General features: G+C 73.1%; 46 protein-coding genes and 4 tRNA genes (2 of these 50 running past the window's edge). 24 read left to right on the forward strand and 26 right to left on the reverse strand.

The window, feature by feature from the left end:
- A tRNA-Val gene (locus AB0M43_RS21865) sits at positions 1-58 on the reverse strand (it extends 14 nt beyond the left edge of the window).
- Positions 59-153: 95 nt separating this feature from the next.
- Positions 154-555 carry a TIGR02611 family protein gene (locus AB0M43_RS21870; RefSeq protein ID WP_363727411.1) on the reverse strand — a complete coding sequence of 134 codons (402 nt, stop codon included), beginning with the start codon at positions 553-555 and terminating at the stop codon, positions 154-156.
- A 189-nt stretch (positions 556-744) separates the two neighbouring features.
- Between AB0M43_RS21870 and AB0M43_RS21875 the strand changes: the two genes are divergently transcribed.
- Positions 745-1176 carry an SsgA family sporulation/cell division regulator gene (locus AB0M43_RS21875; RefSeq protein ID WP_363727413.1) on the forward strand — a complete coding sequence of 144 codons (432 nt, stop codon included), beginning with the start codon at positions 745-747 and terminating at the stop codon, positions 1174-1176.
- 180 nt (positions 1177-1356) lie between these two features.
- Here the strand turns inward: AB0M43_RS21875 and AB0M43_RS21880 are convergent, their stop codons facing one another.
- Positions 1357-2046 carry a DUF6882 domain-containing protein gene (locus tag AB0M43_RS21880; protein WP_363727415.1) on the reverse strand — a complete coding sequence of 230 codons (690 nt, stop codon included), beginning with the start codon at positions 2044-2046 and terminating at the stop codon, positions 1357-1359.
- 314 nt (positions 2047-2360) lie between these two features.
- Between AB0M43_RS21880 and AB0M43_RS21885 the strand changes: the two genes are divergently transcribed.
- The 3 genes from AB0M43_RS21885 to AB0M43_RS21895 all read left to right on the forward strand — a co-directional run bounded on the left by AB0M43_RS21885 (position 2361) and on the right by AB0M43_RS21895 (position 2609).
- Positions 2361-2433: transfer RNA gene (locus AB0M43_RS21885), tRNA-Gly, on the forward strand.
- Between the two features lie 17 nt (positions 2434-2450).
- A tRNA-Cys gene (locus AB0M43_RS21890) sits at positions 2451-2521 on the forward strand.
- 13 nt (positions 2522-2534) lie between these two features.
- Positions 2535-2609: transfer RNA gene (locus AB0M43_RS21895), tRNA-Val, on the forward strand.
- Between the two features lie 745 nt (positions 2610-3354).
- On the opposite strand, the gene AB0M43_RS21900 is transcribed toward AB0M43_RS21895, so the two are convergent.
- From AB0M43_RS21900 to AB0M43_RS21930, 7 genes are all read right to left on the reverse strand, one after another.
- Positions 3355-4617 carry an ROK family transcriptional regulator gene (locus tag AB0M43_RS21900; protein WP_363727416.1) on the reverse strand — a complete coding sequence of 421 codons (1263 nt, stop codon included), beginning with the start codon at positions 4615-4617 and terminating at the stop codon, positions 3355-3357.
- 59 nt (positions 4618-4676) lie between these two features.
- Positions 4677-5303, reverse strand: coding sequence for a hypothetical protein (locus tag AB0M43_RS21905; protein ID WP_363727418.1), 627 nt, complete (start codon positions 5301-5303; stop codon positions 4677-4679).
- A 52-nt stretch (positions 5304-5355) separates the two neighbouring features.
- A complete protein-coding gene (locus AB0M43_RS21910) occupies positions 5356-6624 on the reverse strand; it encodes a glycoside hydrolase family 16 protein (RefSeq protein WP_363727420.1) in 1269 nt (422 codons plus the stop codon).
- Between the two features lie 216 nt (positions 6625-6840).
- A complete protein-coding gene (locus tag AB0M43_RS21915; RefSeq protein WP_363727422.1) occupies positions 6841-8109 on the reverse strand; it encodes a Gfo/Idh/MocA family oxidoreductase in 1269 nt (422 codons plus the stop codon).
- A gap of 10 nt (positions 8110-8119) precedes the next feature.
- Complete coding sequence (locus AB0M43_RS21920) at positions 8120-8926, reverse strand: carbohydrate ABC transporter permease (RefSeq protein ID WP_363727424.1); 807 nt, start codon at positions 8924-8926, stop codon at positions 8120-8122.
- Positions 8926-9846, reverse strand: a complete 921-nt coding sequence (locus AB0M43_RS21925; protein ID WP_363727426.1) for a sugar ABC transporter permease — start codon at positions 9844-9846, stop codon at positions 8926-8928. Before AB0M43_RS21925 ends, AB0M43_RS21920 begins: the two co-directional genes overlap by 1 nt.
- Positions 9836-11140: an extracellular solute-binding protein gene (locus AB0M43_RS21930; RefSeq protein ID WP_363727428.1), complete on the reverse strand. Its 1305-nt coding sequence runs from the start codon at positions 11138-11140 to the stop codon at positions 9836-9838. Before AB0M43_RS21930 ends, AB0M43_RS21925 begins: the two co-directional genes overlap by 11 nt.
- A gap of 160 nt (positions 11141-11300) precedes the next feature.
- Here AB0M43_RS21930 and AB0M43_RS21935 point away from each other — a divergent pair, with 160 nt between their 5' ends.
- Positions 11301-12416, forward strand: a complete 1116-nt coding sequence (locus AB0M43_RS21935; protein ID WP_363727430.1) for an ROK family transcriptional regulator — start codon at positions 11301-11303, stop codon at positions 12414-12416.
- 230 nt (positions 12417-12646) lie between these two features.
- Here the strand turns inward: AB0M43_RS21935 and AB0M43_RS21940 are convergent, their stop codons facing one another.
- Entirely contained in the window at positions 12647-13294 is a 648-nt protein-coding gene (locus AB0M43_RS21940) for a response regulator transcription factor (RefSeq protein WP_363727432.1), read from the reverse strand.
- Complete coding sequence (locus tag AB0M43_RS21945; protein ID WP_363727434.1) at positions 13291-14442, reverse strand: sensor histidine kinase; 1152 nt, start codon at positions 14440-14442, stop codon at positions 13291-13293. Before AB0M43_RS21945 ends, AB0M43_RS21940 begins: the two co-directional genes overlap by 4 nt.
- 218 nt (positions 14443-14660) lie before the next feature.
- Here AB0M43_RS21945 and AB0M43_RS21950 point away from each other — a divergent pair, with 218 nt between their 5' ends.
- From AB0M43_RS21950 to AB0M43_RS21960, 3 genes are all read left to right on the forward strand, one after another.
- Positions 14661-15056 carry a DUF6326 family protein gene (locus AB0M43_RS21950; protein ID WP_363727436.1) on the forward strand — a complete coding sequence of 132 codons (396 nt, stop codon included), beginning with the start codon at positions 14661-14663 and terminating at the stop codon, positions 15054-15056.
- A 212-nt stretch (positions 15057-15268) separates the two neighbouring features.
- Entirely contained in the window at positions 15269-16336 is a 1068-nt protein-coding gene (locus AB0M43_RS21955) for a hypothetical protein (protein ID WP_363727438.1), read from the forward strand.
- A 221-nt stretch (positions 16337-16557) separates the two neighbouring features.
- Positions 16558-20088 carry a hypothetical protein gene (locus AB0M43_RS21960; RefSeq protein WP_363727440.1) on the forward strand — a complete coding sequence of 1177 codons (3531 nt, stop codon included), beginning with the start codon at positions 16558-16560 and terminating at the stop codon, positions 20086-20088.
- Positions 20089-20137: 49 nt separating this feature from the next.
- Here AB0M43_RS21960 and AB0M43_RS21965 read toward each other — a convergent pair whose 3' ends face one another.
- Positions 20138-20848 (reverse strand): M24 family metallopeptidase, encoded by a 711-nt coding sequence (locus AB0M43_RS21965; RefSeq protein ID WP_363727442.1) that lies wholly within the window; start codon positions 20846-20848, stop codon positions 20138-20140.
- Positions 20849-21096: 248 nt separating this feature from the next.
- Between AB0M43_RS21965 and AB0M43_RS21970 the strand changes: the two genes are divergently transcribed.
- Positions 21097-22167: a fasciclin domain-containing protein gene (locus tag AB0M43_RS21970; RefSeq protein ID WP_363727444.1), complete on the forward strand. Its 1071-nt coding sequence runs from the start codon at positions 21097-21099 to the stop codon at positions 22165-22167.
- A gap of 338 nt (positions 22168-22505) precedes the next feature.
- Here the strand turns inward: AB0M43_RS21970 and AB0M43_RS21975 are convergent, their stop codons facing one another.
- A complete protein-coding gene (locus AB0M43_RS21975; protein ID WP_363727446.1) occupies positions 22506-23084 on the reverse strand; it encodes a TetR/AcrR family transcriptional regulator in 579 nt (192 codons plus the stop codon).
- Between the two features lie 35 nt (positions 23085-23119).
- Here AB0M43_RS21975 and AB0M43_RS21980 point away from each other — a divergent pair, with 35 nt between their 5' ends.
- Positions 23120-24163: an alpha/beta hydrolase-fold protein gene (locus tag AB0M43_RS21980; protein WP_363727448.1), complete on the forward strand. Its 1044-nt coding sequence runs from the start codon at positions 23120-23122 to the stop codon at positions 24161-24163.
- A gap of 286 nt (positions 24164-24449) precedes the next feature.
- Entirely contained in the window at positions 24450-25592 is a 1143-nt protein-coding gene (gene chrA, locus AB0M43_RS21985) for a chromate efflux transporter (protein WP_363727450.1), read from the forward strand.
- 50 nt (positions 25593-25642) lie between these two features.
- Here chrA and AB0M43_RS21990 read toward each other — a convergent pair whose 3' ends face one another.
- The 3 genes from AB0M43_RS21990 to AB0M43_RS22000 all read right to left on the reverse strand — a co-directional run bounded on the left by AB0M43_RS21990 (position 25643) and on the right by AB0M43_RS22000 (position 27960).
- Positions 25643-26113 (reverse strand): hypothetical protein, encoded by a 471-nt coding sequence (locus tag AB0M43_RS21990; RefSeq protein ID WP_363727452.1) that lies wholly within the window; start codon positions 26111-26113, stop codon positions 25643-25645.
- On the reverse strand, positions 26106-27446 hold the full coding sequence (gene lysA, locus AB0M43_RS21995; protein ID WP_363727454.1) for a diaminopimelate decarboxylase: 1341 nt from the start codon (positions 27444-27446) through the stop codon (positions 26106-26108). Before lysA ends, AB0M43_RS21990 begins: the two co-directional genes overlap by 8 nt.
- A gap of 139 nt (positions 27447-27585) precedes the next feature.
- On the reverse strand, positions 27586-27960 hold the full coding sequence (locus tag AB0M43_RS22000; protein WP_363727456.1) for a peptidase inhibitor family I36 protein: 375 nt from the start codon (positions 27958-27960) through the stop codon (positions 27586-27588).
- Positions 27961-28128: 168 nt separating this feature from the next.
- Between AB0M43_RS22000 and AB0M43_RS22005 the strand changes: the two genes are divergently transcribed.
- On the forward strand, positions 28129-29034 hold the full coding sequence (locus AB0M43_RS22005) for a bile acid:sodium symporter family protein (RefSeq protein ID WP_363727458.1): 906 nt from the start codon (positions 28129-28131) through the stop codon (positions 29032-29034).
- Positions 29035-29070: 36 nt separating this feature from the next.
- On the opposite strand, the gene AB0M43_RS22010 is transcribed toward AB0M43_RS22005, so the two are convergent.
- Complete coding sequence (locus tag AB0M43_RS22010) at positions 29071-32178, reverse strand: BTAD domain-containing putative transcriptional regulator (RefSeq protein ID WP_363727460.1); 3108 nt, start codon at positions 32176-32178, stop codon at positions 29071-29073.
- A gap of 87 nt (positions 32179-32265) precedes the next feature.
- Here AB0M43_RS22010 and AB0M43_RS22015 point away from each other — a divergent pair, with 87 nt between their 5' ends.
- On the forward strand, positions 32266-32706 hold the full coding sequence (locus AB0M43_RS22015) for a hypothetical protein (protein WP_363727462.1): 441 nt from the start codon (positions 32266-32268) through the stop codon (positions 32704-32706).
- On the opposite strand, the gene AB0M43_RS22020 is transcribed toward AB0M43_RS22015, so the two are convergent.
- The gene (locus AB0M43_RS22020; protein WP_363727463.1) at positions 32703-33212 is read right to left on the reverse strand and encodes a hypothetical protein; all 510 of its coding nucleotides are present in this window, start codon (positions 33210-33212) and stop codon (positions 32703-32705) included. The two genes, AB0M43_RS22015 and AB0M43_RS22020, sit on opposite strands and share 4 nt — an antisense overlap.
- 291 nt (positions 33213-33503) lie before the next feature.
- On the opposite strand from AB0M43_RS22020, the gene AB0M43_RS22025 reads away from it, so the two are divergent.
- Both AB0M43_RS22025 and AB0M43_RS22030 read left to right on the forward strand, forming a co-directional pair.
- On the forward strand, positions 33504-33707 hold the full coding sequence (locus tag AB0M43_RS22025) for a hypothetical protein (protein ID WP_363727465.1): 204 nt from the start codon (positions 33504-33506) through the stop codon (positions 33705-33707).
- Positions 33708-33773: 66 nt separating this feature from the next.
- Positions 33774-35180, forward strand: a complete 1407-nt coding sequence (locus tag AB0M43_RS22030; RefSeq protein ID WP_363727467.1) for a GTP-binding protein — start codon at positions 33774-33776, stop codon at positions 35178-35180.
- 66 nt (positions 35181-35246) lie between these two features.
- On the opposite strand, the gene AB0M43_RS22035 is transcribed toward AB0M43_RS22030, so the two are convergent.
- Genes AB0M43_RS22035 through AB0M43_RS22050 form a run of 4 tightly spaced genes read right to left on the reverse strand, consistent with a single transcriptional unit; the run spans position 35247 to position 38537 of the window.
- The gene (locus tag AB0M43_RS22035) at positions 35247-36158 is read right to left on the reverse strand and encodes an ABC transporter substrate-binding protein (protein WP_363727469.1); all 912 of its coding nucleotides are present in this window, start codon (positions 36156-36158) and stop codon (positions 35247-35249) included.
- Positions 36158-36820, reverse strand: coding sequence for an ABC transporter permease (locus AB0M43_RS22040; RefSeq protein WP_363727471.1), 663 nt, complete (start codon positions 36818-36820; stop codon positions 36158-36160). Before AB0M43_RS22040 ends, AB0M43_RS22035 begins: the two co-directional genes overlap by 1 nt.
- On the reverse strand, positions 36817-37446 hold the full coding sequence (locus tag AB0M43_RS22045) for an ABC transporter permease (protein WP_363727473.1): 630 nt from the start codon (positions 37444-37446) through the stop codon (positions 36817-36819). Before AB0M43_RS22045 ends, AB0M43_RS22040 begins: the two co-directional genes overlap by 4 nt.
- Positions 37443-38537 carry an ABC transporter ATP-binding protein gene (locus tag AB0M43_RS22050; protein ID WP_363727475.1) on the reverse strand — a complete coding sequence of 365 codons (1095 nt, stop codon included), beginning with the start codon at positions 38535-38537 and terminating at the stop codon, positions 37443-37445. Before AB0M43_RS22050 ends, AB0M43_RS22045 begins: the two co-directional genes overlap by 4 nt.
- Positions 38538-38698: 161 nt before the next feature.
- Between AB0M43_RS22050 and AB0M43_RS22055 the strand changes: the two genes are divergently transcribed.
- Positions 38699-40615, forward strand: coding sequence for a caspase family protein (locus tag AB0M43_RS22055; protein WP_363727477.1), 1917 nt, complete (start codon positions 38699-38701; stop codon positions 40613-40615).
- 121 nt (positions 40616-40736) lie between these two features.
- Here AB0M43_RS22055 and AB0M43_RS22060 read toward each other — a convergent pair whose 3' ends face one another.
- A complete protein-coding gene (locus AB0M43_RS22060; RefSeq protein ID WP_363727479.1) occupies positions 40737-44327 on the reverse strand; it encodes a CHAT domain-containing protein in 3591 nt (1196 codons plus the stop codon).
- Positions 44328-44572: 245 nt separating this feature from the next.
- Between AB0M43_RS22060 and grpE the strand changes: the two genes are divergently transcribed.
- The 7 genes from grpE to AB0M43_RS22095 all read left to right on the forward strand — a co-directional run bounded on the left by grpE (position 44573) and on the right by AB0M43_RS22095 (position 54933).
- Positions 44573-45145 (forward strand): nucleotide exchange factor GrpE, encoded by a 573-nt coding sequence (gene grpE / locus AB0M43_RS22065; RefSeq protein ID WP_363727481.1) that lies wholly within the window; start codon positions 44573-44575, stop codon positions 45143-45145.
- A gap of 107 nt (positions 45146-45252) precedes the next feature.
- On the forward strand, positions 45253-46914 hold the full coding sequence (locus AB0M43_RS22070; RefSeq protein ID WP_363727483.1) for an Hsp70 family protein: 1662 nt from the start codon (positions 45253-45255) through the stop codon (positions 46912-46914).
- Between the two features lie 3 nt (positions 46915-46917).
- Entirely contained in the window at positions 46918-49593 is a 2676-nt protein-coding gene (locus AB0M43_RS22075; protein WP_363727485.1) for a hypothetical protein, read from the forward strand.
- Positions 49590-50783, forward strand: coding sequence for a hypothetical protein (locus AB0M43_RS22080; RefSeq protein ID WP_363727487.1), 1194 nt, complete (start codon positions 49590-49592; stop codon positions 50781-50783). The genes AB0M43_RS22075 and AB0M43_RS22080 overlap by 4 nt, the downstream gene beginning before the upstream one ends.
- A complete protein-coding gene (locus AB0M43_RS22085) occupies positions 50783-53146 on the forward strand; it encodes a GTPase-associated protein 1-related protein (RefSeq protein WP_363727489.1) in 2364 nt (787 codons plus the stop codon). Before AB0M43_RS22080 ends, AB0M43_RS22085 begins: the two co-directional genes overlap by 1 nt.
- A gap of 3 nt (positions 53147-53149) precedes the next feature.
- The gene (locus AB0M43_RS22090; protein WP_363727491.1) at positions 53150-54760 is read left to right on the forward strand and encodes a hypothetical protein; all 1611 of its coding nucleotides are present in this window, start codon (positions 53150-53152) and stop codon (positions 54758-54760) included.
- Complete coding sequence (locus AB0M43_RS22095; protein WP_363727493.1) at positions 54757-54933, forward strand: hypothetical protein; 177 nt, start codon at positions 54757-54759, stop codon at positions 54931-54933. Before AB0M43_RS22090 ends, AB0M43_RS22095 begins: the two co-directional genes overlap by 4 nt.
- A gap of 51 nt (positions 54934-54984) precedes the next feature.
- On the opposite strand, the gene AB0M43_RS22100 is transcribed toward AB0M43_RS22095, so the two are convergent.
- Together AB0M43_RS22100 and AB0M43_RS22105 are read right to left on the reverse strand one after the other, a co-directional pair.
- Complete coding sequence (locus tag AB0M43_RS22100; RefSeq protein ID WP_363727495.1) at positions 54985-56148, reverse strand: hypothetical protein; 1164 nt, start codon at positions 56146-56148, stop codon at positions 54985-54987.
- Between the two features lie 146 nt (positions 56149-56294).
- The gene (locus AB0M43_RS22105; RefSeq protein WP_363727497.1) at positions 56295-56852 is read right to left on the reverse strand and encodes a CGNR zinc finger domain-containing protein; all 558 of its coding nucleotides are present in this window, start codon (positions 56850-56852) and stop codon (positions 56295-56297) included.
- A gap of 83 nt (positions 56853-56935) precedes the next feature.
- On the opposite strand from AB0M43_RS22105, the gene AB0M43_RS22110 reads away from it, so the two are divergent.
- Positions 56936-56966, forward strand: the start of a protein-coding gene (locus AB0M43_RS22110) for an alpha/beta hydrolase (RefSeq protein WP_363727499.1). It continues 800 nt past the right edge of the window; only the first 31 of its 831 coding nucleotides appear in the window; its start codon is at positions 56936-56938; its stop codon lies off the right edge, out of view.

Consider the following 56966-nt stretch of genomic DNA (forward strand, 5'->3'; position numbering starts at 1 on the left):
TTTGAACCTGCGACCCCTTCGGTGTGAACGAAGTGCTCTCCCACTGAGCTATACGCCCGCAACGAGTGGTTACATTACCCGACGCCCACCCCACCCCGCGAATCCGGGGTCACCACGCCGGTGCCCCGAGGTCACCACCCCCGCGGTCCGGGGTCACCACCCCGTCAGATCCCGCGCCTCCCGCCACAGATCCACCCCGAGGCTGTACTTCACCGACGCCCAGACCACCGCCGCCACGAAGACGAGGCCGAGGACGCCGATCACGGCGCGTACCAGCAGACTCTGGCGTTTGATCCAGCCTGTCCACCGGTCGAGCTGGTGCCGGGCGAAGGCCAGGAGGCGGCGGGCCCAGTGGAATTCCAGCGCCAGGATCGCCAGGCCCGCGAGCACGATGAGCCAGCCGGGGCCGGGGAGCGGGATGAGGAAGGCGCCCACGACGATCACGGCGACGCCGAGGACCGTGACCGTGATCTTGACGGCCAACCTGCCCCCCGGCTTCTCCCGGATCCGGTCGAGCCAGTGTCGTTCGCTTGTCTGATCTTTCACGCCTGTCACACCCCGGAACGTACCTCATAAGTTTTGGTCTTTGAGGCCCCGCTGGGGCTCCGGAGGCGCTACTTTCAGAACCGGACTCCACTACGGGTCGAGATCAGCGTATGACGGGGCGTGACCGGGGGTATCACCCGAGTGTGAGAATGCGGGACGCGCGGGGCGTCTCGTCGCCGTTGCCTGGGGGTGAGGTCGATGGGGGTACTACGTCCCGCGACCGTGGAGGTCGAGACGTCTCTGCGGCTGGTCGCGCCTGACGCGACCGCGCTGCCGGTCCGCGCGAGTTTGCGCTACGACCCGCTCGATCCGTACGCGGTCCACGTTCTGTTCCACGCGGAGACGGTGGGCGGTGAGCCTGTGAGCTGGTCCTTCGCCCGCGACCTGTTGGTCAAGGGGTTGGACGAGCCGGCGGGCATCGGAGATGTGCGCGTCTGGCCGTGGTCGACACCGAGGGGCGAGTTCGTCGCCCTGGCGTTGTCGTCCCCGGATGGAAACGCCCTTTTCGAGGTACCGCGCAGCGTGCTCGTCCGGTTCCTGCGCCGGACGTACGTGGTGGTGCCGAGGGGTAAGGAGAGCGACCATCTGGATGTGGACGCCGCCGTCGTCCGGTTGCTGTCGGCACGCTGAGTAACAGTCGAAAAGGGGCCCCTCCGAGTCTGGAGGGGCCCCTTTTCGCGCGCTTTGGACAGGACGCCGGGGAGTGGGGACTCACGCCGCTCGACGGCACAATGCCGGGGCACGCGTCCGGCTCGACGGCGCGCCGGGCACCGGACGCTTGCGGGTACCCGTCGCCTGGTGTTGTGCTCTCTAGGACGCCGTGACGCTCGACTGCCACATCAGGAACTTGCCCTCGGGGCTGAAGTCCACCTTCGCGCTGCTCCCGTCACCCAGATCCACCCGCAACCCGTTGTACGTGTCGGTGTACGGGATCCCGTGGTGCTCCAGGTACCGGGTCACGGTCAGCCGGTGGTCGCCCGGGAACACCCCCACGGCGGACACCAGGCGGCGCGCGGCGCTGATCGGGTCGAACCGGCCCATCGGGATCCGGGCGTCGTCGAACACCACGAAGAACTTGCCGCCCTCGTACGGCAGCCCCAGGTAGCCCCGGCACTCCAGCAGGGCCGTGGCCGCCATCACCAGGCGTTCGGCGGACATCACCGGGTCCTTGCGCCGGCTGAGGTCGAGGGTGTTCTGCGTGATCTCCGGGATCTCCCAGATCCGACCGATGTCGGTGAGCCGCAGTACCGCCTGGGTGGCGACGTGGTCCAGGCCGTAGCCCGGGTTGCCCCAGGACCACAGGAAGGTGCCGTTGTGGGTCGCGTAGCTGGCCAGGAGGCTGCACCGCAGCTCGGCGGCTCCCATCGTGAACGTGCACGTCTCCAGGTCGACGGTCCAGTCGCCCCCGGGCAGGTACGCGTTCAGGGTCTCCAACTGCTCCATCATGATCGCGGAGCGGGCCGCGGCCAACCGTTCGAGCTCGGGGCTGAAAAGTTCCATGATGGGCTTAACGGTGTACTTCGGGATGCGACACGGTGGGGTGGGCTCGCCGGGCCCCGCTCGGGGTGTGAGGCTGGCCGCGCGGGTTGGCGGCGCGGGCGTGGGTGAGCCCGTCCACCGAGGGGATACCGGTCGATCCGGTGGGTGGTGGTGGCCGGACGGTGGGGCGGTTGTGGCCGGGTGGTCGGGTGGGGTCGCCGGGCCGGTGGGTACCCCCGGTTTGCGGGTCCGGGGTCCCTCGGCTAAAGTTTCTCCAGTCAGCGAGGAACGCCGCAAGGCGGACAAGCGGACAGAAACAACAAAAGCAACAAAGTGCGGATGTAGCGCAGCTGGTAGCGCATCACCTTGCCAAGGTGAGGGTCGCGAGTTCGAATCTCGTCATCCGCTCGACAGAGGTATCACTCGGTGGAGTGGCCGAGAGGCGAGGCAACGGCCTGCAAAGCCGTGTACACGGGTTCAAATCCCGTCTCCACCTCTGTAACAAGCAAGGGCGTATAGCTCAGCGGGAGAGCGCTTCCCTGACACGGAAGAGGTCACAGGTTCAATCCCTGTTACGCCCACCAGCACGACGCACGTCAGAGGCCAGTTTCCGGAAACCGGGAACTGGCCTCAACTTCATCCGTCCGCAGGAAACGGCCGTTCCGGGCGTACCTTGGCGGACCGAAGTGTTCCTCGCCCCGAGCCCGCGTCGCCGATCTGGCGGTGGGCGGGCCCTAGGCATCCGGGTCGAAGAGTCACCGCTGCCGTGGAATGCCGGTGTCTTCCACAGGTGTGGCTACTCGTTCGGCGGGGCCTGGTGGCGGGGTCGCGGTTGCGCCCCGGCCCTGGAGTAGCTCGGTGACCGAGACGACGACGCGGAAGCCGGCGTAGCCGGACGGGGAACTCATCGCTTCTGGCGAGTTCGTAGGCCATGGCGCTGCCGATGCCGATCATCGAGGCGGCTGCGGGCAGGTCGGTGGTCATGCCGAGCGTTGGGACATAGTCCAGGTCCTGCTCACCCGACGCTGGCCGACAACGCACTCCGACGCGATCATCAACTACGACGACTCATGCAGGTACTGGTGCTGGGCGTGGAGCGCGTCCGGACCGCGGACGGCAGGTTGGCGGCGACGCTGCTAACTACGCAGGCCGTCGCGACCGCGCAGTGCACGTTCCCGTTCGGCTTTCAGGCTGTTGGCTAGGGCCCGGCCGGGTGCTTCATCGCGTCTGCCTGTGCTGATGTGGTTGTGCCTTGTGTGCGCTCTATGGGTCGGCGGTGTGCGTCGAACTGTGCGCTCCGGAGTCAACCGGACGCGTCACAACCTCCGGTCATCCGATGCTGGCGACCCGTCTCACCGCAGTGGCGTCGAGCGCGTGCCGGATCGCGCCCAGGGCGACGGCGTCCTCCCCGAGCGTCGACGCCCGTACTTCGGTGGGGGAGGACAGTGTCCGGCCGACCAGGTGCCGGCGGACGGGGTCGAGGAGGGTGTCCCCGGCCCGGGAGAGCCCCCCGCCGATGACGACCTGTTCGGGGTCCATCAACAGGATGAGCGCGCCGAGGCCCTGGGCGAACCGGGCGGCGACCCGGTCGACCACGGCCACGGCCACCGGGCTGCCGGCGGCGGCGGCTGCGAACAGCGGCGCGATGTCGCGTTCCCCGGGCGCGGTGAGTTGGGCGTGCAGGTCCCGGTCGCGGCCGCCGGCGGTCATGGCGACGGCGAGTTCGTGGATCGCGGCCGCCCCGACGAGGCGCTCGAACGGGCCGGTGCCCTCGTTGGCGGCGGGCCTGCCGGTCGGGTCATTGGGGGGCAGCCCGAGGTCGAGGAAGCCCAGTTCGCCGGCCGCGGCGTGCGCGCCCCGGTAGGGCGCGCCGTCGATGATCAGGCCGGTGCCGATCCGTTCGCCCCATTGGACGAAGACCAGGGATTCGACGCCGATGGCGGTGCCGCGCCAGCGTTCGGCGAGGACGGCCAGGTTCACGTCGTTGTCGATCAGTACCGGGCAGTGCAGTTGGTCGCGGAGCTGCGGCACGACCGGTAGGCCGGCCCAGCCGGGGATGCTGGGGGCGAGGACGACTTCGCCGTGGTCGCGGTCGACGATGCCGGGGGTGCCGACGCACACCGCCCACAGGTCCGCGTGCGTCAGCCCGGCGGCGGCGACAGCCTGCTCGAGGGCCGTGCTGATCAGGGCGGGCAGGTCGGGACCGGTCGTGCGGGGAGGGGTGTTGACCCGGTGGGTGACGAGCACGCCGCCAGCGACGTTGGCGATCTTGACGAGGATCTTGTGTCTGTCGACGTCCACTCCGGCCACGTGGCCGAACGCGGCCCGGAGCCGGGCGCGTTGGGCGGGGCGGCCTATCCGGGCGGTGTCGTCGGTGACGAGTTCGACCAGGTCGGCGTCGCGGAGGTCGGCCAGCGCGCGGGTCACGGCGGGACGGGACAGGCCGGTGCTGGTCATCAGTTCGGAGACGCGCGCGATGGCGGAGACGGCCTGGCGGAGGGCGGTGAACACGGCGGTGTTGTTGATCTGGCGGAGTACGTGTGGGCCGGTGGCGGCCAGCGGTGCCCGTGTGCCCCGGGGGGCTTCGGCCATGATCGCTGCGGGTGATGTGCCCAGGATGATACGACCGGTGTCGGGCGGCATCGTGTGTCCTAGCCGGGCGTGGTGGGGCGGCGGGTGAGCGGCGACTTGTCGATCTTCGTGATGGTCCACCGGTTTCCGGTCTTGGCGAGGCTGATGGTGCGGTGTTGGACGTAGGGGGTGGCGAGGGCGAGTTGGTTGGCGGCCAGGTAGGCGGCTGTCGCCTCGTCGAACTGGAACTCGACGTCGATGTCGACCTTCGCCGTGGTGAGGTCCTGGGGGAAGGTGGAGGTGTACCAGGCGAGGTTCGTCTGGTGGGTGCGCAGTTGGTGGGCGGTGTAGAGGCTGACGAGCTGGCCGGTGTAGTTCTTCGCCCGTAGCTCCTCGGCGAACACGGGGTGGTAGTAGCCGTACTCGTCGTCGGCGTGTTCGGTGATCGTGCGGTGGTCGCGGTTGTCCACGGTGTTGGAGTGCAGGGCCACCACCTTGCGCACGGCCGTGACGTCGGGTTGGTCGTCGGCGAGGTTGGTGGTCTTGTTGCCGTCCTTGTCGATGACCCACCAGATGGTCTGGCGTTCGCGTGCGGCCTGGTTGCGTTGTTCCTGCGTCAGGTCCGGCCCGGTCGTGGTGCGGGGTGCGGAGTCGCATCCTGCCAGGATCAGTAGTGCCAGCGCGGCTGTCGCGGTGAGCTTGTTCATGGGGATCTCCAGTAGGGATGCCGGCCGGTGGGCCGGCCGGCATCAGTCAGGGCTAGGGGGCGGGGTCAAAAACCCACTGGCTGCTCCAGTAGGTGCTCGGTGGAGTTCCGTACTGCACGGTGCCGGTGAGGCCCTCGATGTGCGCGTAGGTGGACTTCCACCGGTTCTTCAGGCGCTTGTACCCGTCGACGGTCTCCTCGGTCCACTGGCCGCTCCAGTAGCCGGCGGGGACGACGCCGGCCTGGACGTTGCCGTTCTGGTTCTCGACGTGCATGTACTCGCCGGTCAGCCGGTTCTTGTACCGGGTGTAGCCGCTGACTGTCTCCTTCTCCCAATGGGAGCTGGTGTCGGTGGCTGAAACCGCCCCGTACCTGACGTTGCCGTTGGTGCCGGAGACGTACATGTACTGGCCGTTCACACGGTTCTTGATCCGCTGGTAGGTCTCGGGGTAGCCGCCGTTCTTCTTGAACACCCGCAGGTAGTCGACCTGCCAGGACTTGGGCCAGACGTTGTTGTGTTGGCCGGATCCGGCGTCGGTGTAGATGCCCAGGATCATGCCCATCGCCATGTTGGGGGCGTCGGCGATGGTCTTGTACAGCTGGTTGTCGTAGTAGAACTTCAGCTCGGACGGGGTCCACTCCATGCCGTAGACGTGGAACTCGCTGGTCGGGCTGCCGCTGGGCACCGGGTTGTCGTCCAGGTACCACGAGCCCAGGAAGTTCGGGTCGCCCCACCCGTATGCGGCGATCCGCCAGTTCGCGGGCTTGCTGAAGAACGTCTCGATGAAGTCGATCTCGGAGTTCGCCGAGGCGCTGGAGGTGTCCTCGGTGCCGACGAGCCATAGCGCCTGGTGTCCGCCGCCGCCGACGTTGGACAGCTTCGCGCGGGTCTCGAAGTAGCCGTACTTCGTCGAGTACCCGTTGAAGTCGGGTTCGTGGTGGTCGTTGGGCATGTTGCCGTTGAACTTGTGCCACCAGTCCTTGTTGTAGGTCTGGATGCTGGAGATCTTCACCGTCCCGTCGTACTGGGCGTTCCAGGCCGGGGTGTCGGCGTCGAGGCGTTCGGTGAGAACGCCGTTGCCGACGGTGTAGCGGGCCGCCGCGTTCTGCGGGGTGCTGGTCCAGTGCGGCAGGTAGGAGGGCAGGAACTTGGTCGTGTTCAGGGAGGTGCCGTCGAACTCCTCCTGGAAGTCGAGGGTGTAGCCGGACTTGGTGGTGGGGTTGGCCGGGAAGTCGGCGGCGTAGCCGGGGTAGCCGCCCATGCCGACCGTCAGCGCGGTCGCCAGCAGCAGGACCCCCGCTGCTCTTCGGGTGCGTGTCACAAGGTCACCTCTTGAGGGAAAGGTTTCACTTTTGAAACCTGTTTACTTATGTAGGTCGATAGTAGGCACGGCCCGAACGTGGGGTCAACCCTTGCATCGACTCGGCGCCAGGATGGCACAAACACCTGGTGAATAGGCTCAGGCCGCCTCCGGAGCGGAGGCGGCCTGGAGGTGTATGCGACATCGACTGGCGCCCATACCGACTATTTACAGAATCTAGCTACATATATTTGAGGGGGTCCGGAGGGTCACCACGGTGCCGGTGTGGCGGGACTCTTCGGCGGCCCAGACGGCCAGGTGCGACCGCAGGCTCTCCTGGGGGCCGGAGGTGAGGCGGGACCGGTCGCCGGTGGCCACGGCCCGCAGGAACTCCCGCAGCATGTCGTCGTCGGCGCCGCCGTGCCCGTCGGCTGCGGAGGCGTTGCCCGTGGTGGTGGTGTCGATGGTTTCGCTCGTGTCGGTGAGGAAGTCGTGCACGAGGAGCCGGCGGCCGTCGCCCTCGATGCTGCCCCGGGTGCCGAAGAGCCGGGTCTTGCGGAAGTCCAGGGCGTTGAACGCGGTGACGGTGAACGACGCCGTGACGCCTCCCTCGTACTCGAGGATGACGACCTGGTGGTCGAGGGCGTCGTTGCCGCCGGAGTACACGCAGGTGCCGTACGGTCCTTCGCGCAGCGCCTGGTCGATGCCGTGTGCCGTGATGTCGTCGGTGAGGACGCCCAGGGGCCAGCGTTCGTAGACCGGGTCGCCCAGGAACCGTTGGTAGATGCGCACGGCGGAGTAGGCGCACGAGCGTTCGACGGGGCAGTCGACGCAGCGCTGCCCGGCGCCTTCGGGCTTGTTCTCCGGGCGGAAGTGGTAGAGGCCGCCGAAGGAGGACACCCGCCGCAGGGGGCGGCCGATGATGTGGTCGAGCCAGTCGAGGTCGTGGGAGGACTTGGCCAGCAGCATCGAGGAGGACTCGGCCTCCCGGGCCCACTGGCCGCGCACGTAGGAGTGCGCGTGGTGCCACCAGCCGACCGGTTCGAGGTGCTCGACGCTGACGATGTCGCCGATCCGGCCGGAGTCGACGAGCCGTTTGAGGCTGCGGGTGTAGGCGCTGTAGCGCATCACGTGGCAGACGGACAGCAGGACGCGGTTGCGGGCGGCGGCGTCGATGATGCGCCGGGCCTCGTGTTCGGTGGGCGCGAGGGGCTTTTCCAGCAGCAGGTCGTAGCCCAGGTCGGCCAGCGCGCAGGCCGGGTCGGCGTGCATACGGTCGGGGGTGGCCACGATCGCGGCGTCGGCCAGCCGTGGTCGGGCGGTCAGCTCGCGCCAGTCGGCGAAGACCTGGTCGTCGGCCAGCCCGTAGCGGGCCGCCATGGTGGCCCGGCGTACCGGGTCGGGTTCGGCCACGGCCACGACCGTCGCGGTGTTCTGGGCGGTGGCGATGCGCGCGTAGGCGGCGCCTCGGGCTCCAGCGCCCACGATCGCTAGAGAGACTGTCATGGTGATGCTCCTATTTCACGGCGCCCTGCAGGATGCCCTTGACGAAGTGGCGCTGGAAGAACAGGTAGAGCAGGACGACCGGGGTGATGACGATGATGGTGCCGGCGGACAGCAGGGGGATGTTTTGGCCGAACTGCTGCACGAACTTGCCCAGCCCCGCCGGCGCGGTGCGCATCGCCGGGTCCTGGATGAGGATGAGGGCCAGGAGGAACTGGTTCCAGGACCACATGAAGTACAGGAGTCCCAGGGTGGTCAGCGCTGGCCTGGCGGTGGGCAGCAGGATCGTGGTGAGGGTGCGCCAGCTCGACGCGCCGTCCATGACCGCGGCCTCGGTGAGTTCCTTGGGCATGGCCTCGAAGTGGCTGCGCATCCAGAACACGCCGAAGGGCATGAACGCGCCGACCAGGGGCAGGATCACGGCCCAGTACGTGTTGAGCAGGCCCACGGAGCGCAGGTCGTAGTACAGCGGGATCACGATCGCCTCGTACGGCAGCGCGAGGCCGAGCATGAGCAGCGCGAACAGCGGGCCGCGCACCCGCGAGCCCATGGTCGACATGCCGTACCCGGCGAGCGTCGCCAGGACCAGGGAGATCGGCACCACGCCGATGGCGATGATGGCGCTGGACTTGAGCAGTGAGGCGAAGCCGGCGCTGGTCCAGGCGGTGGCGAAGTTCTCCCAGTGCGGATCCGAGGGCCACTCCAGGCCGGGGGACAGGTTGGACTCCGGTTGCAGGGCGGCGCTGAAGATCGCCAGGAAGGGGATCAGCACCGAGGCCGCCGCCACCAGCAGGGACAGCCTGGTCAGGTATCTGGTCATCACCGCTCCCGGGCGAGCCGGTTGAGGCCGTACATGACGGCGCAGGTCAACAGGGACAACACGGTGGCCAGGGCGCAGGCGGTGCCGACCCGGCCGGCGGTGAACACCAGCTGGTAGACCTGTACGCCCGGCACCGTCGTGGCATAGCCCGGGCCGCCGCCGGTCATGATGTAGACGACGTCGAAGCTGGCCAGCGCGGCGATCACGGTGACGGTGGCGGCGACGGCCATCTCCTTGCGCAGGCCCGGCACGGTGACGTGCCAGAACTCCCGCAACGGGCCGGCGCCCTCCACCCGTGCCGCCTCGTAGAGGTGCAGGTCGATCTTCTGGATGCCCGACAGCAGGAGCAGGAAACACAGGCCGGTGCTGACCCAGGTTCCGATCAGGCCGACGGCGGGCAGTGCCCAGTCGAAGTCCCCCAGCCACGGGCGGGTGATGCCGCCCAGGCCGATGAGTGAGAGGGTGTCGTTGAGGGGCCCGCCGTCGCTGTAGATCCATTTCCAGATCACGCCGACGGCCACCAGCGGCAGGATCTGCGGGAGGAACAGCGTCGCGCGGATCAGGGGCATGGCCCGCCAGGGTGTCGCCGCCACCAGTGCCGCCAGGACCAGTCCGAGGCTGATCGGGATCACCGTGTAGAAGAGGATGAACAGGAACGCGTGCAGCAGGGCCTCTCTGAGCGCCGGTTCGGTGAACACCTCGGCGTAGTTGTCGAGCCCGGCCCACTCGGCGACGCCGACGCCGTTCCAGTCCCACAGCGAGATCCACACGCTGTGCAGCCACGGGACGATGATGAAGGTCGCGTAGAACAGGAACGCGGGCGCGACGTACAGCAGCGGCACCATCCTGCGGCGGCGTCTGCGGCGGCGGACCGCGGCCGGTGCGGTGAACCGCACCGGCCGCGTGGCGTCATGAGCCATGTGTCTTGGACCAGTCCTTCTGGACGGCCGCGACGAACCCGGCCGCGTCGGTCCTGCCCCCGACGAGTTCCTGGGTGCCGGCCGTGAGGGTGTCGTTCATCGTGGCCGTGGCGTTGTTGTTGAAGCCCACGAGCCCGTTGTCCGCGTTGACCCTGCTCCAGGCCGCGACGATGTCGGCCATCACCGTGCCCGGGGCCGGCGTGGCCGCCGACGGGTCGGCCGGCATGAACCCGGCCTTGAACTCCTCGGCCGAGGCCTGCGGGGAGTGCAGGAAGTCCAGGAACGCCGCCGCCGCGGACTGGTTGGGCGACTTCGCCGAGATCGCGTACGCCACGGACGTGCCGATCGCGGTGGCCTTGGCGCCGGGGAAGGCGAAGAAGCCCGCGTTCGCGCCCAACCGGTCACCGATCTTGGCCGCGTCCCAGTTGCCGTCGATGAAGAACAGGCCCTCGCCCTTGGTGAACTTGTCCACCGCGCCCTGCAGGTCGACACCGTTGGCGCCGGCGGGCAGGTAGCCCTTCTTCGCCCAGTCCGCCACCTGCCCGGCCGCCGACCGGTTGCCGGCCGTGTCGAACGTCGCGCCCGGCTGCCCGAACGTCCAGTTGGCCGCCTTGTCCGCTCCGTCGGCGGACTGGCCGAGCAGTTGCACGGCGAAGGACGCATGGCCCTCGGAGTTGCCCAGCTGCAGCGGCAGTTCCCCGGCGGTCTTGGCCTTGTCCATCGCGGCCTCGAACTCGTCGAGGGTCTTCGGCGGGGTGACGCCGAGCTTGGCGGCCTTGTCCTTGTTGTAGTACACCCCGACGATCGAGAACCCGGCCGGCGCCGCGTAGAGGTCACCGGAGCCGAGTGTGGACCCGTTGGCCCCGAGCCGCCACTGCGCCAGCTGCGTGCTCGGATACACCTTGTCCCACGAGTACGCCTTCTCACACCCCGCCAGGCTGGCCACCAACTTGTCCTTGACCGTGGTGCCCACCGAGTTCAGGAGCGCGATGTCGGGCGCCTGGTCGGACGCCAGGGACAGGTTCAGGCTCTTGTTGTAGTCGTCGTAGTTGGTGTCCTGGTAGTTGATGGTGATATTGGGGTACTTGACCTGAAACGCTGCGATGATGGCCTTGACGGCGGCTCCGGACTCCGGTGTCGACACCATCTTCAGGGTCACCTTGCCGGCCGGGACGGTGGCCGTGCACTGCGCCGACGGCGACTCGGTCCCCGCCGACCCGCCGGGGGAACAGGCGGCGGCCAGCAGTCCCACGGACAGCACGCCCGCGCCTGAGAGCCATCTACTGGGTTTCATGGGAGCTCCAACATATGTAAGCTGTCTTCATAACTGTCGATCCTGAGAGTAGGCCCACACCCTGGACGGGTCAAGCGTCCAATGCTCGGTTTATGAAAGGTGTTTCTAGATCTAGGCTGAGATATGGAAACACCTTCCTAAAGTGCTAGGATCTGGCCGTATGACGTCCCTTCTGCGCCGGATGACGCACGTGACCACGTTGCGGGCGCTGCGCTCCGGCGGCGCGATGACCGTGGCCCACCTGGCCCGCAAGGCGGGGCTGTCGCGGCCCACGGTCATGTCCCTGCTCGACGAGCTCGTCGAGCAGGGCTGGGTCGAGGAACAACCCCCGGACACCTCCGGCGGCATGGGCCGGCCCGCCAAACGCTTCCGCTTCCGGGTCAAGGCCGGCTACGTCGTCGGCGTCGACATCGGCGCGCACACCATCCGGGCCGCGATCGCCGACCTGTCCGGGGAGACCGTCGCCACCCGACGGGAGGCGATCGCCGAACACGCCAGCGCCCCGGACCGGCTCGCGCTGGCCCGCCGGCTCGTCGAGGCGACCATGGACGAGGCGAAATGCGGGCGCGGCGACGTGCTGGGCGCCGCCGTCGGTACCCCCGGCATCGTCGACCCCGCCGGCCGGGTCACGCTGTCGGTGCTGCCGGAGTGGTCGGGCTTCGACCTCGGCGGCCGGATGGGCCGCTCCTTCACCTGCCCGGTACTCGTCGAGAACGACGCCAACCTGGCCACCCTCGCCGAACACTGGCGCGGCACCGCCCGCGAGGCCGACACCGTCGTGCACGTCCTGGCGGGCCTGCGCTTCGGCGCCGGACTCATCATCGACGGCAAACTGCACCGCGGACGCTCCGGTGCCGCCGGCGAGATCGGGGCCCTCGACATCCTCGGCTGGGACGAGGCCCCCCGCGACCTGATCAAGGCCGCCGAACCCGGCACCGGCCCGGAAGCGGCCGCCCAACAGTTGTTCGCCGCGGCCAAGGACCTGCAACCCCACGCCATGCGCGCCGTCGAGCGCTTCGCCCAGCAGCTCGCCCAGGGCATCGCGGCCATGGTCCTCACCGTCGACCCCGACGTCGTGGTCGTCGGCGGCGGCGTGTCCCTGGCCGGCAAGTCGCTCCTGGAGCCCCTCACCGAACACCTGCACCGACTGTGCCTGACCACCCCACCCATCCGGATGTCGGAACTCGGCGACGAAGCCGTCGTCCTCGGGGCCCTCCGCCTCGCCCTCCAGGACGTCGAACGCCGGGTGTTCGCGATCGAAGACCTACCGATCTGACCCCTGGGGGAACGCCGGCCGCTGCGGTGGACGGTGAGTGTGGCGCCGAGCCGGGTTGGCGGAATCTCCGCGAATGCGGCTACCTGGCGGCCGTACCGTCCGGCGCGGTAGCCCGGAAGTCGGGCGTCGCGGGCGGCCAGGGTGCCTCTACGGGCGAAATGAGCTCTGGGCTGCCATTTTTCATGATCGACCAGTTGAGCCTGAGTGTTGTCTGGCGAGCCCGCGCCGTGTCAGACGCGGCCGGTCTCGTGGGCCCACATCGCGACCTCGACCCGGTTCCGGGCCCCGAGCTTTCGCATGAGGCTGGCGAGGTGTGCCTTGACGGTGCTTGTCGTGATGTAGAGCTCGCTCGCGATCTCGTTGTTGGTCCGCCCCAGGGCCACCGGCACGAGGACCTCCTCCTCGCGGGCGGTGAGCGGCTCGATCGGCGGCCTCGGTGCTGAGGTCCGCGTGTGGGCGAAGGCCGCGAGCAGGCGGACGGTCACGCTGGGCGCGATCAGGGCGTTTCCGTCGGCGGCGGCGTGGATGGCCTGGGTCAGCAGGGCGGGTCCGGCGTCCTTGAGTAGGAAGCCGCGGGCGCCGGCCTTGAGCGCGCCGTGGACGTACTCGTCGAGGTCGAAGGTCGTGATGACCACGATCGGCAGGGGGTCGGCGACGTCGGGGCCGGCCAGGCGTCGGGTGGCCTCGATGCCGTCCATCAGCGGCATGCGGATGTCGAACAGGCCGACGTCGGGGCGCAGCTGGAGCGCCATCCGGACCGCCTCGCGCCCGTCGGCGGCCGCGCCGACCACCTCGATGCCGGGCTGGGCGTCGAGCAGCATCGTCAGGCCGGTGCGCACGATGGGCTGGTCGTCGGCGATGAGGACCCTGATGTTCATCGTGGCGTCCCGGTCCAGGGCAGGACCGCCTCCACCCGCCAGCCCCGCTCGGCGGCGGGGCCGGCGTGGAAGGTGCCGCCGAGCAGCGCGGCGCGTTCCCGCATGCCCACCAGGCCGTAGCCCTCCGGGGCGCGGCCGCCGGTGGCGGAGCCGTCGTCGTCGACGGTCAGCCGTACCCGGTCGGCGTCGCCCGTGACGGCGACGGTGACCCGGGTGGCGTGGCGGGCGTGCCGTCGGGCGTTGGTGACGGACTCCTGGGCCAGGCGGTAGATCGCGGCCCCGACCGCCGGGCTGAGGTCGTCGAACTCGCCGAGCAGCGTCACCTCGACGCGGGGACGCGTCCGGCCGTCGGTGGCGAGCTGCCCGACCTCGGCCACGCCGGGCTGCGGCGCGAATGCGGTGTCCTGTGGGGCGCGGAGCACGCCGACGATGGCGCGCAGCTCGGTGAGGGTGCGGGTCGCCGCGTCCTCGATGACGGTCAGGGCCTCGATGGCGCGTTCGGGGTGGGAGGCCGCGACGGCGCGTCCGGCCTGGGCCTGGATGGCGATGCCGGAGACGTGGTGGGCGACGGTGTCGTGGAGTTCGCGGGCGAGCTGTTCGCGTTCGCGGGCCTTGGCCTGGTCGATGTCGCGGACCCGGATCTTCGCGCGGTAGCGGATCGCGGCGCCGAGCGCGGCGGCGAACAGGAAGAACGCGTATCCGGCGACCCGCTCTGCAGAGCTGGTGGGGTCGGCGCCGTGGGTGGTGACGACGGCCAGCCAGAGCAGGATGACGCCGAGTCCGGTCGAGGCCTCCCGGCCGGAGCCCCACCGGAACAGGGCGTAGGCCAGGATCAGTACCGCGATGCCGCTGTTCAGCATGGCGCCCCGCGACCCGGTGAGGACTCTGACGAGGTCGACGACCGCCAACGTGCCGACGGAGACCGCGACCGCCGCGAGCGGGTGCGTGCGCCGCCACAGCAGGGGGCCGAGGACGGCGAGCGCGGCGACGAGCAGCAGCGGGAGCGGAGCCAGGTCCCGGCGAAAGACCAGTTCCAGGACCGACCAGCCGATCAGTACCGCGACCAGGGCCCAGTCCCGCGGTGTCCGGTCCGGGGCGTTCGCGGGGCGGGGTTCGGCCCACAGCGAGCGGAGTGCGTTGGTGGCCATCAGGTCAGCTTAGGCAGCTCGCGTGCCCGGCGTATCCGACCAAAGTACAAGACGGCGGTTGTGCCAATGACCAGGTCGGACCCGGTTCCGGGGCTGATGTGCCCGCCGCCGGCGTCCGGGAGGGTGGAACCACTCGCCTGATCCAGCCAAGGAGCATCGTGATGAGTACGTCCCAGTCCCACACCGCACCGTCCCTGAGCACGCTGGAAGATTCGCGCATGTCCGTGAGGGCCAGACTCGCGGCGGCGTGGACCAGCTTCATGTTCCTCTACATCTACGTCGACTACCTGCACCTCTACAAGCCCGGTGCCATCGACGAGATCCGGTCCGGCGTCGTCCACGAGTTCGACACCGGACCCACGTTCATCGCCATCGGGCTCACCCTGATCGCCGTCCCGAGCCTCATGGTGATGCTCTCCGCGACACTGCCCGCCCGGGTCAACCGCGTCGTCAACCTCGTCGTGGCGACGCTCTACATCCCCGTCTCGTTGTTCAACGCGACGGGGGAGACGTCGACCTACGCCTACTTCTACGCCCTCTCCATCGGACTCGAGGTGCTGCTCCTGGCCTTCGTCCTGCGTTCCGCCTGGACCTGGCCGCGCCGCGCCGCATAGCCGGCCCCCCCACGCGGCGGCAGGGGCGAGCTGCCGGGTTTTCGGTACATCGATAGTCTTCTTGACTTCATATACTGTCGGTCAGTAGCTTCGGCGGCATGAGCACCCGGGAGCCCACCTCCGCCATCCTGACAGGACAACACTTTCACGGGTACGCCGTGGCGTGGGCCGCGTCGCCCGAAGGCCCCACCCCGTCCCCGGCGGTCTGAGCCGTGGACGTGCCGCGCGGCCGGTACCGGCGCCTCCTGTGGGCCTATCCGAACTGGTACCGCCAGGAACACGGCCCCGAGATGCTCAGCACCCTGCTCGACGGTTCCGGCCGCCGCCCGTCCTGGGGCGACGCGCTCGGCGTCCTCGGCCGGGGGCTGCGCTGCCGGTTCCTGCCGCCGGCCGGCCCGCACCACGTGTACCTCGCCGCGATCGCCGTGGTGTTCCTCGCCTTCGCCGGCTCGGCGGTCGCGGCGGTCGCGTACACGGCCCCGGCGGCGACCCCCAGCGAGGAGGAGGCCGTCGCCGTGGCCCTGCTCGCGACGGGGCGGGCGCCGGTCAACGAGAACAGCCCCGTCGTCGCGTGCACCTACTACTGCCCCGAGCCCTGGACGTCCGGCGGGGACCCGGTCGTCACCTTCGACGACCCGTTCGAGGAGAACCGGGGCGTCGACCACGTGACGGTGTCCTACTGGCCGCCCGACGGCCTGCTCCCCTCGGTGGCCGAGGACGCCCGGACCCGGCTGCGCGCTGACGGCTGGCAGGTCGGCGACCTCACCGTCCAGGACGACGGCACCCTGCGCCTCGACGCCCGCAAGGACGGCCTGTCGCTGTCGCTCGTCCGGTTCCGGAGCGACTCCGGCTCGCCGGCGGTGCGGCTGCGCCTCGAACGGGACCTGCCCGCGCTCACCGCGGTCACCGTCGGCGGACTGTTCGCGGGCGCGCTGGGCGGCTGGGCGCTGACGATGTGGGTCATGCAGCGCCATCGCCGGCAGGTCAGGAGGGTGCGGGTGGCCACGGTCCTGTGCGCCACGCCCGTGCTGATCCTGATGGCCCTCGCCGACCTGTTGCAGGTCAGGTTCATGGTCAATGCCCTGCTCGCCGACCTGACATGGTCGTCCTTCGAGTACTTCGCCGTGGTGCCGGCCATGGTCCTGTCGATGGCCCAGGTGTTTCCCGTGGTCGGGGCCGTGGTGATCGTGCTCGGCATGTTGGCGGTGGGCACCGTGGTGCTGGCGGCGCTGCCGATCCGGGCGCGCGGGGCCGAACGACGACCCGACCCGGCGAGCTGACGGGTACCGCCATCCGGGCCGGTCGGTCCCGAGCCGCCCACGAGCGCGGCTGGCACCCTGCGGGTTCGCCGCCCGGCTCGTGGCCGTGGTGCGAAAGAACTGGATGAAGGCGAGATGAAGGTGCCCTGCGTGAGCATCGACGCGACTCACCGAATCTAGTGCACTGGAGTTTCAATGTCGTACCAAGCTCGTGCGAAGCCGACAAAAATATGGATCGACTGATGCGCGCCCTGTTGAGAGCCGTGCTCGGCGCGGTGCTGGCGGCCGGGGCCCTGTCCGGCGCCGTGGCCGGGGCTCCGGGTGCCGCGAGCGCGGATCCGGGCTGGGGCCTGCCGCCGATCGACAACTGCCGGCTGACCGACTGGACCCTCGTTCCCCAGCTCAGCTTCGAGGTCTTCCGCGCCAAGGGCAACACGCAGACGACGGTGGCGCTGGACACCCCGGTGACCTACACGCAGCAGGACTCGTTCACGGAGGAGGTGTCCGAGGAGGTCACGTACTCCGGGGGCGTCGGACTGGAGTTCGCGATCCTCAAGCTGAAGGGCGACTACGGCAACAAGTTCACCCAGAAGATGACGTTCAGCGGTCAGATGTCCCGGCAGTACATGGTGCCGGCCGGCAAGACCCTCGACGTGGCCTACGGGTTCTTCAACTACCACGCGACCTACACCCGGCAGTGGCAGCCCGCCGGGTGCGCGAACGGCACCGTGCTCGGGGCGCTCAACGCGTTGACGTACTGGATCGAGGCGCCCAAGTCGCACGGCTACAACGCCCGGTACCACGGCTCGGGCCCCCAGTGGCGCCCCGGGCCGCCCGGTGGTGGATCGGTGACCCCGCCGAAGCCGCCGACCCCACAACCGGTGACCTCCGTGTACGGGTTGGCGGACGGCACGGTGCTGCACACCACCGACACCAGGCGGATCTACAAGATGGTCGGCGGCGCGCCGGTCTGGCAGGCGACGTGCGACGGCGGGATCTGTCTACCCGAGTCGCGCCCGACGAAGCAGGCGGTGGTGGACGCGGGTCCGGCGGTACCCCGCGACGGCTCCTCGGCCGTGGACCAGCGGGGCAGGGTGTACCTGTTCGTGGGCGGCGCCCCGCTGTGGCAGTCGAGCTGCGCGGCGCCGATCAACTGCGGTACCCCGCCGAAGGTCTCCGACTGGTCGATCGACGGCCGGGACCACATGAACGCCGTACCCGTCGATGGTCATCTGATCCAGGGTTTCGACGGCGGCGTGGGAACCCAGGTCGCGATGACGGTCGGTGGCGCGCGGATCCACTTCGCCACCCCCCAAGAGGTGATCGACACTGGCCACGGCACGGACTGGGCCGCGACGGTGACGAAGGTGTCGACGTGGTCGTTCAACGGGCTGGGGGAATTGCCGGCCGACGGCACCCTGGTCCAGGGACTGGGCGGTGACGGGCCGACGCCGGTGGCGATGTTCGCGGCGGGGGCGCGGATCAACTTCGCGAACCCGCAGGAGGTGATCGACGCCGGGTACGGCGCCGACTGGTCGTCGAAGATCCGCCCCATTCCGACTAGGGCGTTCAACGCGTTGCGGGCGAACATCCCGCCGGACGGCACCCTGGTCCAGGGACTCGGCGCGGGCGGTCCGACCCCGGTGGCGATGATGGTCGGCGGGGCGCGGGTGAACTTCGCGAACCCGCAGGAGGTGATCGACTCCGGCTTCGGCGCGGACTGGTCGTCGAAGATCCATCCCATCCCGTCCCGTGCCTTCACCATGATCCCCGACGTGCCGGGGGACGGCACCCTGCTGCGGGGCGCCGGTGGCTCCTCGGTGGCGGTGATGGCCGGCGGCGCGCGGGTGAGGTTCGACAGCCCGCAGGAGGTGGTCGACACCGGGCACGGCACGGACTGGGCCGCCCGGGTGCGGGTGATCCCGTCGCGGGCGTACGAGCAGCTCCCGGCGCGGATCGGCGACCGGACGGTGTTCCGCGCCCCGGACGCCAGGCCCGCCGACGGCATCGATCCGGCGTCGGTGTTCCTCGTCGTCGGCGGGGCGCGGGTGCCGATCGCGAGCGAGCGGGAGTTCCTCGCGCTGGGCTACACCTGGGGACAGGTGGTGCGGATCCCGGTCCGGGTGGCGCTGACGGTGCCGACCCGGATCAGGTCCGGCACCCCGGTACAGGCCTCGGAGGCCGCCCCGGGGATCGATCCGCGTTCGGTGTTCGTGGTGGCGGGCGGGGCCCGGGTGCCGATGGACACGGAGGCGGAGTTCCTCGGCCTCGGTCACACCTGGCCGGACGTGGTGCGGGTGCCACCACGGGTGGTCGGGGGCCTGTCGACGTTGCCGGCGAACGGCACCGTGGTCCGGGCGCCGAACGCGAGGGCCGAGGACGGCGTGAACCCGAACTCGGTGTTCCTGGTCGCGGGCGGTTCGCGGATACCGATCGCCAGCGAGCAGGAGTTCCTCTCGCTGGGCTACGCGTGGACGGATGTGGTGAGCCTGCCGGTCCGGGTGGTCAGGGGCCTGTCGGCGACGCTGCGGGACCGGGTGCTCATCCAGGGCTGGTCGAACGGGGCGGCCACGACCGGGGTCGCGGAGATGTCCGGCGGGAAACGGTTCGTGTTCGGCGGCGCCGACGAGGTCGTCTCCTCCGGGTACGGCGACAACTGGTCGGCGCTGGTCACCCGCGTACCGACCCGGGTGTTCGACGCCCTGCCGGCGAGCCGGGGCACGGAGGGCTTCGGCTGGGCGGCCGGCGGCACCCTCCCGGCGGGGCAGGTGCTCACCGCGGGCATGGAGGTCCGGACCCCGAACCGTCAGTACCAGCTGCTGATGCGGGCCGACGGCAACCTGGTGGAGTACGCCGCCGGTGGCCGGGAGCTGTGGTCGACGGGCACGGCCGGCAACCCCGGGGCCAAGGCCGTGCTGCAACGCGACGGCAACCTGGTGGTCTACTCCGCTGCGGGCGCCGTGCTCTGGCACTCCGGCACCGGCGGCCACGCCGACGGGGAGTACGTGCTGGCGCTCCAGGGCGACGCGAACCTGGTGGTGTACGCGCCCGGCGGCGGCTCGGCGCTCTGGGCCAACGGCACCCGCAACGACACGCTCCCGGCGGGTTCCGTCCTGGAGTCGGGCTGGTCGCTGTGCGCGGCCCACAACCGGGGCTGCCTGTACCTGCTCGGGGACGGCAACCTGGTCCGGTTCGGCCCGGACGGCACCGCCCAGTGGGACTCCCGGACCCCGGGCAACCCGGGCGCGAAACTGGTCGTGCAGTACGACGGCAACCTGGTGCTGTACTCGGCCACGGGCGCCGTGCTGTGGAACTCGGGCACGGGCGGCCAACCGACCGGCGGGCACGCGCTGACGGTGCGGGACCGGGGCGAGCTGGTGCTGACGGACCCGTCGAACACGGTGCGGTGGGCGAGCGACCGGCTCGGCGCGGAGCTGTTCGCCGGTCAGGTGCTCAGGCCGAACTGGACCATGCGGTCCCCCGACGGCCGGTACCGGCTGGCGATGCGGTCCGACGGGAACCTGGTCGAGTACGGCCCGGACGACCAGCCCGTGTGGAGCAGTCAGACGACCAACCACCCCGGTTCCCGGTTGGTGATGCAGTACGACGGCAACCTGGTGATGTACGGCCCGTACGGCGACCCGGTCTGGGACACCGCCACGGGCGGTCACCCCCAGGCCGCCCATCTCGTGGCCGTGCAGAACGACGGCAACGTGGTGGTCTACGCCGCCGACGGCACCCCGCTCTGGGACCGGCACCGCACCACGGGCTGACCGATCCCGGGGTCCGGCTCCGCGCCGCGGGCCGGATCCCGGGATCACCTCACGCGGGTGCCGTCGGCGGCTGGCCGAGGTCGAGGAGTTCCTCGTGGAAGCCGCCGAACCCGCGCACCGGGTCCACGAGGTGGATCTCGAGGATCCAGTGGCACGGCCGCCCGGACCGGTCCCGCCGCCGCATCGGCTGGTCGCTACCGGGCGTGATGTAGTACGTGACCTCGTCGCCGTTGATCCGTTCGTGCGGGAACTCGCCGACCAGGTGCCCCGCGTGCGGCCCGCCGAACTCCCACCCGGCCTCGGCGGTCAGCCGGAGGATCTCGGTGAACAGTTGCGCGCCGGTGATGTCCGGGTGGGCGTCGAAGTAGCGGCGACCGGCGTCGAAGACCACGGGCAGGTCCCCGAGCAGGCGGTGTTTCACCGGGTCGTCGCCGAGCACGTACGTCCGGGCGAAGTCGGCCTCCCACTCCTGGAACACCGGCCCGAAGTCGCAGAACACGATGTCGTCGGCCGTGATCAGCCGGTCCGGCGGGTTCTCCCGGTACGGCTGCAACGTGTTCGGCCCCGCGCGCACGATCCGCTTGTGCCAGTACCGGTCGACCCCGAACAGTTCGTGCGCCAGATCCCGGATCCGGTCGCTGACCTCCCGCTCGCCGCGCCCCGCCGCGATCAGGCCGCGCCGACCGACCTCGTCGAACAACTCCGCCGCCCTGACCTGCGCATCCAGCAGTCGGGCAACGCGCCGCGTCTCGTCATCCACCGCCGCACACTATCCGGCTCCGACGCGTGCCGCCCGAGGCGCTCACGGCTGTCGGCGGAAGCCCGCGCGGATTTTCTGAGAACTGACCCATCCGGCTTCCCACTGGTACCGAATGCCGCATGAAGGGTTGTTCGTCAGGTTGAACTCTTTCATCCCGACATCGAACCCTTTCCGCGGTCTTGCTGGGCCGGCGACAGCGCTGAGGCCCTGACCGTCTGAGTGTTTCCACCTGGTGAAGGAGTTCCATCATGTTCCGCAGTCGTGCTGTCCGCCTCGCGGCGGTCGCGGTGGCCATGCCGCTCATGTTCTCTCTGGCCGCGTGTGGGGGTGACGACACGAAGGACGGCAACTCGATGGGTACGTTCGGCGCCGCCTGCGGTGCCGTGCCCAAGGACGGCGCCGGCAGCTTCGACGGCATGGCCAAGGACCCGGTCGCCACGGCGGCCAGCAACAACCCGGTGCTGTCCACGCTCGTCGCGGCGGTCAAGGCGGCCGGCCTGGTCGACACGCTGAACGCGGCGAAGGACATCACGGTGTTCGCGCCGACCAACGACGCGTTCGCCAAGATCCCGAAGGCGGACCTCGACGCGGTGCTCGCCGACAAGGAGCAGCTGTCGAAGATCCTGACCTACCACGTCGTCGGACAGAAGATCGGCCCGGACAAGCTCGGCACCGCCGGCCCGTACAAGACGCTCGAGGGTGACGACCTCAAGGCCTCGGGCAGCGGCAGCGACTTCACGATCGGCGCCGGCTCGAAGGTCGTGTGCGGCAACGTGCAGACCGCCAACGCCACCGTCTACATCGTCGACACCGTCCTGATGCCGCCGGCCGCCACCAAGACGGCCGCCCAGTTCGGCGCGGGTTGTAGCGCGGTGCCGAAGGACGGCGCGGGCAGCTTCGCGGGCATGGCCAAGGACCCGGTCGCCACGGCGGCCAGCAACAACCCGGCCCTGTCCACCCTGGTCGCGGCGGTCAAGGCCGCCGGGCTCGTCGACACCCTCAACGGCGCCAAGGACGTGACCGTGTTCGCGCCGACCAACGACGCGTTCGCCAAGCTCCCCAAGGCGGACCTCGACGCGGTGCTCGCGAACAAGGAACTGCTCACCAAGATCCTGACCTACCACGTCGTCGGCCAGAAGATCACCCCGGACAAGCTCGGCACCGCCGGCCCGTACAAGACCCTGCAGGGCGGTGACCTGAAGGTCGCCGGCAGCGGCACCGACTTCACGGTCGGCACCGGCGCCAAGGTCGTCTGCGGCAACGTGCAGACCGCCAACGCCACCGTCTACATCATCGACACGGTCCTGATGCCGGCGTAGTCGCTGTCACGAGTACCGCGGGTGGCCAGGGTAGTACTCCCTTCCTGGCCACCCGCTTCCGTGCGTCCCGCACCGGACGTCGGGCGGCAGCCCACCGGCGGGGCGCCGTGTGCGTGCTGGTCACGGTGAGCCGCCCGGAGCTGTCGGAGCGTCCGGGGTCCGTGCGGTCCGGGGACCCGAGTGGTCGGGCTACCCGCTCGGCCCCGGGCTACCCGCTCGGCCCCGGGCTACCCGCTCGGCCCCGGGCTACCCGCTCGGCCCCGGGCTACCCGCCCGGCCCCGGGATCCGCCCGGCTCGGGGGACCGCCCCGTCCGGGGGTCCGCCCGGTCCCGGTCGGTCAGCGGGGTAGGTACCCCTGCGCGAGCAGGGCGACGACCTGGCGGGCGGTGTCCTCGGCGGTGTCGCCGGGCTCGGCGTGGTGGGCGCGCAGGTGGACGTAGGTCAGCAGCACGGCGTTGCTGAGGATCCCGACGAAGGTGTACGGGTCCGCGGGTGCCGGCAGGCTGCCGTCGGCGGCGGCGAGTTCGAGGATCCGCATCCAGGGCCCGAAGAAGTCGAGTTCGATCCCGGCGGCGTCGAGGTCCGGCCCGTGGAAGGCCGTATCGGTGTGGGCGAGCAGCGGCAGGTTGCGTTCGGCGACCGCGCACAGGGCCATCAGCGCGGCGGCGAGCCGCTGGTCGCCGGGGCCGGGGCCGGTGAGCGGGGCCCACATCAGCTCGCGGTAGTCGTCGGCGAGGCGCTGGCGGAGGACGCGTTCGACGGCGGTGCGGGTCAGGCCGGCGCGCCAGACCGTGGCTCGGGAGACGCCGGCCCGCTCGGCGATCGTGTCGAGACTGAGCGCGGACCAGCCCCGCTCGCGCAGGAGAGCTGTGGCGGTGTCGAGGAGGGTACTCCTGGATGAGACCGGTTGTTTCATGTTACGAACATAGCCGGCTCAACAAGGAGGTACCCATGTCGGTGGATGTCGATGTCGCGTGGGCGGGGAGCGCCAGCGCGGTGCTGGTGCGCCTGACCGCCCTGACGGACGACGCCTACGAGGCCGGCGACCTCGGCCCGTACTGGATGCGCCGCGCCCCGGACGGCTGGACGCTGCGGCTGGGCCTGCCGGCGGACCTGCGGACGTCGTACCAGATCTGTCCGCTCCCCGACGGCGGCCCCGATCCGGCCCCGGACGAGGAACGGTGGGCCCGGATCCGCGCGGCCGGCGTGCCCGACCCGGCGGCTCCCCTGGTCCTGGCCGCCGGCAACATCTTCGGCAACCCCGGCCCCGCCTCGGTCCTCGAACTGCCGGCCGCCCCGCCCCAGCCCTGGCGGGACCGGCGACCGGGGGTGCCGGCCGGCGCGCTCACCCGGCACGAGGTGGCGGGCGAGGTCGTGCACCGCTACCTCCCGCCCGGCCACCGTCCCGGACGGGTACTCCCCGCGATGGTGGTCTTCGACGGCGCGAGCTGGCTCGGCGTCGACCTCGCGGCGACAGTGGACAACCTGATCTTCGAGGGCCGGGTACCCCCGCTGGCGTTGTTCCTGGTGGAGTGCGGTCGCGGCCCGGCACGCTGGGCGCGTCTGACCCGGCCCGAGGTCCTCGACCCGTTCGTCCTCGACGGGCTGCTGCCGTGGGCGGCGCCGTCGGGGCCGGTCCTCCTCGCCGGCCAGAGCCTCGGCGCGATCGCGGTCACCCACCTGGCCGACCGGTATCCGGGCCGGTTCGCCGGGGCGATCGCCCAGTCCCCGGCGCTGTGGTGGCCGGGCTCCGACGGCGGGTTGAGCGGGGCGGACATCCTCGACCGGTACCGGAAGTCCCCGCCGACCGTCCCGTTCTTCGTCGAGGTCGGCACCCGGGAGGGCGAACTGCTCGCCGCCGCACGGGAGTTCCACGGCATCGTCGCCGGCGCCGGTGGGGCCGTCCGGTACCGCGAGTACGAGGGCGGGCACGACATGGCCTGCTGGCGGGGCGGCATCGCCGACGGGCTGATCACGCTGGCAGGCGCACTCTGAACAGCGGACCCCGCCTCCTGATCGGCCACACCTTCGGCACGCCGACGGCCCGCGCGGACAGGGACGGGACGGTCGACACGACGGTGTCACCGACGGCGGTGCCGATCCCTGCCGGCGCCACCCACAGCCCGACAGCGTGTGGGCCGCCCCCGGACGCGCGATCGGCCGCCGAGTTCCCACTGTTCATGCCCGGTGGGTTGACGACGCGGCGGCCGCCCGCGTTGGATCACCGGATGCGCTCCTCGCCCGTCGGTACCCCGCTCGCAGGTCGCCCGGCGGGTGCGTGGTGACCGAGGTCGGGGCGGTGCCGTTGCGGGTGATCGCCGGGCAGTGGCTGCGCCTGGGGTGTCTCGGGTTCGGCGGACCGCCCGCGCACATCGCCCTCCTGCGGCAGTTGTGCGTGCGGCGCCGGGGCTGGATCTCCGACCGGGAGTTCGAGGACGGCATCGCCGCCACGAACCTCCTTCCCGGGCCCGCGTCGACCCAGCTGGCCATCTACTGCGGCTGGCGCCTGCGCGGCGTGGCCGGCGGGCTGCTGGCCGGCGTGTGTTTCATCGCCCCGGGCCTGGTGGTCATCCTCGGCCTGGCGGCGTTCCTGCTGTCCGGGCACCCCGCCGCCCCGGTCCTCGGCGCGGCGGCGGGCGCCGGAGCCGCTGTCCCGGCGGTGGCCGTGCACGCCGCGGCCGGCCTGGTGCCCGCGAGCTGGAAACGCGCCGGCCCTCACCGCCCGGCGCTGGCCCGCTGGGCGGCCTACGTCCTGGCGGGCGGGACCGCCGCCGCGATCACCGGACCGTGGCTCGTCCTGGTCCTCCTCGCCTGCGGCGCGATCGAGACCGTCACCCGCCTCGGCCCGCCCCGGCACCGCCCGGCCGCCCTGCCGCTCGCGGTCGGGCTGGGGGCGGGGTCCGGGTTGGTGGCGTTGTGCTGGACGGCGTTGAAGGTCGGGGCGCTGTCCTACGGCGGCGGGTTCGTGATCATCCCCCTGATGCGCGCCGACGCCGTGGACACCCACCACTGGATGACCGGTCAGGAGTTCCTCTACGCCGTCGCCCTCGGCCAGATCACCCCCGGTCCGGTCGTGCAGACCGTGGCCGTCGTCGGCTACGCGGCGGCCGGCGTCGGCGGCGGACTGCTGGCCGCGCTGGTCGCGTTCGCGCCGTCGTTCGTGTTCGTGCTCGCCGGGGCCCGCCACTTCGACCGGCTGCGCGCGAACCCGAGGATCCGGACGTTCCTCACCGGCGCGGGCGCCGCCACCATCGGCGCGATCGCCGGCTCCGCCATCCCCCTCGCCTGGACCCTCACCGAGTGGTGGCAGTTCGCCGTCACCGTGGCGGCGGCGGTGTGGCTGCTGGTGTTCCGACGCGGCGTCGTCACCGCCCTGGTCTCCGCCGCCGTCCTGGGCGCCCTCGCGGTCGTCGTCGGTCTCTGAAACCCCCGATGCACGCCGGACAACGGCCGCACCGCTGGGCGCCGACGGTGTCAGCCGACGTGCACCACCGGACGACGGCGCGGATCGGGTTCTGCGCGGCGGAGCACCACCCGCGTGACCGGCGCGGTCCCGCCACCGGTGACCAGCCGCCGGACCAGGCCGTGTCCGGTACCCGGGAAGTGGGCGTGCGGGAGGATGCCGGTCTCGTCGCGGATCGCCAGGAGCACGGCGGCGACGGTAGCCGCGTCCGGCGGTCCGTAGACGCGCAGGGCGCCGTTCCCGGCGTACACCCGGGGCTCGTCGGCGGCGACCGGGCTGAACGTGAGCGACAGCCCGTCGGGTGCCGGGGCGCCGACCACGATCCGGACCGTGCCGCCGGTGGCCGCGCGGGTGACGAGCCGGCGCACGGCGGGGTCGAGCACCGCGCGGGCGGCGGGCGGGGTGCGGGAGCGGTGCCCGCGCCACACCGCGAGGCCGAGGAGCGTCGCCGCGAGGGCGAGCGCGAGGAGGAGTTCACGCATCCACGTCACGTCCCAGCAGGTCGGCGAGGGTCTCGGCGCGGACCAGGACCCGGGCTTCGCCGTCGCGCACGCCGATCAGCGGTGGCCGGGTGACCAGGTTGTAGTTCGACGCCATCGCGTACTGGTAGGCGCCGGAGGCGGGCACGGCGATCAGGTCCCCGGGGCGCAGGTCGGAGCTGAGCGGGGTGTCGCGCACGAGCACGTCGCCGACCTCGTCGTGCCGGCCGACGACGGTCGTGGGGCGGGTCGCCGTCCCGGCGCGTCCGAGGAGCGTGGCGGTGTAGCGGGCGCCGTACAGGGCGGGGCGGGGGTTGTCGCTGAGTCCACCGTCGACGGCGGCGAGCTGGTGCCCGTCGGCGGTGCGGCGCACGGCGAGCACCCGGTACACGGCGACCCCGGCGCGGGCGACGACCGCCCGGCCGGGGGTGACCATGAGCCGGGGCTCGGGGACGTCGAGGCGCAGGCACGCGGCGTGCAGGACGGTGCGGACCCGGACGGCGAACGCGTCGAGGGCCAGTTCCGCCTCGCCGTGCACGTGGGCGACGGCGTGTCCGCCGCCGATGTTGAGTTCGGTGAGGGTCACGCCGTGCCGGCGGCGGAGTTCGTCGAGGAGTACGACGAGGTGGCGGATCGCCCGCTCCGCCGGTCCGAACCGGCTGAGTTGGGAACCGAGGTAGATGTCGAGGCCGACGAGCCGGAGCCGTTGCTGGGCGACGATCCGGCCGACGAGGTCGTCGAGCTCGGCGGCGGGCAGCCCGAACCTGTCCCGGTCGGACGGAGCCGGCAGGGCGGCACACTCCGGGTAGCCGAGCTCCTCGGGCAGGACCCGGACGAGGACCCGTTGGCCGTCGGGGCGGGCGGCGGCGGCGATCCGGGCGATCTCGGACGGGGACTCGATGACGATCCTGCCGACCCCGTAGTCGAGGGCGGCGTCGAGGTCGGCGGTGGTCTTGGCGTCGCCGTGCAGCACGACCCGTTCGGCGGGGAAGTCCACGGAGCGGGCGGCGGCGAGCTGGCCGGCGGAGTACACGGCGAGCCCCAGCCCTTCCGACGCGATCCAGCGCAGCAGTGCCCGGCAGGTGAGGGCCTTGGCCGCGTAGACGACGTTGCCGGCCCCGAACGCCCGGTCGTAGGCGGCGCACCGGTGCCGGACGTCGGTCTCGTCGAGCACGTAGGCCGGCGTGCCGTACCGGTCGGCCAGGTCGGTCAGGGAGACCCCGCCGACGGCGACCTCGCCGCGCACGCCGGCCGTGGTGCTGACCGGCCAGATCTCCGGGTGCGGGTGGGACGGGAGCGAGGAACGCAGGGACGGGAGGATGTCGGTGAGGGTCACGGACCGATCGTCAACCCGCCGCGCCCCGTCCCGGGAGGGGCCGATACGCGATCCCTACGGCCGGCCCCCGATTCTTGACGCGGCCTTGACGCCTTCCCCCCCCGGTACCCGGAAATCGGTTCTCACCCGGACCCGGAGGTCAGCAGCTCCCGGCCTTGACGGAGCTGAAGGTGTTGTCGGCGTTCCACCAGTGGTACAGGTTCTCGCCCGCCGTGTAGTAGGCGTTGAGGCCGAGCACGCAGTTCTGGTAGTTGTAGTCCAGGTAGGCGGAGAACCCCTGGCCGGACCGGTTCGCGAACGAACTCGCACGGTTGTCCATGCTCTGTCCGCGCAGGTCGGGGGAGCCGAACTTGAAGTACGCCATGGTGCCGTTCCCGTCGTTGTCGGAGAACAGGCACAGGTAGCCCTGAGGGCAGCGGTCGTAGCCCGTGGCCGCCGCCTGCGCGGGCGTCGCCGCGAACATCGTCGAGAGTCCCAGGGCGATCGTGGCGCCGAGCGTCAGAATTCTTCTCATGACGCGACGGTAGGCAGCCGCGCCTTCAAAACGCCTTCAGGCACAGCCGACAGGTGTCCGTCCTCCCGCCACCGGCCGCCCCGGTGACTGCGCAATTCCCGAGAAGACCTCGGAGTTCAGCGGTGTGACAATCCATGAACTTCTATCGACTCGACGGAACGAGTGGCCATGAGTAACGGTGCATTAGTTGTACTTTTCCCGATAGCCGTCGCCATCATCATGCTCGGACTGGGCCTGACCCTGACCCTCGAGGACTTCCGCCGCGTCGTGCGGTACCCCAAGGCGATGGTCGTCTGCCTCGTGTCCCAGATGCTGATCCTGCCCGCGATCTGCCTGGGCCTGGTGGTCCTCTTCGACCTGCGCCCCGAGTTGGCGATCGGCATGATGCTGCTCGCGGCCTCGCCGGGCGGCAGCACGGCCAGTCTGTACAGCCACCTGTTCAAGGGCGACCTGGCGCTCAACATCTCGTTGACCGCGGTGAACTCGGTGCTGGCGCTGTTCACGCTGCCGGTGATCGTGAACCTGTCGGTGGCGGGGTTCCTGGGCTCGGACAGTTCGCTCGGGCTCCAGTTCGACAAGGTGATCCAGGTGTTCGCCGTGGTGCTGATCCCGATCGCGATCGGGATGGCGATCCGTGCGCGGTTCACCGGGTTCGCCACCCGGATGGAGCGGCCGGTCAAGATCCTGTCGGTGGTGGTGCTGCTCCTGCTGATCGGCAGCGTGATCAGCGGCCTCGGCAAGGAGATCATCGACACGCTGCCGCAGATCATCGTCGTGGTGGTGGCGTTCAACCTGTTCAGCATGCTGATCGGGTACTTCGGCCCGCGCCTGCTGCGGGTCGGCGAGCGGGAGTCGATCGCGTCGGCGTTCGAGATCGGGCTGCACAACGCCTCGCTGACCATCGCCATCGCGATGAGCCCGGCGCTGCTGGACAACCCGAAGATGGCGATCCCGTCGGTGACCTACGGCTTCGTCATGTTCTTCACCGCCGCGATCTTCGGCCTCCTCGTCTCCCGCCGGGTGCGGGCGGCGACGGAGCCCACCGGCCGGCCGGTGACCGCCGACCGGGCCTGACCCCCGAGAACCATCAGAGGGGTACTGGCCCCGCCGTCAGCGCGCCACCGGCGGGGCCAGTACCCCGTCGGCGGGCAGGCCGAGCGCCGTCATCGCCGTCGCGTACCGGCTGAACGCCCGGCCCGCCTCGCCGTAGCGGCCCACGCCGGTCAGCAGGCCGATGTGCAGCTCGTGGGCGGCGGAGTCGTACGGGTCGGCCTCCAGGAGGCGCAGCAGGGCCCGGACCGCGCCGTCGGTGTCCCCGCTGGTCCGCGCCGCCCCGGCCAGCGCCCGTTCGACCTGGATGAACAGGGAGCGGGCGTAGTCGCGCAGCGGGGCCGACCAGTCGTCGTAGGGCTCGTCGGCGAGGAAGTCCCCGGGGTAGGACCGCTCGGCGTTGGCCAGCAGCTCCAGGCCGGCCGGGTCCGCCGGGTCCCGGGTGGTCAGCCGCAGGCCGTGCTCGGCGGTGTCCACGAAGCCCTCCACGTCGATGTCGAGGTGCGACAGGTCGAGCGCGACGCCGCCGGAGTCGCCCCGCACGTACCAGTCGGGGCCGACCCGTCTGCGCGGGTCCAGGACGGTGCGCAGGATGGACAGGGCCACGGTGAGCCGGTGGGCCCGCCTGTCCCCGTCGTCCCCGCCGGGCCAGAGGAGTTCGGCGAGCTCGTCGCGGGGGACCGCGCGGCCCCGGCGGGCCACGAGCAGCCGGAGCAGGTCCCGGGCCTTGCGGGACTGCCAACCGGAGACGGGTACGGGCTCGCCGTCGACCAGTACCTCGAAGTAGCCGAGGGTCCGCACCGCCACCGGGTCGTCGCCGCGCCCGCCCGACCAGCGGGCCGCCGACACCCCGAGGGCGGCCAGCCGGCCCGCGGCGACCCGGCCCTCGGTGCGGGCCGTGGCGTCCACGCCGGGGAGCTGGCCCAGGACGGCGGTGACCCGGTCGGTGTCCATGCTGGCCCCGGCGTCGCGCCAGGTGCGCTGCGCCTCGCCGTAGGACCGGCGCGCGGCGGCCGGGGTGGCGCCCGCGTCGCCGGCCAGTTCGAGCGCCTCGGCCAGCGCGGCGATGTCGCTGTGCCGGCGGGCGTGCTCGGCGGCGGTCCGGGCCGCCTCGGCCGCCGCCGTCCGGTCCCCGGCGGCCAGGGCCACCTCGCCGACCGCCAGGTACGCCATCGCCGCCCCGGGCCCCGCGCCCGCCTCCTCCAGCGCCCGCCGGGCCGCCGCCGAGGCCCCCGCCGGGTCGTCCGCCGCCGCCGTGCGGGCCAGCCCCACCAGGGCCGGGAGCAGGCCCTGGAGGTCCGCGTCGGCGCCGGCGATCCGGGCGGCCTCCTCGTACGCGGCGCGGGCCACCGCCGTGCGGCCCCGCAGCCGGTGCAGGTTCGCGGTGCCGGTCAGCGCGTAGGCGACCTTGCGGGAACCCATCCGCTGGTACAGGGCCGCCGCGCGGGTGTAGTCGCCGTCCGCCTCGTCCAGGTAGCCGAGGCGCACCAGGATCTCGCCCCGGTTGCACAGCGCCAGGGCCAGCATCGCCGCGTACCCGGTCCGCTCGGCGAGCCGGACCGCCGGGCGCACCTCGGCCAGCGCGTCGGCGTACCGGCCCTCCTGGTGCAGCGAGCCCGCGATGTTCGCCCGGACCCGGGTCACCTGCACGACGTCGCCGGCCGCCTCGGCGTGCCGCAGCGCCCGGTCGTAGTGCCGTTGCCGCGCGGTCCGGTCCCCGGTCAGCGTGCGGTGCAGGGCCTGGGCGATGTGCGCGGCGGCCAGCGCGGCGTCGTCGCCGAGGGCCGTCGCGGTGGCCATGGCCTCCTCGGCGAGCCGCCCGCAGCCGTCCGGGTCGCCGAGCATCCAACGGGCCGCGGCGGTCCAGCCCAGCAGGACGGCCCCGTCGGAGTCGGGTCCCGGGGTGCCGCGTTCGAAGTAGTCGAGGGCCGCGCGCGGCTTGCCCCGCAGGTACTCGACGACCCCGGCCCGCCAGGCCAGCCGGGCCGGCAGCGTCGCCGCGGAACCGGCGAGCGTCCGGTAGACGGCCGACGCGGCGTCGCTGTCCCCGGTGACCTGCAGCGCCTCCCCGAGCAGGAGCCACAACCCGCCGTCGGGTACGACGGACCCGGCGCCCGCGTCGGAAGGCGTGCCGTCCGGGGCGGGCGGCGTGCCGCCCGAGGGGGTCCGCGCGTCGTCGGGGTCGCCTCCTGGGGCGACCGGACCGCCTTCCGGGGCGGAGGACGCCGGCCCGCCTCCGGGCGCCGCGAACCCGTCCCCGGCGGCGGAGAACGCGTCGTCCGGCCCGTTCCCGGTCATGGGCAGCGCGCGGAGCCCCTCGACGACCAGGTCCGCGTACCCGCCGGCGATCAGCCCTTCGCCATGGACCGCGAGCAGCCGGGCCGCGTCGGCGGCCGCACCCGCGTCGAGCAGGCAGCGCACGGCCGCTCGGTGGTCCCCGGTGGCCTGGTAGCCGGTCGCGGCGCCCACCAGGGTCTCCCGCAGCACCGGCCCGGCCAGGGGCCGCCACGCGCGCACGGCCGCGCCGACGGCGGGCACGAGCTCCTCGCCCCGGACCAGGCCCAGCGCACCGAGCTGCTCCACGAGACCGGCGGGCAGCCCGTCGAGGGTCGGCAGGTACGCGGCGGTCCGCAACAGCCGTCGCACCGCACCGGGCAACGCCGCCAGCACCTCCGCCACGAGATACTCGGTCACCGCCGGCTGCGGGTCGTCCCCGGTGGCGCGCGCCGCCCCCGCCAGGTGCAGCAGCGCCGGCCAGCCCCCGGTGTACCCGACCAGGCCGTCGGGGGCGACCCGGTGCCGTTCGCGGAGCAGCCGCTCGGCCCGGGCGCCGTTCAGGGCGAGGTGCGCGGGGCCGATCTCGCCGACGACGCCCCGCCCGCGCCACCGGGCCGGCACGGCGATCCGGTGCCGGCCGGTCAGGACCAGGCGCGCGGCCGTCCACAGCTCCGCCCGGGCGAGCACCGGTTCGGGCAGCCGGAACCCGGCCGGCACGTCCTCCAGCACGTACAGCACCCGGTCGTCCGCCAGGTCCGCCAGGTCCCCGACCGCCACCGGCCGGACGGGCAGGGTGCGACCCCAACGGGCGACCAGGGTCGACTTCCCGTATCCGGCGGCGGCCACGAGCACTGTCACCGGCGCGGTGGGCGTGGTCCCGAATGCGTTCATGCCCGCATTGCACCATGTCCGGGGCCCGACAGCCCACTGTGACCGGACCGAGAGTCCACTGTGAGGTCGCCGAGGAGGCTCGTACCCATGAGAATCTCCCAGCTCTTCGCCGGCCTCGCCCTCACCGCCGCAGGCCTCACCGCGACCGTCCTGCCCGCCGCCCCCGCCCAGGCCACCTCCCTGAACAACTGCACCTACTGGGTCCTGCCCGCCAACACGAACCTGAGCCTGAAGGTCTGCGCCACGGGTGGCCAGGACACCCTGGACAGCACGGTGTGGGTCACGAACAAGTCCGCGACCACGAGCCAGTTCGTCCAGCGGCTGGAGGTGTCCAGTGACCTGGGCGCGTTCAACTCCTGCTTCATCAACGCGTGGGTCCCGGCGGGCGCGTCGAGGTTCTGCACGGCCTTCGCGGCGTACCCGACCGTGCCGTCCAACCGGTTCACCTGGGGGAAGATCCACTACTGGTCGCCGCAGCAGAACCAGTACGTCGTCGCGGAGCACTGGACGACGGCGTACGTCCTCTAGTCTGCGAGCCCGCTCTGATCCGGGCCGGTGAGCTGGGCGAACTCGCCCCGGCTCACCGGCGCGGCCCCCGACCAGGCGGCGGTGGCGCGGGCCAGCCACTCCGCCGCGCAGCCCTCTCCCGCGCAGCCCTCTCCCGCGCTGGCCTTTCCCGCGCTGACCTCTCCCGTGGGGGTGGCGACCCGGGCTGCCGCGACGAACACCGCCGCCACCGTGTCCAGGTCGAGCTCGGGCGGCCCGGCCACGGTCTTCCCGACCAGAACCAACGCTGACCGGTACCGCGCCGCCGCGCACCCCGCCTCCCGCGCCGCCGCCACGCCCCGGTCCCGCGCGGCCGCCCGGTCGGGGACGGTGGGCCCGGGCGGGCCGGACACCCAGTAGAGCTGCTTGTGCGGCGTGCCGGACTCCAGCTCCAGGGTCCGGGCGAGCGCGGCGACCCGGTCGTCGAACACCCCGATCCGGTACCGGTTCCCGTTGTCGTCCTGCCGCCACGCCTCCCAACCGGTCACGCCGCCACCCCGAGCAACGGCGCCACCAGCCGGGCCGGATCCAGGTCGGGGTTGACCGCCCGGTCCGGGGCGGCGCGGTACAGGAGGGCGGCGGGCATGCGTCCCAGCCTAGACAGGGCGACACGGCTCGGCGGGGGAGTTTCCGGGCGGGGCCGAGGCGCCCCCGCCGCGACCGCGACCTCCCCGGCCCGCGCCGGCGCCCGGGTGCCGGCGCGGGTGGTTCGGGATCGGGCCTTCCGGGTAGGCGGCGGGGAGCCGGTCATCCGGCCGGTTCCAGGAGAGGGGCAGGTCATGTCACACCGTCAGCAGGGTGACAAGAACGAGCCGCTGGCCGACGGTTCGGTACCCGCCGAGGACGACGCGCGCCTGCGCCATCCCGGCGACGACGCGATCGACGGGATGGACGACGGGTACGGGGCCGAGGTCAGCGCCGAGGACGTCCGGGTGGACGCGGAGACCAGGGCGGCGACGCTGTTCCCGCACCGGCCGATGTGAGGCGCCCGGCCGTCGGGTTCGGCGTACTAGTTGAAATGAAAATCGTTTCCATATAGCGTGGGCGGGGTGACGCCTGAAACCGACAGCCATCGCGCCCCGGTCACGCTGCTGGCCGGCCTGCGCTCCCGTGCCACCGTCGCCGTGTCCGCGCTGCTCACCGACGCGGACCCGACGCTGCTCGTCGTCGCCCACGACCTGACGGACGTCGGGGCGGGCGTCGTGCGCCGGATCGTGTACGACGCCGCCGGGATCGTGGAGGTCGAGGCCGTGCCGCTGCGGTACGGGTGCTCCGCCTGCACCGTGCGGGACGCCACGCCGGCCGCGCTGGTCCGGCTCGCGGGCGCGTACCCGGGCCGGCCGCTGCTCCTGGCCCTCCCGGAGGCCGTCGAACCCGAACCGGTCGCCGAGGCCATCGCCCGCTGGCACCCCGCGCCGTTCATGCCCGGGACGCCGCCTTCGCCGGCGATACCGCCCTCGGCGGGGGCACCGGACGCACCCGAGCCCCTGCCTGCGGACCCGCCCACGCCGCCCGATCAGCCGGTGCTCCATTCGATCGTGTCCGAGCCGCCCTCCGTCACCGTCGTGCCGCGCCCCGGCGCCGGGCCGGCCGATCCGCCGGCCGGCTCCGCCCCGGGCGCGCCCGACGCCCCCACCGTCACCGTCCGCTCCGTCATCACCGCCGTGGACCCCGAGCTCCTGCTCGCCGACCTCGGCACCACCGACGACCTCGCCGACCACGGCCTCGCCGCCGGCCCCGGCGACCACCGCACCCTCGCGGAGGTGATCGCCCGCCAGGTCGAGTACGCGGACACCGTCGTCCTCTGCGCCGCCCCGGACGCCCCCGACGACCTGGTCCTCACCGCCGCCGCAGTCCTGCGCGGGCTGGCCCCGTGGGCCCGCCTCCTCCAGGAACCCGGGGGAGCGGGCCTGCTCCGGACCGGCCGGCACGACCTCACCGCCCCGGGCACGGTCGCGCGGGGGCTGGAGGGGCTGCCGGTCGGGGCCGACTACACCGAGCACGGGGTGACGGGCACCGTGTTCCGGAGCCGGCGGCCGTTCCATCCCGACCGGCTCAACGACGCGCTCGGGCCGGTGACCGACCAGGCGCTGCGGACCCGGGGGCACTGCTGGATCGCCACCCGGCCCGACCTGGCCCTGGTCTGGGAGTCGGCGGGCGGCGGGCTGTCGATCGGCGCGCACGGGCCGTGGCTCGACGCGCTGCCCGAAGACCGGTGGGCCCGGGTCAGCCCGCAGCGCCGGGCGCTCGCCGCCGCCGACTGGAACCCGTACTACGGCGACCGGCGGACCGAACTCGCCTTCGTCGGCCTCGGGCTCGACGTCGCCGCCCTGCACCGCACGCTCGCGTCGTGCCTGCTCACCGACGCGGAACTCTCCGAGGGGGAGGACGGCTGGCGGGTACTCGTGGACCCGTTCGCGGAGTGCTTCGAGTACGCGGTACCCGACGAGTCCTGAGGGGTTCGATCCGCGCGGCCGGACATGGCGGAGGGCCCCTCCGGAGAAGGGCCCTCCGCGTCGGACCTACGCCAGGCCGACGGACTTCAGCCACTCCTTGGCGACCTTGTCCGGGTCCTGCTTGTCGACCGACACCTTGCGCATCAGCTGGGTGAGGGTCGCGGTGTCGAGCTTCGGCGCGATCGAGTTCAGGACGGTGCGGGCCTTCTCGCCCACCGCCTTGTTCACGATCGGCGTCACGTTCTGGGCGCCGAACAGCGCCTTCGGGTCGTCCAGCGCGACGAAGTCGTTGACCTCGAGCGCCGGGTCGGTGCTGAACAGGTTCGCCGCCTGGATGTCGCCCTTCTTCAGGGCCGAGACGGTGACCGGGCCGGCGACGTCGAGCGACCGGAAGTCCTTGAACTCCAGGCCGTAGACCTCCTTGAGGCCGACGATGCCCTGCCGGCGGGTCTTGAACTCCGGCGGGCCGCCGATCACGAGGTCCTTGGCGACGGGGCCCAGATCCGCGATCGACTTCAGGTTGTACTTGGTGGCCGTCTCCTTCGTGACCGTCACCGAGTCCTTGTCCTCGGCCTTGGCCGAGTCGAGGAGCTCGACGGCCGCCGGGAGCTTGCCCTTCAGCGCCGTGTTCACCTCGGCGGTGGTGGCCGCCGCGTTGGTCTTGTCGAGGTAGGACAGCAGCGCCCCGTTGTACTCCGGCAGCACCGACAGCCCACCGGACTCCAGCTGCTTGTAGATGACCTCGCGGCTGCCGATGTTGAGCTTGCGCTCGACCTTGACGCCCTTGGCCTCCAGCGCCGCCGCGTAGATCTCGGCGAGCAGGACGTTCTCCGTGAAGTTCGCCGAGCCGACGATGACGGTGCCGTTGTCAGCCGGCTTGCCGCTGTTGTCGACCGGGTTGTCGGTGTTCCCGCCGCAGGCGGCGAGCGCGAAGAGTGCGAGCAGCGTCAGGACGGCGCCGCGCATGTTGCGGACCATTACTCTCCTTGTGTTCTTTTCGCGATGAGGCTTCTCACCGCGACGAAGGCGCCCTCGGTACCGAGGGCCAGCCCCACGACGATCACGGCGCCGCCGACAAGGGCGGGGTAGTCGCGGCGCGCGAGACCGTCGAAGATGTAGCGGCCGAGCCCGCCGAGCCCCACGTAGGCGGCGACGGTGGCCGTGGACACGATCTGGATGGCGGCGGTGCGCAGCCCGGTCATGATCAGGGGCATGGCCAGCGGCGTCTCCACCTGCCACAGCACCTGGCCGCCGCGCATGCCCATGCCCCGGGCCGCGTCGACCGTCTCCCTGGGCACCTGGCGCACCCCGGCGTAGGTGTTCACCAGGATCGACGGGATCGCCAGCACCACCAGGGCCACGATCACCGGCAGCAGGCCGATCCCGCTCAGGGTCACGACGAGCACCAGCACGCCGGCCGTGGGCAGCGCGCGGGCCGCGTTCGACAGGTTCACCACGAGGAAGCCGCCCCGGTTGGTGTGCCCGATCAGCAGGCCCAGCGGGATGGCCACGGCGGCGGCGATCAGCAGGGACAGCGAGGTGTAGTAGAGGTGTTCGAGGAGCCGGTTGGGGATGCCGTCGGACCCCGTCCACTGTTCCGGCTGCCCGAACCAGTGCCAGGCGACGCTGAAGATCCTCATCGACGGCTCCACGGGGTCAGCAACCGCTGGGTCAGGACCAGCAGGGTGTCGGCGACCAGCGCCAGCACGACGGTCAGCACGATGCCGACGAGGATCGGGGTCAGGAACGCGCGCTGCAGACCGTCGGTGAACAGCTTGCCCAGCCCGCCGAACCCGATCAGCGCGCCCACCGACACCAGGCTGATGTTGGACACCGTCGCGACCCGCAGGCCCGCGATCACCACCGGCAGGGCGATCGGCAGCTCGATCTGGAGCAGCCGGCGCACCGCGCCGAAGCCCATCGCCACCGCCGACTGGCGCACCGACTCGGGCACGCCGCGCAGCCCGTCGACCACGTTGCGGACCAGCACCGACAGCGTGTACACGGTGAGGGGGGCGATCACGGTGGTGATCGTGAGGCCCGTGAAGTCGAGCATGAAGATGAACAGGGCCAGGGACGGCAGCGCGTACAGCGCGCTGGTGGCGGCGAGGACCACCCCGTACAGCCGGGGCCAGCGGGCACACGCCACGCCCAGGGGCAGCGCGATCAGCAGGCCGTAGAGCACGGGCGGGACGGCCATCGACAGGTGTTCGAGGAGCAGGTCGCCGAAGTAGCCGAGGTGGTCGAGGACCCAGGGCCAGTTCACGGGGTGCTCGCGTGGATGGTGGCCAGCGGGACCGTCCCCACCAGCCGGCCGTCGGCGTCCACGGCGACCGCGAGGCCCGCCGGGGACATGATGGCGCTGTCCAGGGCGCCGCGCATCGAGTCCGCGTCCAGCCGGAACACCCGACCGACCGGCGTCACCGCCGCCCCGGACACGTCACCGGTCCCCGGCAGGTCCGCCGCCTTCGCCCAGCCCAGCGGGTGGGTGTGCGGGTCGCAGACGAGCAGCCACTCCGAGTCGTGCTGGGTGGCGAGCTGCCGGGCCCGGTCCACGGGGGTGTGTTCCGTCACAGCGGGGCCGTCGGAGGGGGTCAACGCGGCCGCGGACACCGTGGACAGCCGGCGCAGGCCCCGGTCGGTGCCGAGGAAGTCGTCCACGTACGCGTCCTTCGGGGCGGCGAGCAGGCGCTCCGGCGTGTCGTACTGCACGAGGCCGCCGCCCGGGCGGAACACCCCCACCTTGTCGCCCAGCCGGATCGCCTCGTCGATGTCGTGCGTGACGAACACGATCGTCTTGCGCAGGTGGGTCTGGAGGGCCAGCAACTCGTCCTGCAGGGCCGCGCGGACCACCGGGTCGACGGCGCTGAACGGCTCGTCCATCAGCAGCACCGGCGGGTCGGCGGCCAGCGCCCGGGCCACCCCGACCCGCTGCTGCTGCCCGCCGGAGAGCTGGTGCGGATACCGGTTGGCGTGCTCGGCCGGCAGCCCGACCAGCTCCAACAGCTCCAGGGCCCGGGCCTTCGCCTTCTTCCGCGACCAGCCCAGCAGCAGCGGGACGGTCGCGATGTTGCGGGCGACGGTGCGGTGCGGGAACAGGCCGGCCTGCTGGATCACGTACCCGATCTGGCGGCGCAGGGTCGGCGGGTCGGAGTCCTGCACGTCCTTGCCGTCGATCAGGATCCGGCCGCCGGTCGGCTCGATCATCCGGTTGATCATGCGCAGGGTGGTGGTCTTGCCGCAGCCGGACGCACCCACCAGCACGGTGATCCTGCCGGTGTCGATATCGAGGTCGAGGTTGGACACGGCGACCGTACCGTCGGGGAAACGCTTCGTGACCTGCTCGAATCGGATCAAGACCCGCCCCCCGGGACCGTGAACAAGACGATTCATCGTATTCGGAGGGTGTGACAAGACCAAGCAGGTTCCGTATGTAGATCAGGTATGCGCGTGCGGTGTCCGGGTTTGCCGCTGTTTGGCGCCCGCAGCCGGGTCGCGCGGGTGTGTATCGTCCGCTGGTGGCCGTCTACGCGCTCCTCGTCGGGATCGACGCCTACCCGGCGGCGCCGCTGCGGGGCTGCGTCGCCGACGTCCGTGCCGCCGCCGCCTTCCTCGCCCCGGCCGCCGACCCGCGGATCCTGCTCGACGCCGCCGCCACCCGGGCGGCACTGGTCGACGGCTGGCGCGGCCATCTCGCTCAGGCCGGCCCCGGTGACAGCGCCGTGTTCTGGTTCAGCGGGCACGGCCGGACCCGGCCGGTGCGCCGGGCGTACGAGCACCTCGAACCGTCGGGGGAGTCGCAGAGTCTGGTCACGGTGGACAGCGCGGACGGTACGGTGCCGGACCTGCTCGACCAGGAGCTCGGCCTGCTGATCGGGGAGGTCGCGGCGCGGGGCGCGCACGTCGTCGCGGTGCTCGACTGCTGCCACTCCGGCGGGGCGACCCGGGAGGTCACGGAGCGGGTGCGCGGGCTGCCCCGGCTAGCGGGCCCGGCGTCGCCCGAGGACCTTCTTCCGGGGGTACTGGCGCGCCCGCCCGCGCCCGACTCGCACGTCCGGCTCGCGGCGTGCGGGGAGTTGCAACTGGCCTTCGAGGACGAGGTCGACGGCGGCGGGTACCGGGGGCGGTTCAGCCACGCGCTGCTGGCGAGTCTCGGGACGCTCGGCGGGGCGTCGTACCGGGACCTGACCGCCGCCGTGGCCGCCCGGATCGAGCGGCGCCCCGCGCCCGGCCGGCCCCGGAGCGGCCAGACCCCCGTCGTGTACCCGCCGCTGAGCCCCCTCGTCGACCAGCCCTTCCTCGGCGGGGTACTCGCGACCGCCCCGACCCCGGCGACCCTCCGCTACTCGGCCGACGGCTGGCAGGTCGACCGGGGACTGTGCCACGGGCTGGAGCCGGCGCGCGACGGCCGGGGCGCGGAGTTCACCGTCCACGTCCCCCCGGGCACCCCGCCCACGGCCCATCCCGCCGGCCCCCACCAGGCTCCCGCCGGTTCCGCGCCCCACCCGCCGCCGACGATCCCCGGCACGGACAGCACGCAACGACGGGTGCGCGCCCACCTCGTGGAGCCCGACCGGTCGCTCGTGCGACCCCTGGGCTGGGAACCGGAGACAGGGACGCCGTATCCGGTGACCCTCCGGGGGCTGCCGCTCGCGCTGCTGCGCGTCGACGTGGGCGAGAGCCCCGAGCTCGTGGACGCCATCGGCCGCTGGGCGCCGTCCGTACGCCCCGTGGGGAGATCCGAGGCCGAGCTGAGGATCACGGGGACCGCCCACGCGTACCAGCTGACGGATCTTCGGGGTTGGGCTCTGGCCGCGCCCGGGCCCGCCGCGCACGTCGCCCGGCAGCTCGAACACTATGCCTGGTGGCGGCAGTTGCGCGCGCTGAAGAACCCGCTCGGGTCCCGGCTCGCCGGCCTCGTCGACCTGTGCGCCGCCCCGGCCCCCGGCGCGCCCGCCCGGCCCTGGACCCCGGACCGGCCGGTCCACCTCGCCTACCGGGGAGCCGGGCCCCCGCAGGTCCACCTGTCCCTGGTCAACCGGTCGGACACTCCACTGTGGTGCGTGCTGCTGGACCTGACCGACCGGTACCGCAGCCACGCCGGCCTCTTCCCCGGCGCCTGGGTCGGGCCCGCCCCGCACCGGGCCGCCGTGCTCGACGGCGAAGCGGTCGCGTTCAGCCTGCCCCCGGGGCGCGCGCTCCGGCCGGGGGCGCGCGCCACCGACTGGCTCAAGCTGATCGTCTCGGAGACGCCGCTCAACCCGGGGCCGTTCGAGCTGCCGGCACTCGCGGAGGCGGGCAGACACCCAGGAAACACCATCGGGGGGTACCTGGACCTGGGGGCGCTCGGCGGCACCCGGGACGCGGGGCCGGCCGGCGGGCGGGTCGGCGACTGGGGCACGGTGACGGTGGAGGTGCGCACGATCGTCCCGTGAGTCCGTGAGTCCGTGAGTCCGTGAGTCCGTGAGTCCGTGAGGCCGTGAGGGCACGTGGTGGCCACGCTCCCGACCGAGGGGCCACGCGTGGCGGCGGCGCCCGACCACGGTGGAACCGGGCTCACCGGCCCAGGTGGGTGAACCCGGCCCAGCCGATCAGCCGGTCCGTGCGCCCGACCGCGAGCGCCGGCGGCACCGCCACCCCCCGGTCCACGGCCGGGTCCGTCATCCAGATCTGTGCCCGCCGCAGCGCCTCGGCCGGCCCGACGCCCGCGCTCAGGTAGTGGTGGAACACGAACATCAACAGCGAGGTCACATCGTCGGGTACCCGCCACAGCGAGCCCACCGCCGTGCGCGCTCCGGCGACCAGGAACGCCGTGGCCAGGGAGTACGCGTCGTCGTGACCGTGGCCGGACACGTGCGTGGCGCACCCGGCCAGCGCGACCAGGTCCAGGGCCCCGCCCGCCCCGGCCAGCGCGGCCAGCCGGTCGGCCGCCAGGGCGCCGCCGGCCAGGGTCAGCTCGGCCCGGGGACTCGCGGTGGCGTGGCAGGCCAGGTGCAGCAGGCCGGCGTCGGGATGGGCGCGCAGCCAGTCGAGGACCTCGCGGGGGGTGCCGGCGCCACCCGCCCGGCCGTCCGGGTGCCGGCCGAGGAACGTCGCACCCGGGTGGAACGCGGCGTGCACGGCCGCCGCCTCCAGGCCCGCGCCGGGCAGGTCGCCGCCCGGGTCGCCGACGATCAGGGCCGGCGCGCCGGGGCGGCCCGGGGGTCTGCCGAGGACGTCGACGAGGAGGCGGGCCGAGGCGGCGTAGGAGATCACGGCGTCGTGCAGGGCGTAGCGGTGGCCGGTGGGGCCGGTGGCGTGCCGGGTGCGGGCCGCGTGCCAGGGGACGAGGCCGAGTTCGCCCATCGGGACCAGGGCCAGGCGGGGGACGCGCGGGAGGTCGAGGCCGCGGCAGTGCGCGAGGAGCGGACCCATCGCCGCCTGCCAGGCCCAGTCGCAGAGGGGTTCCAGGGCGCCCTCGACCGTGGCGGGGCGGTGCGGACGGGCGGGGCCGGCGTCCCGGTCGGTGCGGGGGTCGCGGTCTTCGGGATTTCCGGACGGTGACGGCCAGGGCCGGTGTCCGCCGCCGGAAGGGTCGAATCCGCCATCGGATGGGTGGGCCGCCGGCGGGAGGTCCGGGTCGGGCGGGTAGGCCTCCGGCCGGGTGTACTCGACGTGGTAGCCGGCCTCCGCGAGCCGCGCCGCCAGGTAGCCCGCGACCTGCGGCGCCCCCGTGTACAGCCCGGGCAGCGCCACCAGGCTCGGCCGCCCCCGCGCGGGCACGACGAGCGCCGTCCCGCCCCAGTAGCTGGTCCGGGGCACGAGGTAGACGAGCGCGTCGACGCCCCCCGACCGCAGCGCCGCCCCGATGTCGGCCGGATCGGGCGGGTCCAGCAGCCGGCCGGCCCCGGAACCGCCGGTGAGGGCCCGCAGCACCCGGTACCGCAGGTCGGTCGGCACGTCGCCCGGCTCCGGCGCGGTCCGCCGCCACTCCTCGGCCAGGTCCGCCTCACCGGCCCCGAGCAGCTGGGCCGGGATGTCGCCGGTCACGGTCGCCGAGTGCAGCACCAGCCCCCGGCACGCGTCCAGCGCGGTCACGGCCTCGGCGTACGCGCGGTCGGCCAGGCACCACGCGGCCACCTCCAGCGCGTTGTCGACCACGGACCGGGCGGCGAGCGCGGCGTCGGCCGTACCCGTCTGCAACAGCACCCGCCAGGCGTGGCCCCGCAGCGCCCGCAGCCCGATGGTCCGGCCGCGTTCCGCGTCGCCCCGGCCGGCCCGGAGCCGGTGCGCGCGGGCCAGGTTGAGCTGGGTGCCGAACCACAGGTGGTGCCCGGGGTCGGAGAGCTGGTCGGTGGCCTCGGTGAGCCAGCGCACGGCGAGGGCGATGTCGGCGGGGTCCCGGCGCGCCTCGTACCGCATGGCGTGGCAGCTGCCCAGCCCGGCGGCGGTCCGGATCCGGTCCTCGTCGCCGGGCGGGGACAGCGCCAGGGCCTCCTCCAGCATCGTGACGGCCTGGTCGAGAGACCCCGGGTCCTGGAGCACCGCCGACGCCACGGCCAGCGCGCCGCCGCCGTTGGTGAGCATCGCGGCCCGCTCCCGGTCGGTGAGCTTGCCGGCCCGGGCGGATCCGACGACCCGCTCGGCGGCCCGCAGGCACGCGTCGCGGTCCACCGGCCGGTCGGCGCGGAACTCGATCACGGCCCGTTCGATCTCGGCGACGCCCAGGCAGTTGGACAGCACCGGGTACGTGACGTCGTTGCGGGGCAGCGCGGCCACGCACTCGCGGAGCAGGTCGACCGCCTCGCCCAGCTCGACCGGGTCGCCCCGGTGCTGGCCGCGCACCGACAGCATCGTCGCGTAGTGTCCGCGCAACTGGAGGCGGGTGTAGTCGGTCAGCGCAGGATTGTCCTTGCGGGTGCGGAGCAGCTCGATGGCCGCGTCGATGTCCGCCCCCGACCGCAGGTACTGGTGCCGCACGCTCATCATCGAGCCCAGCAGCTCCTCCAGCGACGTGCGGCTCGGGTGCCCCGGCGGGCACAGCGCCAGCGCCTCCTGGACGAGCCGCACCGCCTCGGCCGTCCGCTCGGGGTCGCCGTGCGCCGCGTGGGTGCCGAGCACGCTGGCCAGCGCGGCGCGGACCCCGATCTGCCAGTTCGCGTCGTCGGGGCGGACCGGCAGCGCGTCGCGGAGCAGCCCGATCACGTACTCGTGGTCGTCGACCGGTTCGCCGCGCAACGCGAACTGCAGGTGCAGCGCCGCCAGGTGGTACCCGGCGGTCCGCCGCTCGTCGCCGTCGGGCAGCGCCTCGTACGCGGCCGTGAGCCGGGCCAGCTGGTCCACGCCGTCGTCCACCCGGAACAGGGCCCGCAGCCGGGGCGGCACGTCGGTGACCTCCCCGGCGGGGAACCCGGTGACCTCGGGGTCGGTGCGGGCGTCCACGTTCCAGTCCCGCCAGGCGGCGAGGGCCTCGGCCAGTACCCGGCTGTTCTCCTCGTTCCGTTCCGGCACTCCGCCGCTGACCAGCACCATGCCGCGCAGGATCAGGAACACCGGCCGGACCGGTGAGTCCGCCGGCACGTCGCCGAGCAGGGCCTCGATCTCGGCGAGCAGGGGCGGGACCTGCTCGTCGGCCGCGAAGCCCCGGTGCGCGGCGAGCCGGGCGAGGGCGAGCTGCACCCGGACGTGCAGCGGGGCGGCCGGGCCGGCGCAGGCCCGTTCGAGCAGCGCCACCGCCGCGCGGGCGTCGTCGACCCGCTGGTGCACCCACGCCCGGTCGCCGAGCGCGGCGGCCCGCACGACCAGGACCTCCGCGACGTCCTGGTCGGCCGCCGCGAGGTGCCGCGCCGCCGCCTCCAGGTCCTCGGGGTCCTCCTTCCGCTGGTACCGGGTGTACAGGGCCATCCCGAGCAGCCGGTGCACCCGGGGCGTGGGCGTGCCCTGCCGGGCGGCCATGCCCCGCAGCCAGCCGAGGGCCCGGCCCAGGGCCAGCTCCGGCATGTCGGGGCGGACCCCGGGCGTGCCGGCCAGCAGCCGGTACCGCCGCCAGTACAGCTCCGCGAGTCTGTTCTCCGCGCCGGTGCGGTCGGGGCCGGACAGGTCGGCCAGCGCGCGGCCGATCGCGGCGTCGAGCCGGTCGAGGGCGGGGTTCGCGGCGGACCGGTGCATCCACCGAGCATGCCGAAGCGGCGCGCCCGGGGACAACCCCGGCCACCCGGTCCCCGTGAGTGAACAGGGCCGGCTCCGGCGCCTTTCCGCAGGCCACAGTGGTCGTTTCCGGTCCGCCGTGGACGGACGCCGGCCGGCTTTCCGGGGGATTCCTCCCGGGCGTGCCGAACGGGGCGATCCTTGGGTAAGTTAGCTGTCTCCGACCGCTTTCCGTGATCGCCCGGACCACGACCCCTGGAGAGAGCGTGCCTGAGCTGAACGAGTCCGCAGTGGAGCCGGCGGCCTTCGAGGAGGAGGTCGCCGAACCCGGCGCCCCGGACCCGCTCGACCTCCGCCTCGGCCGGATCGAGGCCGCCCTCGGTGACGTCGCCGCCGCCCGGGAGCGCACCATCGACCGGCTGCACGAGGAGAACCAGCGGCTCCGGGTCGGCGAGCGCCAACTGCTGCTCCGGCCCCTGGTCACCGACCTGCACCGGCTCCGCGACGACCTGCTCCGCCAGGCCGGCGCCCTGCCCGGGGAGATCACCCGGGAGCAGGCCGCCGCGCTGCTGGCCTCCTATGTGGTGAGCGTCGAGCAGACCCTGGAGCGGTGCGGGGTGCGGGTGCTGACGGCCGCGCCGGGGGACCCGTACGACCCGTACCGGCACCGGGCCGTGGGGACCGTGCCCGCCGCCGGGCCCGAGGGGGACGGGCTGGTCGCGGAGGTGCTCGGCGACGGGTACCACGACGCGGTGGCCGACCGGGTCGTCGCGCCGGCCGCCGTGCGGGTCGCCCGCTGGACCCCGCCGGCCGGGCCCGGAGCGACCCCGCCGGCCTAGCCCGACCCGATCCCGCGGGCCCGGCCCGATTCCGACGGCGGAGCCCGACCACCCCCGACAGCCGCCGACCGGCCCAGACGAGCCCCTGACCGGCAAGGAGAAGGACCATGACCGACGAGACCGACGTGTACTGCGGCATCGACCTCGGCACCACGTACTCCGCCATCGCCTACGTCGACGAGACGGCGCGCCCGACCATGGTGCGCAGCCTGATGGAGAGCGAGGAGACCACCCCCTCCGTCGTGTACTTCGAGAGCGGTAGCGACGTCGTGGTCGGCCGCACCGCGAAGGAGTACGCCCGGGTCTACCCGGACCGGGTGGTCTCCCTGGTCAAGCGCTCGATGGGCCAGGAGCGGCACTGGATCGTCGACGACGTCGAGCACACCCCGGAGTCGATCTCCGCGCTGATCCTCAAGCAGCTGGTCCAGGACGCCCGCGCGCACACCGGCCGCGAGGTCCGCAAGGTCGTCATCACCGTCCCGGCGTACTTCGGGATGCTGGAGCGCGACGCGACCCGCAAGGCCGGCGAGATCGCGGGGCTGGACGTGATCGGCATCGTCCCCGAGCCGGTGGCCGCCGCGCTCCAGTACGAGGTGGCGACGGGTGCCGAGCGCACCGTGCTCGTCTACGACCTGGGCGGCGGCACGTTCGACACCACGGTCATCCGGATCACCTCCGACGCGATCGAGGTGCTCTGCACGGACGGCGACCAGCAGCTCGGCGGCGCGGACTGGGACGCGCGCCTGGTCCGGTACCTGCTGGGCGAGTTCACCGCCCGGGCCGGGGTGGACGAGGACCTGGCGGAGGACGACCAGTTCATGCAGGAGCTGGTCAACACCGCCGAGAACGCGAAGAAGCGGCTGTCGCAGTCGAGGTCCGCGCCGATCCCGCTGCGGGCCGGCGGGGTGCCGGTGACCGTCGAGCTGACCCGGGAGATCTTCGAGGAGCAGACCCGGGACCTGCTGGACCGCACCATCGAGTACACGAAGCGGACGCTCGTGAAGCTCGCGGAGAAGGCCCCCGGCGTCACCGTGGACGAGGTGCTGCTGGTCGGCGGCTCGACGAAGATGCCGGCCGTCGCCGAGCGGCTGCGCGCCGAGTTCGGCTGGGAGCCCCGGCTGCACGACCCGGACCTCGCGGTGGCCAAGGGCGCGGCCCGGTTCGCGCTGAACCGCTCCGTGTGGGAGTGGGACACCACGAAGGGCGCGCCCGCCCAGACCCCCGCCCAGCGCGAGGAGCGGATCGCGGACCTGGCCCGGCGCACCGGCCTGTCGGCGGAGACCATCGCCTCCGTCGCCGGGAAGCGAATCACGAACGTGCTGCCCAAGGCGTTCGGCGTGAAGCTCGTGGACACGGCCGTGCCGCGCTGGGCGGACGACGTCGAGGCCGCCTCCTACATCAACCACATGGTGCACGCCGACGAGGCGCTGCCCCGCACCGCCCGGCTGGACTCCTCGACCATCGTGCCGAACCAGACCGAGGTCCTGATCGAGCTGTACGAGCAGGCCGGCTCCGAGGAGAGCCGCGACCTGGCCGCCAACAAGGCCGTCGACCACGGCTCCGGCCTGATCTCGGGCCTGCCGCCGATGCCCGTCGGCTCGCCGCTGGACATCGCGATGACCGTGGACGACGAGGGCCTGCTCACGGTCACCGCCGTCGAGCCGAGCACCGGCAAGGACCTGACCATCGAGGTCCGGGTCAGCGTGCTCAGCCAGGCGGAGGTCGACCAGGCCAAGCGGACGGTCGCGGCGATCTCGGTCCGGGGCTGACCCGTGCCGTTCGATCCGGTCGGCTACGAGAGGGAGGTGCTCCGGCCGCTGCGCAAGCTGCTCGGGGCGCTCCCCGGCGACCTGGTCACCCGGTACGCGGTGGAGCCCGGCATGGACTCCGCGCAGCTGGAGAAGCACCTGCGCGCCGTGCGGGCCCTGTGGAACCGCAAGCAGGCCAACGGGCAGACCAGCCTGGGCCGGGTCTGCCAGCGGATGATCAGCGCCGACGAGGAGCTGAAGCGGACGGCCGGCGCGCGGATGACCGACCCGGCGTGGTGGCGCGAGCAGGCCCGCGACTACGAGGGCCGGCTCAAGCCGCAGCACGACCAGCTGGTGACCGACATGCGCGCCTCGTACGGCGGCTCCGGCCGGATCACCCGCACCCAGCTCGAGATGATCGCCGGCACCCGGGCCGAGCTGGGCGCCGACCGGGTGCGCCGGGCCGCCGTCGACGCGGGCCTGACCGTGGTCGACGGGGTGGACCTGCCGGCCGAGCCGGGCCTGGACCGCACGGCATGGGCCGACCTGCGCGAACAGCTGCGCACCGCGCACGCCCGGACCGTGGTGCACCTGCTGCACCCGGAGCTGACCCGGCCGTTCGCGCTGGTCCGCCTGTTCGAGGTGCCCGGCGCGCCGACCCTGCGGCTGGACGGGGCGACCCTGCGGCGGCGGGCCCAGGACGCCGAGCGCACCGCCGACTCCCCGGCGGTCCGGGCGACGAAGGCTGCGCTGGCGATCCTGCGCACCGCCGCGGACCGGGGCCTGGACCTGCGGACCCTCGCGCTGTACCACGTGGTCGAGGTCGTCCGGTCGATGCGCGACGAGGGCATGCCGGAGGCGCTGCTGGTCACCGAGGCCGCCGGCCTGGGCCTGACCAAGGACGACGCCGGCCTGCTCGTGGCCAGCCTGCCCCCGGGCAGGGCCGCCCCGGCCCGGCCCGCAGACCGGGTCCGCGAACTCCTGGCCGCCGGGGAGCTGGCCGCCGCCCGGTCCGAGCTCGCCGCGCTGGCGACCACCGACCCGGAGCACGGGGCGGTCACCGCCCAGGTCCGGGCGGCCACCGACCGGCTGGTCGCCCTGCTGCACGAGGCTTCGGCGGCGGCGACCGCCGGCCGGGAGACCGAGGCCGAACGGCTGCTCCGCGAGGCGGCGGCCATCGACGCGGCCGACAGCGCGCTCGCGCTCCAGCTCCGCCGGCTGCCGGTGGCCGCCGCGCTCGACGTCACCGCGATCCCGGCCGGGGGTGTCGTCCGGCTCGCCTGGCGCGCGCCGCTGTCGGGGTCCACGGACCTGCGGTACCGGGTGCTGCGCGCCGAGGACCGGCCGCCCGCGCACGAGCGCGACGGCGTGGTGGTCGCGGACACGGCCGCCGCCCGGGCCGAGGACGCGCCGCCGGTGGCCCGCAGGTTCCGGTACGCGGTGTTCGTCGCCGCCCCCGACCGCGCCTGGTCCCGGCCGGCCGGTTCCGGGGAGGTGGAGCTGCTGCCCCCGGTCGTGGACGTGCGGCTCCTCGCGCACGCCGACCACGTGGCCGGCTCCTGGCAGGCGCATCCCGGCGCGGTCCGGATCGCGCTCACCCGCACCGTCGGCCGCCCGCCCGCCGGGCCCGCGGACGGCACGCCCGTCCCGGTCACCGGTTCGTCCTTCATGGACTCCGATGTCACGGAGGGCGTGGAGCACTTCTACGGCCTCACCGCCGTGTACCGGGCCGCCGACGGCACCGAACGCCCCGCCCCGACCGTGGTCGAGTCCGTGGTGCCCCGGGGCGCGGCGACCGCCGTGGCCGACCTGGACGCCGTGCCCGTGACGGTCGCCGGCCGGGCCCTGCTCCGGTTGTCGTGGTCCGGCGACGGGGAGGTGGTGCTCCGGCGGTCCGGGGCCGCCCCCGGCTGGCCGGTCGGCGAGACCGTCGAACTCACCACCATGCGGGGGTACGGGCAGCCGGTCACCGGCCACCGCCGGCACGACGGCGGCCGGTCGGTCCTGGACACCGAGGCGCCCAACGGCCACCACTTCTACGTGCCGTTCGCGGTCGGCGGCACGGGCGCGGTCGTCGGCCGGCCGGTGGCCGTGGGCCTGAGCACCCCGGTCCGGGGCCTGCGCGCCCGGCGGTCGGGGGACCGGGTGGTGGTGTCCTGGGAGTGGCCGGAGGACGTCGGGCTCGCCGAGGTCACCTGGACCACCCCGGAGGGTACGACGACCCGGCAGCTGAGCCGGGCGCAGTACGCGGACGGGTGCGTGCTGCCCGTCGGGGCCGGGGGCGGCACCGCCGAGGTGCGGGGCATCGCGGTCGGGCCGCACGGCCGGGCGGTGTCCCTGCCGGTCGCGGTGGCGGTCTCCGGACTGCCGGCCCGGCTGTCGTACGCGATCACCCGCCGGCCCGGCCTGCGGCACCGGCTGTCCCGGGAGCGGATCGTCACCGTCCGCGCGGACCGGGCCTGCGCCGGACTGGAACTCGTCGTCGTACTCGCCCCGGGCATCGTGCTGCCGTCGACCCCGGAGCAGGGCACGCCGCTGGCGCACTGGACCGGGGAGCTGGCCCCGGGCGGGACGGCGGAGTTCGCCTTCGAGCTCCCGGCGTCGGCCCGGGCCCCGTACTGGCTGCGGTGCTTCGTCACCCGGCCCGCCGACGTCGTGGCCGTCGACCCGCCGCTCGCCCAACTGAAGGTCGCCCGATGAGCCGCACCGCCTGCCCGTACTGCTACCACCGGATCGCCTCGCACCGCCTCTGGTACCAGTGCACGGGGCGCGGGGTCCCCGGCCGGCAGGGCTGTGCCTCCGATGTGGACACCGCGCGCCAGGCCGAGACCGGGTTCCAGGGCCGCAGCCGGCCGGCGTACGGGCCGTCGCTGCCCGTCGGGCCGGCCCCCGCGAAGGCCCCGTGCCCGGCGTGCGGGGGAGAGTCGGGGATCCGGGTCTGCCCGTGCTGCCACACCCCGCTGTCGCCCAACTTCGCAGGCTCGCGCAGTCCGCTGATCGCCATGGTGGGCGCGAAGGGCACCGGCAAGACCGTGTACCTGACCGTGCTCGCCCACGAGCTGCGGGCCGGCCTGCGCCGCCGGTTCGGGGCCGACGTGCGGCTCTCCGGCGACCGGCAGGGCGACGCGGCCTCCCCGCTGGCGTGGCTGCAACAGAACGTCGACGCCGTGTACGACGACCGCCGGCTGTTCGCCCAGACCGCCCAGGCCCAGGCGGGACGGCGCGAGCCCCTCGTGTTCGAGTGGCGGCAGGAACACCGCCGGCTCGGCCGTACCAGTCTGCGCACGTCCTATCTGTCCTTCTACGACACGGCCGGCGAGGACCTGACCACCCAGAGCAACGCCGTGGAGCTGGCCTACCTCGGGGCCGCCGACGCGCTGATCCTGCTGCTCGACCCGTTCATGCTGCCCCAGGCCCGGCAACGCCTCGGCCTGCCCCGGGCCGCGATGACCTCGGAGGAGGCCACCCTCGACGTCGTCGGCCGGGTCACCGACGCACTGCGGGTCAGCCACGGCGTCAAGCCCCGCAAACGGATCCCGATCCCGGTGTCGGTCGCGTTCGCGAAGATCGACGGCCTGTTCGACCTGCTCGGCCCCGACCACCCGCTGCTGGCCACCCCGCCGCCCGTGCCCCACTACGACGAGACCGCAGGCCAGGACACCCACGAACGGATCCGCGCCCTGCTCGACGAACTCGGCGCGGACAACCTCGACGCGCACCTGCGCCTCAACTACGAGACCTTCCGGTACTTCGGCGTCTCGGCCCTCGGCGCGCCCCCCGACTACGAGGCCGGCGTCGTCGACCCGGGCGGGGTCCGGCCGCACCGGGTCGACGAACCGCTGGTCTGGCTGCTCGGCGGGTTCGGGGTCGTGCCGGTCGGGAGGAAGTGATGGACACCCTCGTCTACACCGACTGCCGGCCCGGCCAGGGGCTGCGCGGCACCGCCGGGCTCCAGTTCCAGGCGAGGTCGCCCGGCGCGGACACCGAGGCGATGGCCCTCGTCCAACGCGCCCTGCTGTACGAACCGCCGCCCGCCTGGATGCGCGAACGCCGCCCCGTCGCCGACTACCCGACCTCCCTCGCGCACGTCTCCGACGGGATCCTGGCCACCGCCAGCGGCGTCTACCTGGGCCGGGAGGCCAACGGCACCCGCGAGGGCAACCAGCTCACCCACGCGGTCGTCACCCGCGACCCCGCCGACTACGGGCCGGTCCGCCCCGCGCAGCTGTTCGGCGCCCCGTTCTGGCGCACCGCCCCCGTGGACGGCACCGCCAGCCCCGTCGTCGAGGCCGCGCCCGGGCCGCTGGACGCCGAGACCGTGCGGGACTTCGTCCGGAACCAATCTGAGGGGGTACGCCGGCTCGGCACCCTGCTCGCGGCCCTCCGCGCGCTCGGCACCCCGGGCGCGCGCCGGGTGCTGTTCGTCGCCGACCGGCCCGGCCCGGTGCTCACCTGGCTGGCCGCCGGCACCCTGCTGCTGCCCCAACGGGTCGCCCTCGGGATCGGGTTCAAGGTGTTCACCACCAACCCGGCGTACGCCGAGCAGCCCGTGCTCGCCGTGCACCCCGACGCCGGCCCGGTGCCCGCCGACGACTACCTCGTGTTCGACCTGGTCCGCGACGTGTGGGCCGACGGGCCGGTCGACCCGGTCGCCCGGGACTGGGCGGGGCTGTTCGCGGCCGGGGACCCGTACGACGTGACCGACGCGGTGGAGATCGCCGCCGGGTCGGGGCTCGCGGCCGGGGCGGCGCTCGCGCTCGGGGCGGCGGCGGTGCTCGGGGTGCGCCCCGCCGGGGAGCACCTGCCGGCCGTGGTGCGCTGGCTGACCGACGGCGCCCCGGAACTCGTCGAGGCGTACGGCGCGGCCGTCGTGGACACCGTCGCCGCCGACGTGACCGGGTGGGCCGCCGCCGTGCTCCGGGATCTGGACCGGGTCACCCGGGACGGGCGGTTCCCGGGGCGGGCGGCGGACGTGCGGCTCGCGCTGCTGGACGCCGAGGCGCGGGAGGCGGCGGCCACCGGGTCCGACCGGGGACCGGGGCCCGACCCGGAGTCCGGTGCCGCCACTCCCGAGCCCCTGGACCCTCTCACCCGCCACGAGTGGACACCGAGGGACGACGGCCGCGCCGCCGACGTCCTCGCCCGGGCCCTCGCCGGCGCCCACGGCCCCGCGTTCGACGCCGTGCTGCGGACCGCGACCCGGTTCGGCCTCCCCGCGCCGGTCGACCGCGTGCCCGCCGACGTGGCCCGGTTCGTCACCCACTGGGACCAGGCCGGCGACGTCTACGACCCGGCGCTGTGGCCCGACGGCGCGCACCTCACCGATCTGCTGTGCGACCGGCTGCTCGCCGTCCTCGACCGCGCGCCGGACCGCGCCGACGCCCTGGGCGACCGGTGGTGGCGCCGGCTGATCGGCCGGGTGGTGGACCCCGCGAGCCCGCTGGACCGGGCCGTGATGGGCGCGGCGATGGCGGGCGGCTCCGAGCGGTACCGGCTGGAACTGCTCGGTTTCGACCTGGACAAGGCCCGCGGTGACCGGGACGCGGCGGGGGCGGCGTGCGCGGCCCTGTGGCGGCGGGTCACGCCCACCGCCGCCGAACTGGAACTGGTCCGCGACCGGGCCCCCGTCGGTACCCGGATCGGCCCGTCCGCCGTCGACCGGCACGTCCGCGCGGCCCGGGCCACCCCCGCCGGGCTGCGGGCCGCCATCGTCCTCGGCCACGCGCTCGTCGACCGGTCCCTGGTCCCCGAACCGGGCCCGGACCTCGACGGACTCCTCGCCGACGAGGCCACCCTGCGCGGCGTCACCGACGGGATGGCCGCCCCGGAACTGCGCACCGACGACATCCTCGGCCGGCTGCGGTCCGTGGCCGTCGACGTCGTCGCCGCGCACGAGCCCGAACTGGTCGCGGCGATGCTCGACTGTGGCCGGCCGGCGCTGGTCACCCACCTGCTGCTCGACGTGCCGACCGGCGTCCGCGCGCACTACTACCAGGAACTCGCCGCCCGGGTCACCGCCGACGGCGCGCCCCCGGACGTGCTGATGGCGGCCCTGCTGCGCGGCGGCCGGCCCACCGTCCTCGACCAGGCGCTGGCGCACTGGCTGACCCGCGCCGACGAGCCCGCCGTGTCCGCCGTCGCCGGGGAACTCGCCGACCTCGGCGACCAGCACCGCGCGGCCGACTGGGCGACCTGGGCGGCCGAGACCCGACGGAGCCGCGGCATCCGGCGGTTCCTGCCCCGGAGGAGGTGACGCGTGCCCGCCATCGTCGTGATCGTCGTCGGGGGCCTCGCCCTCGTGGTCTACGCCTGGGCCTGCCTCCTGGCGCTGGTCTGGGTCGCGTTCCCCGGGTCGTACCTGCTGGGGGTCGCCGGGCTGCTCCTCGGGGCCGGGCTCGCCGTCGTCCTCGCCGGCCGGGTGTTCCTCGGCCACGGGCCGCGCCCCGGCTCCCCGGTCGTCGTCGCCCCGGCGTCCACCGGCGACCCGGGCTGGCCCGGCTACTTCACCGCCCAGGTGTACCGCGACCTGCGGGCCTCCGCCGCCTGGACCGCCCGCCTCGTGTACCGGGCCTGGGCCGTCGCCATCGACCAGAGCTTCGGCCGGTTCGGCGCGCACACCCTGTGGGCCTGGCCGCTGCTCCTGCCGCTGCTCGTCCTCCTGTTCGCGGTCACGGCCGGCGCGACCGCCGGTGCCCTGTTCGCCACGGCCCTCACCGCCCTGGTCACCGTGCTCGCGGTCGGCGGCGGGCTGGCCACGGCCCTCGTCCTGCGCGCCGCCGACCGGCTCTGGCAGCGGGTGTTCCACGCGGCGGCCAGCTGCCCGCGCCCCGGCTGCTACCACGTGACCCGGCTGCCCGCGTACCGCTGCCCCGGCTGCGACCGGCTGCACCGCGACCTGCGCCCCGGCCGGCTCGGCGTGCTGTGGCGGCACTGCGGCTGCGGGGCCACCCTGCCGACCACGGTGCTGCGGGCGGGCCGCGCGCTGGAGACGGTCTGCCAGAAGTGCGAGTCGGCCCTGCACTCCGACGCTGCCCTGGCCACCGACGTGCGGATCCCCGTGTTCGGCGCGCCGATGGCCGGCAAGACCCGGTTCATCATGGCCGGCCTCGTCGGACTCAGCGCGCGGCCCGGGATCCGGATCGCCCCGGCCGACCCGGAGAGCGGCAGGGCGTTCGCGGAGTACGAGGCCACGATCGGCGGCGGCGACTCGACGGCCCAGACGGGCAAGGCGCTGCCCTCGGCCGTCACGCTCCGGGTCGCGGGCGGCCGGCGGACCGCGCTGCTGCACGTGTTCGACGCGGCGGGGGAGCGGTTCACCGAACGGTCCCAGAACGAGGAGCTCGCGTATCTCGACCACGCCCGGGGGCTGGTGTTCGTCCTCGACCCGTTCTCGATCCCGGAGGTCCGGGCCCGGCTGCGCGGACTGGCCGGCCCGGGCGGGGTCCCCGTCGGCGCGGCCCTGTACGACCCCGACGAGTCCTACCAGGTCACGGTGCGCCGGCTGCGGGACTACGGGGTCGACCTGCGGCGGCAGCGGCTCGCGTTCGTGGTGTCCAAGGCGGATCTGCTGCTGGCGGGGCCGGCGGGCGCGGACCTGGCGCTGCCCGGTCCGCCGCCCCCGGGCCGTTCGCCCGGCGGGGGTGCGGGCCGGTCCCGCGCCGGGGACCCGGTCTCCGCCGCCATCCGGTCCTGGCTGGACGACGCGGGCCTCGACAACCTCCTCCTCGCCGCCGGCCGCGACTTCGCCGAGGTCCGGTACTTCCTCGTCTCCTCGATGACCGCCGACCCGAACGGGGACGTGGCCGCCACCGCCCCGCTCGACTGGCTGCTGTCCGCCGAGCCGGTCCCCACCGGAGCCGCCCCGTGACCGCCCTGCCGCCCGGACACGTCCGCAGCCGGTGGCTGCTCCTGGCCGTCCTGCTGGGGGCGTGCGCGGCGCTCGTGGTGTGGGCGGTGCACGCGGGCGTCCCGGGCGCGCTGCTCGACGGGTGGCGCGCGGTGTGGACCGAGATCGGGACGGGGACGTCGGACCTGGGCTGAGACCGCGACGGCCCCGCCCCTGGTGGGGGACGGGGCCGCGTGTGCCGCGAACTAGCTGCCCGAGGGCTCCTTCGCCAGGCCCAGGTACATCGTGCCCGGGTAGGTCGGGTTGAACGCCAGCGAGGTGATCCCGTGCTCGGCGTTGTGCGTCTTGGTCACCAGGCCGGTGGTGGCCGAGTACTTGAACAGGTCGGTCCCGTAGGCCTGGAAGTTCGAGCCGTACTCGAACCACAGCTCGTTGGCGTTGACCGGGCTCGGCCACAGGGACACGCCGTTGGTCAGGATGATGGCGGAGCTGCCGGTCACGATGGGGGCGAAGGTCAGGCCGCCGTCGGTGGACCGGTAGAGGTGCCGGCCGTTGCCGGGGACGTGCGCGTCGGCCTCGTCGATGTCGAGTCCCATGGCGTACACGACGGAGCTGTTGGCCGGGGACACCGCGAGGGTGAACGCGTTGACGCCGAGGCCGCCGGGGGTGAGGTCGAGGCCGGTGGACGCGGTCCAGCTGCCGCCGCCGTCGAAGGTGACGAAGCTGCCCTTGCCCGAGGTGCCGACGACGGCGTGGGTGGGGTTCTTCGGGTCGATCGCGGTGTCGTACACGTCGTAGGGGTTCACGCCGGGCGGGGTGCTGCCCGTGGTGGTCCAGGTCGCGCCGCCGTTGTACGACTCGAACAGCTGGCCGGCGTTGTCGGCGAGCTCGACGTGCAGCCCGTTGAGCGGGTCGACGTTGAGGCCGGTGATGCCGTCGGTGGTCGGGTCGGTGATCGTGGTGACCGTGGTGCCGGTGACGCGGTAGATGCCGTGGGTGCCGGAGTCCGACCACAGGTAGGCCCGGCCGCCCTTCGCGGCGGTGGCCCGGAGGAACCAGCCGGTCGGCAGGGTGGCGATCGTGGACCACGAGCAGCCGGCGTTGGTGGACCGCAGCACGGTGTTGGTCTGCGCCAGCGTGGCCGGGTCGGTGTACTCCCGGGTGGCGATCAGCGTGTTCGCCGTGTCCAGGGCGGCGAGCCCGAACGTGTAGGTGATCGGGATCGAGGTGGCGGCGGTGGGCGTCAGGGTCGCGCCGGCGTTCTTGGTGTAGGTGACGCCGGACGCGCCGGTGACCGTGGCGCAGGTCGGGTTGGTCCAGGCGGGCGCGGCGGTGGCCACGGAGGACTGGGCCAGGGCGGCCGCGGTCACGGTCAGTGCCGCGGCGAACCCGGTGATGAGCTTGCGCATGTTTGTGCGTACCCCCAGTAGGTGGTCGGTGACGCACTTAGTATCAGCTGGTGTGAACGCGCAGTCCTAGCTCGCTAGCTGTGAAGAATCTTATGTGGACGATCGGGAACCGGAACGGGACATGGTGGACGGTCGATCATCCGGGGTCAGGAGGGCAGCTTGTGGCGCTGGTAGTACCGCGCGACCCGCACCCGGTTGCCGCAGACGGCCGGGGAGCACCACCGCCGCCGGGGGTTCGCGGGGATGAACAACAGGGTGCAGTCGGGCCCCTGGCACTGCCGGATCCGACCCAGCTCCGGGCCGGACAGCAGGTCGCCGGCCGCCGCCGCGAGGGTCGCGAGCAGCTGGGCGAGGTAGGGGCCCTCGCGGCGCGGGGTGACCGTGACCCGGGTGCCGTCCCAGCCGAGCTCGTCGTGGCCGGGGGCGTCCCGCTGGGCCAGGGTGAGCGCCACGAGGGTGGCCTTCGGGGGCCGGTCGCCCCGGACGGCGGGCAGCAGCGCCGCCTCCACGTACGCCCGGACCGCGCGCAGGCCGGCGGCGTCGGAGTCCGACAGCGGGCCGGCCGGATGGGGGAGCCGGTCGGCCTGCGTGACCAGCCAGGCGTGCGCGCCGACGGGGTCGAGCAGGACGTCGTGCCCGGCGGGCCGGGTGTTCACCAGGTCGAGGGCGAGGTGCTCGCCGGTCAACGGCGTGGGGCGATCCATCTCACTAATGCTACAGCACGGGGTTGACACGTTAGTCATGATCGACTAGAAACTAATGGGTCAACAAGTTCTGGAGGCATGTGATGATCGCTCACCGCTTCGTCGAGGTCGACG

This window comes from Longispora sp. NPDC051575 (genome assembly GCF_040681875.1).
Lineage (GTDB): Bacteria > Actinomycetota > Actinomycetes > Mycobacteriales > Micromonosporaceae > Longispora.

What these genes read in the sequence shown, in the direction of transcription:
- AB0M43_RS21935 (WP_363727430.1), top strand. Translation starts at nt 11,301, where the DNA reads ATGACGTCCCTTCTGCGCCGGATGACGCACGTGACCACGTTGCGGGCG.
- AB0M43_RS22035 (WP_363727469.1), bottom strand. Translation starts at nt 36,158, where the DNA reads ATGGTCCGCAACATGCGCGGCGCCGTCCTGACGCTGCTCGCACTCTTC.
- AB0M43_RS21980 (WP_363727448.1), top strand. Translation starts at nt 23,120, where the DNA reads ATGTCGGTGGATGTCGATGTCGCGTGGGCGGGGAGCGCCAGCGCGGTG.
- AB0M43_RS22025 (WP_363727465.1), top strand. Translation starts at nt 33,504, where the DNA reads ATGTCACACCGTCAGCAGGGTGACAAGAACGAGCCGCTGGCCGACGGT.
- AB0M43_RS21950 (WP_363727436.1), top strand. Translation starts at nt 14,661, where the DNA reads ATGTCCGTGAGGGCCAGACTCGCGGCGGCGTGGACCAGCTTCATGTTC.
- AB0M43_RS21970 (WP_363727444.1), top strand. Translation starts at nt 21,097, where the DNA reads ATGTTCCGCAGTCGTGCTGTCCGCCTCGCGGCGGTCGCGGTGGCCATG.
- AB0M43_RS22070 (WP_363727483.1), top strand. Translation starts at nt 45,253, where the DNA reads ATGACCGACGAGACCGACGTGTACTGCGGCATCGACCTCGGCACCACG.
- AB0M43_RS21945 (WP_363727434.1), bottom strand. Translation starts at nt 14,442, where the DNA reads ATGGCCACCAACGCACTCCGCTCGCTGTGGGCCGAACCCCGCCCCGCG.
- AB0M43_RS22015 (WP_363727462.1), top strand. Translation starts at nt 32,266, where the DNA reads ATGAGAATCTCCCAGCTCTTCGCCGGCCTCGCCCTCACCGCCGCAGGC.
- AB0M43_RS22105 (WP_363727497.1), bottom strand. Translation starts at nt 56,852, where the DNA reads ATGGATCGCCCCACGCCGTTGACCGGCGAGCACCTCGCCCTCGACCTG.
- AB0M43_RS21875 (WP_363727413.1), top strand. Translation starts at nt 745, where the DNA reads ATGGGGGTACTACGTCCCGCGACCGTGGAGGTCGAGACGTCTCTGCGG.
- AB0M43_RS22040 (WP_363727471.1), bottom strand. Translation starts at nt 36,820, where the DNA reads ATGAGGATCTTCAGCGTCGCCTGGCACTGGTTCGGGCAGCCGGAACAG.
- AB0M43_RS21990 (WP_363727452.1), bottom strand. Translation starts at nt 26,113, where the DNA reads ATGCGTGAACTCCTCCTCGCGCTCGCCCTCGCGGCGACGCTCCTCGGC.
- AB0M43_RS22005 (WP_363727458.1), top strand. Translation starts at nt 28,129, where the DNA reads ATGAGTAACGGTGCATTAGTTGTACTTTTCCCGATAGCCGTCGCCATC.
- AB0M43_RS21925 (WP_363727426.1), bottom strand. Translation starts at nt 9,846, where the DNA reads ATGGCTCATGACGCCACGCGGCCGGTGCGGTTCACCGCACCGGCCGCG.
- AB0M43_RS22085 (WP_363727489.1), top strand. Translation starts at nt 50,783, where the DNA reads ATGGACACCCTCGTCTACACCGACTGCCGGCCCGGCCAGGGGCTGCGC.
- AB0M43_RS22080 (WP_363727487.1), top strand. Translation starts at nt 49,590, where the DNA reads ATGAGCCGCACCGCCTGCCCGTACTGCTACCACCGGATCGCCTCGCAC.
- AB0M43_RS21920 (WP_363727424.1), bottom strand. Translation starts at nt 8,926, where the DNA reads ATGACCAGATACCTGACCAGGCTGTCCCTGCTGGTGGCGGCGGCCTCG.
- AB0M43_RS22100 (WP_363727495.1), bottom strand. Translation starts at nt 56,148, where the DNA reads ATGCGCAAGCTCATCACCGGGTTCGCCGCGGCACTGACCGTGACCGCG.
- AB0M43_RS22010 (WP_363727460.1), bottom strand. Translation starts at nt 32,178, where the DNA reads ATGAACGCATTCGGGACCACGCCCACCGCGCCGGTGACAGTGCTCGTG.
- AB0M43_RS21900 (WP_363727416.1), bottom strand. Translation starts at nt 4,617, where the DNA reads ATGGCCGAAGCCCCCCGGGGCACACGGGCACCGCTGGCCGCCACCGGC.
- AB0M43_RS21915 (WP_363727422.1), bottom strand. Translation starts at nt 8,109, where the DNA reads ATGACAGTCTCTCTAGCGATCGTGGGCGCTGGAGCCCGAGGCGCCGCC.
- AB0M43_RS21960 (WP_363727440.1), top strand. Translation starts at nt 16,558, where the DNA reads ATGCGCGCCCTGTTGAGAGCCGTGCTCGGCGCGGTGCTGGCGGCCGGG.
- AB0M43_RS21940 (WP_363727432.1), bottom strand. Translation starts at nt 13,294, where the DNA reads ATGAACATCAGGGTCCTCATCGCCGACGACCAGCCCATCGTGCGCACC.
- AB0M43_RS21975 (WP_363727446.1), bottom strand. Translation starts at nt 23,084, where the DNA reads ATGAAACAACCGGTCTCATCCAGGAGTACCCTCCTCGACACCGCCACA.
- AB0M43_RS21880 (WP_363727415.1), bottom strand. Translation starts at nt 2,046, where the DNA reads ATGGAACTTTTCAGCCCCGAGCTCGAACGGTTGGCCGCGGCCCGCTCC.
- AB0M43_RS21930 (WP_363727428.1), bottom strand. Translation starts at nt 11,140, where the DNA reads ATGAAACCCAGTAGATGGCTCTCAGGCGCGGGCGTGCTGTCCGTGGGA.
- AB0M43_RS21905 (WP_363727418.1), bottom strand. Translation starts at nt 5,303, where the DNA reads ATGAACAAGCTCACCGCGACAGCCGCGCTGGCACTACTGATCCTGGCA.
- AB0M43_RS22000 (WP_363727456.1), bottom strand. Translation starts at nt 27,960, where the DNA reads ATGAGAAGAATTCTGACGCTCGGCGCCACGATCGCCCTGGGACTCTCG.
- AB0M43_RS22060 (WP_363727479.1), bottom strand. Translation starts at nt 44,327, where the DNA reads ATGCACCGGTCCGCCGCGAACCCCGCCCTCGACCGGCTCGACGCCGCG.